Origin of the sequence: Planococcus massiliensis (genome assembly GCF_000821325.1) — a bacterium.
In the GTDB taxonomy this organism is placed as follows: domain Bacteria; phylum Bacillota; class Bacilli; order Bacillales_A; family Planococcaceae; genus Planococcus; species Planococcus ruber.
Genome location: NZ_CCXS01000001.1, coordinates 3,183,745 through 3,239,933, shown reverse-complemented (window position 1 = coordinate 3,239,933; position 56,189 = coordinate 3,183,745). Strand labels below are relative to the sequence as shown.

The following is a 56,189-nucleotide window of genomic DNA, read 5'->3' as shown; positions in this document are numbered from 1 at the left end:
ACAGCGGCAGCAAAAGCAAGCGAACCGAACAATGCGCTTGGCAAAGATGCTTTCCTGCGGATCCTGGTCACTCAGATGAAAAACCAGAACCCGCTGGAGCCGTTGAAAGATACCGAATTTATTGGCCAGATGGCGCAGTTCAGCAGCCTCGAGCAATTGACGAACCTGAACACGACGATGACCAAATTCGTCGGCGGCCAAGGCAACTCGTCCTTAAGCGATTACGCCGATCTGATCGGCAAGAAAGTTTCTTATGAGCAAACCGAAAACGGAGAATCGACTTCAGGGGAAGGCATCATCAAGGCCGTATCGATGAAAAACGGCGAAGTGGTGTTTGAACTTCAAAACCTTGAGGCCAAACTGCCAATCGGTTCTATCCAACGCATCGAACAAGCCACGGACCTAAAAAATGAACAGGAGACCGTCTGATCCAGCCGGTACTCGAAAGGGGAAAATCACATGTTGCGTTCAATGTATTCAGGTGTTTCAGGTATGAAAGGCTTCCAGACAAAATTAGATGTGATCGGCAACAACATCGCTAACGTCAACACAATCGGCTACAAGAAAAGCACAATCAACTTCCAGGACTTGCTTAGCCAGAACTTATCAGGCAGCGGCGTGAACCCGATGCAAGTTGGGTTGGGGTCAATGACGGCTGCGATCAATACGATCCATACACCGGGCTCTTCAATGACAACGGGTGTTGGTACGGATTTATCGATTATGGGAGATGGATTTTTTGTAGTTCAGGATCCAGATAATGCAGCGAACAGATTTTTGACACGTGCCGGCAACTTTGTGTTAAACAGCACAGGCCAACTTGTTAACCCGCAAGGCTATCAAGTAGTCGGAACGAACGGGCCGATTACTATTGACCCGCAAACATACGATTCATTCACGATCAACGGCCAAGGTGAAGTACGGGCGAAAACCGCAGCTGGCGCTGAAACCGTGATCGCAAACATCGGGATTTCTAATCCGCCAAATCCTTCAGGGTTGAGTAAAGTCGGCGGTTCGCTATATGAAATCACAAACGCTTCTGGCGGATCTACTGCTGTGCAGACAGTTGGAAATGCTAACACACAACTAGGCACTGGCATGCTTGAAATGTCAAACGTTGACCTTACGGAAGAGTTTACGGAAATGATCGTGGCGCAGCGCGGATTCCAGGCAAACTCACGGACCATCACCACTTCTGACGAAATTCTTCAAGAAGTCGTTAACTTGAAACGCTAATTTGGGAGGGACAGGCTGAGGAAGGGGATGCCCCTTCTCAGCTGCTGATATGATCAAATTGACAAAACTGAACCGGACGCCGTTTACGCTGAATGCGATTTACATCGAACGGGTCGAAACGATTCCGGATACCGTGGTGACGATGCTTTCGGGCAAGAAAATCCATGTGCTGGAATCCGTGGATGAAGTCATCGACAAAGTGACGGCTTACTATCAGAAGATCAACCTTCTGCCAAGTCTGCAAAATCCAAATTGGGATGAATGAAGGGAGGGACAACGGTGGAAAATCTATTGACGGATGAAAACATTGAAGCGCTGCTTGCGACCATTAAAGCAGAAGCGCCGCAGCCGAAAGTGGAGATGAAAAAACGGAAAGTGCAGACTTACGATTTCAAAAAAGCACTGCGCTTCTCGCAAGACCAGATCCGGACATTGACGCGGATCCACGAAAACTATGCACGGCTCTTGACTTCGTATTTATCGACTTTATTGCGGAGCTACGTACAGATTTCCGTTACGTCGGTTGAACAATTCTCTTATGAGGAATTCATCCGCAATGTGCAGAAGAAATCGGTGCTGGGCGTTTTCAAAGCTGCGCCGCTCCAGGGCAGCATGCTGATGGAATTTTCTCCGGATGTCACTTATATCATGCTCGACAGAATGCTTGGCGGCCAAGGCGATATTGCCCCGGAGCCGAGCGATCTGACTGAAATTGAATTGAGCGTCATCGAACGGGTCTTCATCAATGCATTAAACAGCTTCCAGGAAGCCTGGTCTTCCGTCGTGAAATTAAATGCGGAACTGAAGGAAATTGAAGTGAATCCGCAATTTCTGACCACTTCCCCGCCAAATGAAACCGTAATTCTGGTTTCCTTGCATGCGAAAATCGGGGATGTCGACGGCATGCTCAATATTTGCCTGCCGCATGTCGTCTTGGAACAGGTCTTGCCGAAATTATCAGCGCGCCACTGGCTGGCCAATCAGAAAAAAGCAATCGAAAGCCATGAAGCAGTTGCGCTTGAAAAGAAAGTGCAGAACACCCAAATGGAAGTCCGGGCTGTTCTTGGGCAGTCGATGATTGAAGTCGGGGATTTCCTGAATTTGAAAGTCGGCGATGTGATTCGGCTGGACGAAGCTTACGACGATCCGGTTGTCGTAATGGTCGATGAAAAACAGAAATTCTTTGCGCAGCCCGGTGTTTCAAAAGGCCGGACAGCCGTACAAGTCACTGCGGTTTACGGAGAAGGAGAAGAAGTGAATGACAACTGAGAAATTGTCTCCAGATGAAATCAATGGCCTGCTTGGCCAAGGAGCGGAGGGAAAACCGATGTCCACAAATACATTAATGCAAGTTGAAAAAGAAGCCTTAACGGAACTGCTGGCGGTTTCACTCGGCGGTTCATCCACAGTGCTTTCCACGCTGTTCAACGAACAAGCGAAAGTGAGCACGCCTACCATCTCCATTAAACGAAAAGACGATTTACTATCGGCGACTGCCGCTCCTTTCTTCGTTGTGCTTGGGGAATATACGGGAAGCGCTAAAGGCATCCAAATTCTTTCAGTCAATAAAAATGATGTCCACATGATGGCAAAAGCGATGGATGCAGAAACTGAAGCGGTCGATATGGAAAAACAGTTTCAGATGCTCCAGGAAATGATCACAGCGATGTTTGCTTCAGTGACCCAATCTATGGAAGCGGTGCTTGAACAGGAAATTTCCTATTCCTTGTCCGGCATGGACGTTGTGGAGAAGCAAAAAGATTTTCCGGTGTCAAAATTCACCCAGGAAGAATGGTTCGTTGAAGCGGGCTTCCAAGTGAAAATCGGCACCACAGACCAAGCGGATTTCCATCTTTGCATCCCGGTGCCGCTGGCAAAGCAATTAGTGGGGATTTTAACGAATGATGCAGAGGAAGCGTACGAAGAGGAGCCACAGCAGATGCAATATGAACCGAACAACCAAACGCAGTCGACAAGCAAGCTAAGACGGACGAACGAAGAACCGACTATCCAATCGGTGCAGTTTTCAAGTTTTGACGAAACAGCCTCCGTTCAATCTGAGCCGAATAATTTGAACATGCTGTTGGATATTCCGCTCCAAGTGACAGTGGAACTTGGGCGTACAAAACGGATGGTCAAAGAAATCCTGAGTGTTTCCCACGGTTCCATCATTGAACTGGATAAGCTGGCGGGAGAGCCGGTTGACATTTTGATCAATAATAAATTGATTGCGGTAGGAGAAGTGGTCGTCATCGATGAAAACTTCGGCGTCCGCGTCACTGACATTCTAAGTACAGCAGACCGCATTTCTAAATTGCGCTAATGCTTGAAGCAAGGAGAACATCGAGTTTGAACCAGAAAAAAATCTTTTATGTCTTAATGGCCGTCTTTTTCTTATCTCTTTTTGCTTGGTTTACGCCGTCGGCAGCTTATGCAGCGGCAGATACAAACGTCACGGACTGGTTGGAAGAAGATGGCGATGCAGAACAGCCGGCTGAAACCGTGGCGGCAGAACCGGTGGAAAAGCCAAGCTTTGCATCGATTATTGCCAAACTCTTTTTCTTTACGGCGTTGATCGTCGTGCTGATTTACGGATTGATTAAATTCCTGGCAGTCCGCCAGCAGAAACTGCAGCCGAACCAGGCTGTGAAATTGATGGGCGGGACACCGCTCGGAAATAACAAATCGCTGCAGCTTGTCAAAGTCGGCGGCAAAATCTACATGATCGGTGTCGGCGACGAAGTCACACTGATCAAAGAATTCACGGATGAAATGGAAGTCGGCTCGATCGAAAAAGATTTGGAGAAACAGCCGGCCCTCTTCTCGAATCCGAAATTCAAACTGTCCGGGAAACTCTTTGGCAAAACGGCGGAACCGGCCGAAATTGAAATGCAGTCCGACCGCGGCTTTGAAAACTTATTCAAACAAAGTTTGAACAAGCAAAAAGAGAAACAGCAGCAGTTCGCCCAAAGCTTTTCGGAGAGCGATGATGATAAAGAAGGTAATTCACGATGATGCTAGATATTCTTTCGTTCATAAATATTCCCGGCATTGACCTCGGCGGCAGTGATGCGCCGGAAGATGTCGGGACGACGCTCCAGCTTTTTGCGCTTTTGACAATTTTGTCGCTGGCGCCGGCAATCCTCATTTTGATGACCAGTTTTGCGCGCATCATCATCGTGTTGTCGTTTGTCCGAACAGGGCTCGGCACCCAGTCCATGCCGCCGAACCAAGTATTGGTCGGGCTCGCTTTGTTCCTAACTTTTTTCGTCATGGCTCCAGTCTTCACGGAAATAAACGAAACGGCGCTTCAGCCGTATTTATCCGGTGAAGTGAGCCAGGAAGAAGCATTAGACGGTGCATTGCTTCCGATTAAGACCTTCATGGCAGAGCATACGCGCGAGAAAGATCTTGCTTTGTTTTTTAAATATGCCAATCTTGAAAAACCCGACAGCATTTCAGAAATCCCGCTGACCTCTTTGGTTCCGGCGTTTGCCATCAGCGAATTGAAGACGGCGTTCCAAATCGGATTCGTTATTTTTATCCCATTTTTGATCATCGATATGGTCGTAGCCAGTACACTGATGGCGATGGGGATGATGATGCTTCCGCCGGTAATGATTTCATTGCCGTTTAAAATCTTATTATTTGTCTTAGTTGACGGCTGGTATTTGATCATCGAATCCTTGCTGGTCAGCTTCTAGCGAAGGGAAGAACACGATGACACCAGATGTAGTAATTAAACTTGCGGAACAATCGATTTATATGATCCTGATCATTTCTGCCCCGTTGCTTTTGATTGCGCTTGGCGTTGGCTTGCTGGTCAGCATTTTCCAGGCGATGACGCAAATCCAGGAACAGACGCTGGCATTTATTCCGAAAATTTTGGCCGTGTTCTTGTCGATCATCATCTTCGGGCCGTGGATGCTGACGCTGCTTTTGGATTTCACCAGAGATCTGTTCCAGCAGCTTCCGCAAATGATCGGGTAGGGGATGGGTATGGAAGAAATTCTTCAAGCATTGCCGTATTTCCTGTTAATTTTAGTCCGCATCAGCAGTTTCTTTATCGTAGCGCCGCTGTTTTCGCAGCGCGGCGTGCCGACGCAATTCAAATTAGGGATTGCCGCTTTTCTTTCATTTCTGGCATTGTCCGCATTGCCGATTGAGGAGACGCTTGCGCTGGACGGCTATTATATCATGATAGTCATCAAGGAATTCGGCATCGGCATCGCACTCGGATTTACCGCAGCACTGGTGCTGTATACCGTACAGATTGCGGGAGCTTTCATCGATTTTCAGATGGGTTTTGCGATGGCGAGCGTCATGGATCCGCAGACAGGGTCGCAAGTGCCGATTATCGGACGTTTTAAATACATTCTTGCCTTGCTGTTCCTGCTGACGGTCAACGGACATCACTTGATGCTCGACGGCGTCATGCAGAGCCTGCAGATGATTCCGGTTGAATCTTTGTCTTTCGATATCAAGTTTGAAGACGTTGCAAAGTTTATATCGGATCTTTTCGTCAAAATGTTTATGGTTGCGCTGCAAATTTCTTTGCCGATTGTCGGAGCCTTGTTTTTAGTGGATGTGGCACTCGGGATTTTAGCGAAAACCGTTCCGCAATTAAACATCTTTGCCGTCGGTTTTCCGGTGAAAATTTTAGTGGGCTTTGTGTTATTGATGTTTTCAATGCCCTTTTTCTTTTATTTGCTGCAGATGTTGTTTGGAGAGCTCGTGGAAAGCATGGCGGAGTTGACCCGCTTAATAGGGGGAGCATAGATGGCACGGAGATTGACCTTGGACCTGCAGTTTTTCTCAGGCGAAAAAACAGAAAAAGCAACGCCTCAGAAACGGCAGGAATCCAAGCGGAAAGGGCAAGTGGCCAAAAGCCAGGAATTGCCCGCGGCGCTGATTATGATCGGCGGCATTCTGCTGCTGAGTTTTCTCGGGGGCTGGATGCTGGACCGGATCTTGGCGATCTATCGGGTCAACTTCACCCAGTATATCGGCTGGGAATGGACGCCCAAAAATGTCCGCACCTTGTTTGAACAAATGACGTTCGATGCCATGCTTTTGATGGCGCCGATTATGGGAGTCGCGATCGTTTTCGGCATCCTGGGCAACTTTGTCCAAGTAGGCGCGATGTTTACGACCGAACCGCTAAAAGCCCAATTGAACCGGTTAAACCCGATCCAAGGCGCAAAAAAAATCTTTGCAGTCCGTGCGCTTGTCGAGCTGGCAAAATCGCTCGCCAAGATTGCGATTATCGGCTACGCCGCATTCAGCGTGCTGTGGGGAGAAAAAGATGAGCTGTTCCTGTTGTCGCAGAAAAGCCTCAGCTATTCGCTGAGTTTCGTCGGCAAATTAACGATTAAAATGGCGCTTGTAGCTGCCATTATTTTATTGATCCTCGCGGTATTTGACTATATGTACCAAAAATACGAATTCGAAAAAGGCATCAAGATGTCGAAACAGGACATCAAAGACGAATACAAAAAATCCGATGGGGACCCTTTGATCAAACAAAAGATCAAAGAAAAGCAGCGTTCAATGAGCATGAACCGCATGATTCAGGATCTTCCATCTGCCGATGTGCTGATCGTCAACCCGACGCATTACGCCATCGCGATCAAGTACGACGCGGAAACAATGGCCGCGCCGACTGTCATTGCCATGGGGAAAGACCACTTGGCACTGAAACTCAAAGAAAAAGCGAAAGAATTTGGCGTTGTGATTATGGAAAACAAACCGCTCGCCCGCGCATTATATGCACAAGTGGATGTAGGGGACCCGGTCCCGGAAGACTTGTTCCTCGCGGTCGCAGAAGTTTTAGCATATATATACCGGTTAAAAGGAAAGATTAGCTAAGTAGAATCAGCTTTTATATGCCGCTTCGGCGCAAGCCCATAGGAAAGCGTAGTTGTTTTGCGGAGTATCCGTGACAATAGCGAAAACAATCAATCCAATTATAAAGAGTGAGGAGGAGAACGCGTGAAAATTAAAGATTATGCCATCTTGGTTGCAGTCATCATGATTGTCGTCATGATGGTGATTCCTCTTCCGACTCTCCTGTTAGATGTATTGATCATGGTCAATATCAGTATTGCGTTGACCATCATTTTAGTAGCAATGAACACAAAGGAAGCGCTGGAATTCTCGATTTTCCCGACCTTGCTCCTGTTGACTACTTTATTCCGCCTTGGATTGAACGTATCCACAACCCGTTCGATTTTAACCAATCAAACAGGCGGAGAAGTGATTGAGACATTCGGTTCATTCGTTGTTGGCGGCAGTGCCATTATCGGAATTCTGGTGTTCTTGATTCTTGTCATCATTCAGTTTTTGGTTATTACCAAAGGTTCGGAACGTGTTGCTGAAGTGGCAGCCCGTTTCACACTCGATTCGATGCCAGGGAAGCAGATGAGCATCGATGCCGATCTTGGCGCCGGAATGATTTCCGACCAGGAAGCAAAAAAGCGCCGGGAGAAAGTCAGCCAGGAAGCGGATTTCTATGGTGCCATGGACGGTGCCAGCAAATTCGTTAAAGGAGACGCCATTGCCGGCATTATCATTACGGTAATTAATATCGTGGGCGGCTTGGCGATCGGAGTAATGGTCCATGGCCTGCCGATTGGCGAAGCAGCTAATTTGTTTGCACTTCTATCCATTGGAGACGGGCTAGTCAGCCAAATTCCGGCGCTGCTGATTTCGACAGCTGCCGGTATTGTGGTCACTCGTGCCGTTTCTGATGGCAACTTGGGAACGGATATTACAAAGCAATTATTCGCGTATCCAAAATTGCTTTATATTGTAGCCGGAACTTTGACTTTGCTTGCTGTCTTCACGCCGATCAGCCCGATGCTGATCTTGCCGGTCGCAGCAGTCGTTGCTTTTGGTGCATTCCGCATGCAGAGCAATCTGAAAAAAGAAGAGAAAGTCGAGAAAGAAGCGAACATCGGCAGCCCGGAAGCGGAAGAACTGAAGAAACCGGAAAGTGTCATCGATTTATTGCATGTCGATGCCATCGAATTCGAATTCGGCTACGGCTTGATTCCGATTGCGGATAAAAACCAGGGCGGGGACTTGCTGGACCGGGTCATTATGATCCGCCGCCAATGTGCGATGGAACTTGGAATTGTCGTGCCGGTCATCCGCATTCGCGATAACATTCAGCTTCAGCCGAACGAATACGTCATTAAAATCAAAGGCAACCGCGTCGCTTCGGGGCAAATCATGCTTGACCATTATTTGGCGATGAGCCCAGGAGTGGACGATGACAGCATCATCGGCATCGAAACAGTGGAACCGGCATTTGGTATGCCGGCGCTATGGGTCAATGAAGAAATGAAAGAGGAAGCGGAAATGTCCGGTTATGCCATCGTCGACCCGCCTTCTGTCGTGTCGACCCATTTGACAGAAGTGATCAAGCGCCATGCCCACGAATTAGTCGGACGCCAGGAAGTGAAGGCGTTGATCGAAAACGTCCGTGAAAATTCACCGGCCGTGGTCGAAGAATTGATTCCGAATTTGATGGCGCTTGGCGAAGTGCAAAAAGTGCTCATGAAGCTCTTGAAAGAGAAAGTTTCGATCCGCAATATGTTAATGATTTTAGAAACTTTGGCAGACTATGCAGCCTATTCAAAAGATCCGGATGTCTTGACGGAATATGTGCGCCAAGCGCTATCGCGCCAAATCACACTGCAATACGCAACGCCAGGGCAGCCGCTGCAAGTGATTACCGCTGGCGCGAGCTTGGAGAAGAAATTTGCAGAGTCGGTGCACCGTTCAGACCAAGGGAATTATTTATCCATTGATCCGGAAACATCACAGGTGATTTTCCAAAACATTTCTGAACAAGCGGGCCAGCTGCAGCAAACCGGCGTCCAGCCGATTCTGCTGACGTCGCCTGCAACCCGCATGTACATGCGTCAATTTATCGAGCGTTTTGCGCCGGACCTTCCCGTTCTCTCCTATAACGAACTGGAACCGGACATTGAAATTCAAAGTGTTGGAGCAGTGAATATTTCGAGTGGGGCGGTTAGTGGACTATGAGATTGAAAACATACATCGTCAATAGTGTGACGGAAGCGATTCCGATGATAAAGAAGGACCTTGGCACTGATGCCTTGATCTTGAATACGAAAAAAGTGAAAACCGGCGGCTTCCTCGGCTTTTTCAAAACTGAAAAGCTGGAAGTGATTGCGGCCGTGGAAACGAAAGCGCCGGAAAAGACGAAGGCAAAAGTTGAAGCGAAACCGAAGCAAAAACAGCCGGCAACGACCGCAAAATCTCAGCAGGCAACGGTTATCCCTTTCCAACAGCGAGAAGCTGTCGAGAAGAATGATGCGATGGCTGAAGAGCTGATGAGCGAAATCAAAGGCATCAAACAATTCATGCTGCAGGTCATGGAAGAAGACCGGCTGCCTGTGGCCTTAAAAGGGTTGAATAAGCAATTGATGGAGCAAGGCATTTCCAAAGAGATCCAGTCTGAGCTCTATGCAAAGCTGATCACGGAACTCGAACAGGATCCGAAAATGTCCGAAAGGGAGATCCGCAGCTTCGCCCGGAAGGAAATCATTGAGTTGATCGCTTCTCATCAGCCGGCACCGGTGGATAAAAATCCGGAAATCATTTGTTTTATCGGACCGACAGGGGTTGGGAAGACGACGACGATTGCAAAAATCGCAGCTGATTTCATGCTGCGTGAAGATAAGAAAGTCGGCCTGATTACGTCGGATACTTACCGGATTGCCGCAGTGGAACAGCTGAAAACCTATGCCGGCATTTTAAATATCCCGATTGAAGTGGTGGAATCCGCTTCTGAGTTGACGCATGCCATGGAAGTGCTGAGCGACTGCGACATTGTGCTAATGGATACGGCGGGCAGAAACTATCAGCAGAAACAGTACATCGAAGAGCTGGAAGCTTTGCTGAGCGATAAAAACAAAGTCCAGATCAATCTGGTCCTGAGCCTGACTTCCAAATACGAAGATATGAAAAAGATCGTTGATAACTTCCAGACGATTGTCATGGATGAGCTGTTATTGACCAAAATGGATGAAACGAGTTCATCCGGCGCCATTTTGAACTTGATCCATCATTATTCCATCCCGATCCGCTACATTGCCAACGGACAGAGTGTTCCAGATGATATCTTCACAGTTACGCCCGAATTAATCGCAGACTTCGTATTAGGGGAAGATGAAAAATGATTGATCAAGCTAAATTATTGAGAGAAAAAGTGACCCAGAAAAAAGCGAAGAAAGACAAACGGCCAACACGCGTCATTGCCGTTACAAGCGGCAAAGGCGGAGTCGGGAAATCCAATTTCGCTTTGAATTTCGCACTTAGTCTCGTCCAGCAAAACAAAAAAGTGCTGATTTTCGATGTCGACCTTGGCTTCGCCAATATCGATGTCCTGCTCGGCCGTTCACCGCAAGAATCCATTGCGACGATGATTGAAAAGGATTTATCCATCTGGGACATCATCGAAGAAGGGCCGAATGGCCTTCAATTCATCTCAGGCGGCACCGGCTTCGACGAAATGTTCCGGTTGGATGAAGCCAAAATGACGAAATTTTTTGATGAACTGAGCCAAATCCAAGGCCATGTGGACTACATCATTCTGGATACCGGTGCTGGACTTTCATACGAGAACCTGCGCTTTATCTTAGCGGCGGATGACGTCATTTTGGTGACAACGCCAGAACCGACTTCAATCACCGACGCTTATTCGGTGGTGAAAATGGTCCATGCAAAAGACGAAAATGTCCATATTAAATTAGTCATCAACCAATGCACCAGCGATAAAGAAGGCACGCAAACAGCTGAAAATTTCAAAAAAGTCACAGAGCAATTCCTGAACAAACAAATTGGCACCCTTGGCTACATCCCGAGCGATGCGCAAGTGCCGAGCGCCGTCAAAAAGCAGGTCCCTTTTACGCTGGCTTATCCAAATGGCCAAGCATCAAAGGCGATGCAAACATTATCATGCAATTACCTCGAACTTCCTGTTCCTTATAAACTCGGACTCAAAGGCTTTTTACTGAAAATGCTTTTTAAATAAAATCTTTTTTAGATAAGTTGAATTAAAGATGCAGCATTAATACACCGCTTCGGCGCTGGAGAACTTTCTATAGATATGGAGCAAAACAGCGAAGACGCCTTGGGGACCAAGCTCAGCGCGAGCCCCCGGCAAGCGAGCTGTTTTGCGGAATATCGACTACAAAAACTAACAAAGACAAAACATGATCACATAGATGGTGGTGACACTCGTATTGACTACAAGATTATCAAAAAGCGAACGCAGTTACTGGGAAGGCTGGCAGCAGCATAAAGATCCGGAAGCCGGCAACTACTTAGTCGAACGCTATTTGCCGCTGGTCGATTACATTATTCAGCGCTTTGCGTTCAGTTTGCCGAAAACTGTAGATAAAGACGATATACGCAGCCTTGCATACGAAGGACTGCTGGATGCATTTGATAAGTTCAATATTGAGCGCGATTTGAAGTTTGAAACGTATGCCACTTGGCGGATCAAAGGCGCCGTGATTGATGGGCTTCGGACGCGCGACTGGCTCCCCCGGTCGATCCGCGACAAAGTCAAAAAAATCGAGAAAGCGTATATCGAACTCGAACAGCAAAAGAATGCGTCCGTCACAGATGAAGACGTCAGCGCCTACCTCGGCATTACGAAAGCCGAGCTCAATAAAACCGTAGCGGAAGCTGCCTTGTCCTCGATGGTTTCAATCGACGAGCCGGATTACAATGAAAACGATCCGTCCGGCAAGTACAGTACACTTGAAGACAACCGTGCTGCTTCCCCTGAAAAACATTTAACGGAGCAAGCCATCAAAGAATCGTTGGCCCAGGCCATTGACCGGCTTCCGGAAAAAGAAAAATTGGTCGTTTCGCTTTGTTATTTTGAAGAGCTGAAACTGACAGAAATTGCGGAAGTGTTGAGCGTCAGCGTTTCACGCGTGTCACAATTGCATTCAAAAGCGATTTTGCGTTTGCGTGCAGCAACGCTTGCTGTGCACGATCATTATTAGAAATAGCTTAGAAGGTAAAGGTGATCCCGATGGAATGGTTATTGATTGAATTGATCGTCCTTGTGTTATTGCTAAACATTCGTGCCATAGTGGTATTGATTCAAAACAAGCAAAGACGCGAGGAATTGAGCGAAGATGCGGCCCTTATTCACCAAGGGATGGAAGAATTTGTAGAAAAAATAGAAAAAGAGAACGAAGAACTGTATCAAAAACTTGCGGATTATATTAAAGTAAAAGAAGACAAATTCGAAAAAAGAATCCGTTTGCTTGAAAAGCAGTTGGCTGCTGGAAGAACGGATGCGCCAGAGCCGCCGGAAGTGTCTGAAAAACAGGAGACAGGTCCCTTATTTGCCGGAACTGGATCGCATCAAGAACAAGTGTCGAAATTGTATAAGCAAGGCTTTGCGCCCAAACAGATTGCAAAAGTGTTGAAGATGGAGCATGGCGAAGTGGAATTGATCGTCAACATGCTAAAGAAAAAGAAAAGCTACCAAAAATGAAATGAGGGGTTCTTTTGCGGATTGAAGGTCAGGCAAAATTTCCAGGTGAATTGATGCGCAAAGGGGCTGTCGAAGGCAAGTCTGCGGATTCCTTTGCTGCAGTTATGCGGAATTCCCAGTCAAAATTAAAATTGGATTCACTCAATCAGTTAATGGACCGCATCGATGTTCAAGGACAGCGTTTAGCAAAACAGCGCACTATTGAACATTTGATCGACTATAAGAATTCAGTCAAGCAATTTGTCAGCGAATCGTTGAGCTATGGTCTCGAATTGTCTGAGAAACAGAGTTTCCATCTGAATGGCGGCATGAAATCGCATCAGCTGGTGGAAGTGATCGATGAAAAACTGCTCGCGATCAATGATGAAGTGCTGGACAATGAAAAAGACGGCATCGAAGTGCTTCGCCTCGTCGGAGAAATGAAAGGCCTGTTGGTGAATCTCTATATGTAAGCAAAGATTTCTACAAGTAATGGGGGAGCAAAAATGAGCAAGAATCGACGTGAATTTTTTCGTGTGGATTTTGATGGGTTGATTGATGGGGAAATCAGACGGGAAGGCTTTGAAGAGGCTTTGCCGATTGAAATTGAGAATGTCAGTGCCGGCGGCCTTGTATTTTACTCACCGGAGGAATTTCCAATGGATGAAAAAGTGGAATGCAGCTTCAGTATTTTAGGGCGCCCTTTCCTGTTGGATGGATCAATTGTCCGCAAAACCAAGAAAATGGTCATGAATGAACACGGAGTCGCATTTACAGTCGACCAAGGCACGTCATCCGAATTATTCAAGCAATTGAACTATTACCAGATCCGTCAGCGAAAAGGCGGTTTGGACGAGGAATAAAGCAGGTTTTAATATGCTAATATATTAAAAAGAAATGTGAAATTGGGATTTTTTATAGAGAAAAGGCGGATTTTAGCCTGTTAGAATAAAGGGATTTTCCATTCTTTCACTAAAATGCGCAAAAATATGTTATAATCAAAAAACAAGTGGTTTTAACCGTTGATGCATCAAATGCTGACGGGAAAATCCGCCTGTTTTTTTTGTTTGAAGGGCGGCGTTTTTGCCCGGAAACTTTGCTGTTCCTAGACAAAAGAATATTCTAAGTATGGAAAGGAAGTCGATCAGATGAGATCTGAGATTACCGCAGATCAAGAATGGACGAAAAAAGAAATCGACCAAAAGAAAACAGCCCCGAGAAAAGAGGCGACAAACGATTATTCCTTTGACCGCGTGCCGCGCGAAGAAAGGAAAATGAGTTGGCTCAGCATTACGAATATCACATTCGGCATCGCCACCGCTATTTTTTATTTTCAGATGGGTTCGGTGATGGCCCTGCAGTTTGGAGCCGTCAATGCGCTCATTTCAGCAGGATATGCAATTGTGGTAGCCGGTGTTTTAGGTTCGATCATTGTGTATCTATCCGCAAAATCAGGTATGAACGTTAACTTGCTTTCCCGCGGAGGATTCGGTTATATCGGAGCTTCCCTCACCTCATTAATCTATGCTTCGAACTTTATCATGTACTGCGCTTTTGAAGGAATGATCCTCGTTTCAGCAGTTCATGCTTATTTCCCCGCCATCCCCTTATGGCTATTAATCATATTCTTTGGCTCCATTGTCATTCCACTCAACTGGTTTGGCATTAAACAATTGGATAAGCTCCAAAAATGGTCGCTGCCGCTTTTTGGCGCGTTTCTCATCGCAGCAATTTATATGGCTTTCAATGCCACTTCCGTGTATGAAGGCAATTTCTGGGCGTATATGCCAGAAGGCGTCCAAGTTGGAGGGACGGCTCTCTTGCTCTGCATCGGCATGCAGCATGGAATTATGGGCCTCACGGCATTAATCGCCTCGGATTACGCACGGTTCCTCAAACCGAAAGACATCAAAATCGGTTCCATCGCCATCGGTTTTATTCCGCAGATCTTCTGTTTTGGCGTAATGGGGGGCTTGGGGATCTGGTTCGGCGTCACATTAGGCGAATCGAATCCCGGCGTTTACATCGTCTTGCTTTTAGGCCTTGGCGGCGTCATCTTTACGATGCTGACGCAAGTGCGCATCAACATCACGAATATCTACAGCAGCTCGCTGTCTCTATCGAGTTTCTTTGAGAACATGTTCCGCTTTACGCCAGGAAGACGTTTCTGGATCGTCGTTTCAGGAGTCATCGCCATTATTTTGATGCTCGGCGGAATTGTCGACCATCTTGGGACGGCCATGACTTTCCAAGGCGTGGCGTTGATGACATGGGCTGCCGTTTTAGTGGCAGATGCTTTAATTGTGAAACGCCTCTTGAAAATCGGGCCGCGCTACTATGAAGCGCGCCAGGAAAAATTATATAAATGGAATCCGGTCGGCGTTATTTCACTTCTCGTGCCGAGCATTCTCGGCACGATTGCCGCGCTCGGCTATATGGGCCTCTTCCTGCAAAGCACGGCTGCGTTTTTCTCGGCGATTCTTGCTGCCATTATGACCGTGGCCTTGGCTGTTTTGACAAAAGGCCGCTACTACGGCGACCGAGAATCGGAGGATATTCCAAAAGAAGATTATGTTGCCTGAACTAGCAGCTTGAGCTAATATGGCATTAAAAGCTGGTGCTGCTTGGCACTCCATTACTGAACGCTGAAAGGATGGATCTGATGGCAACGTCAACCGTAACCTTAACCATGGCGCGAAGATTCCAAACCACGGAAGAGAAAGTGTTTGCTGCTTGGACAAAGCCGGAGCTTATGAAAAAATGGCTGTTTTCTTCAGAAGCGACCAATCAAAAAGCCGTTAACCAACCCGTGCAAGGCGGCAGTTGGGAAATCATCGACCGGCGCGGCGGCACCGATTACCGGGCAATCGGCCATTACATCGAAGTAAGCCCGCCGCATAAGCTGGTGTTCACGTTTGAAATGCCGCAATTCAATAGCTTGGAAGATCGCATCACCGTTTGGATTTCTTCAGTAGAAAACAGCGTGGAAATGGCTTTTATCCAAGAGATTGTTGTGCCGCATGAAGAAGGCTGGACGGATGAAGACGTCAAACGAGCCGGTATGGAATTCACCGGCCAATCCGAAGAAGGTTGGGACCAGATGTTCCAGAACCTGCAGCAATTGGTAGAGCAGCCGGCCGGCAACGAAATGGAATAACCAATGGAAGCCCAGCGAATGCTGGGCTTTTTGTTTGCCTTTATTAAAGGAATCAATGAGTTTTGGACCGAAATACATACGTATCGACAGTTCTCGAAAGAGGTGGAGAAAATGAAGGCACCTGAAGAAATCGTGAAAGTCTGGAGGAAGTTTGATGGATTTCCAATGGAAACATTGACGAAAGCCTGGTATTACGAGAAAGCGGGGGCCAAAAAGCAGCGTTCTATTGAATTAATGAAAGCCCATCGCGAAAAATACGGGATTACCGGGAATTGCTTTGATTTGGCGCTTTGGTTATTAGAAGAATTTAAAGAAGCCGGCATAAGGGCATATCCGATTGGCAGCCATTTGGGTACAATGGAAGCACATGCGGCCCTTGCTGCTGAGGATAAGGAAGGCAATCGGTATTTATGCGATTTGGGCGACCAATGGCTGGAACCGATACTGATCGAGGCGAGCAGCAGCAAGTTTCAAAGCGGCAAGCTAGCGGGCTTTTTTCCAGGTGCTGAAGTGGAAGTATTGCCCGGGAAATGCGAAGTGGAGATTCTTTATCACCGTCCGAACGGCAAAATTTCCCGCCAAAAGTATGGACTGGAACCGGTAAGCGAAGAAGCTTTTTGGGAGGCAGCGGAGTTTTCACAGAACCATATCTATCCGAAAGTGCTTTTTGAAATGCGCCTGCCGTACAAAGGTGAAACGGCCCACTGGGAATTTGAAGACTGGCAAAGTTGTCTAAGCACCTCCCAAGGGCTCATTGAAGATCCGCCGCTCGCCACTTTAGATGAATGGGTGGAGCGGCTGCATCAAAAAAGCGGATTTGACCGGAACTTTTTAAAAGAGTCGCTCGAAATCTATAAAGAAATGAATAGCGGAAAGAGTGGATAAAATGCAGACGCATTTATATTTAGTGAGGCATGCGCATTCGGTTTATTCAACAGATGAACGGAATCGGCCCTTGTCGGAACAAGGATTTTCGGATGCACAGAAAGTGGCGGAAGCGTTAAAGGAAGAAAAGATTGACCATGTGCTGTCCAGTCCTTACAAGCGCGCGATCCAGACGGTCGAAGTTTTAGCAGCGGAAATTGGACAGGAAGTCAAAGTCTGCGAAGACTTCAAAGAGCGCCTATTAAGTGAGAGTGCCTTAACGGACTTTGACAGCGCGATTGCCCGTGTTTGGGAAGATGAGCAATTCGCTTTTCCAGGCGGTGAATCCAACTCTGTTGCCCAAAAACGCGGAGCAGCGCAAGTAGCGGAGGTATTGAAGGGCTAGGCCGGAAAGCGCGTCGCAATTGGCATGCATGGCAATCTGATGGTGCTAATTATGAATTATTTCGATGCTGGCTATCATGTGGATTTCTGGCGAAAACTTCAAATGCCGGATATCTACTGTTTGAGTTTTGAAGGGACAGAGCTTGTCGCTGTAAAACAGATTCCCTTAAAGGTGGAAATCGAATGATTAAAGCTGTTATTTTTGATCTAGATGGCACTTTGCTAAATCGGGAGGCTTCTTTGACCGCCTTTATCAATTCACAGTACGACCGGTTGAACGCATTCTTAAGCCATATTCCGCGTAAGCAATTTTGTGGCCGATTCATTGAACTAGATGCACAGGGATACGTTTGGAAAGACCAAGTCTATGCTCAATTAACAAAAGAATATGAGGTTTTAGGGATATCCCCAGAAGAATTGCTAACAGATTACGTGGAGAATTTTGCGGTTCATTGCCAATCCTTCCCGCATCTTATAGAAATGCTCGAGGTTTTAAAAGAAAACTCCTTGCGTCTCGGTATGATTACCAATGGCCGAGGACAGTTCCAAATGGGTGCCATTCAAGCGCTGAATATAGCCTCTTATTTTGATGAAATCCTTATTTCTGAATGGGAAGGATTAAAAAAACCAGATCCTGCCCTCTTTCAAAAAGCCTTAGAAAAACTTGGAGTCCTTCCTGAAGAAGCTGTCTATATCGGTGATCATCCCGAAAACGATGTCCAAGCAGCAGAAGCAGTCGGGATGCTTGGAATATGGAAAAGAAATGCCTTTTGGGCACCAGGGCCAGCAGGCTTGTCTATCGAAAGCTTAGCGGAAATACCAGGCCTTATTGATAAATTAAATTTGGCAGTTCGCCCTTACCATTCCGAAGACTTGGAGACAGTCGTGGAACTTTTCTACGAAACGGTTCACTCCGTCAACGCCGCTCACTACACAGCTGAGCAGCTAAATGCATGGGCGCCAATGGATGAAAAAGAAGAACGGATCGAAAAATGGCGAGTTTCACTTGCCCAAAACCTTTCTTTTGTCGCAGAACAAAAGGGAAAGGTTGTAGGGTTTAGCGACTTGCAGCAAGATGGCTATTTGAACCGGCTTTATGTCCATAAAGACCATCAGCGGCAAGGGGTTGCAGCCGCTTTGTTAAATGCGGCCGAAAAAGAAGCCGAGAAATTGGGGCTTTCTGAAATCACTCTAGATGCCAGTTTGACGGCCAAGCCTTTCTTTGAAAAGCACGGCTATGAAACGATTCGGCAGCAAACGGTCGTGCGAAAAGGAATCGCTTTAACCAATTTTAAAATGAGGAAGACGATGGATTAAGAGCGATCCAGGAAGGGAGCCGTACATGAAAGAAAATCTTCATTTTGAATTAAGTGTTTTTATGGATGTTGAATTTAGCATGCGGGTGCCGGAAAATGCGGATTACGGGTACTGGCTGATGCTGGCAGAACGTTTCTTGAAATTAGGCCAGCAGATTGAGATCCATTGCTGGAACGAAGAGCAGGAGGCGATGAGGGGGTTGGAAGATCTTTTGCAAAAGCAGCAGGAAAGCCAGTACGCCGTTTTTTCAGGAGAAGTGACTCCTGAACTAATGCATCTGCTAATGAAAGCCTATTTGAATAGCGACGGCGGATTTAAGTGGTTTTCGATTTTTCTGTCTTCAGATGAAACGACGATCTCCACCTTCGAGCATTGGGCAACTGAATTCTTTGTCCCGGATATTTCCAAAGAAACCGAACTTTATATCAGAAAAATAATGCCTGCAGAAACTAACTTTCATTTATATGAAGACGAATTTTGATGCTGCCAATAAACGCCTATTAAAATGGACTTTAGACCAAATTTTGTTAAACTTAGGTCATAGTTTAATTGTAGGGAAGTGGATTGGGAGTGGGCGCAATGAATGATTTACTGTTTTTCTTCCTGGAAAATATGGCGTTGATCATCGCTTTGATGTATCTCGCTTTAAAACTGAAAGAAACGCTATTGGTCGAATGGAAGAGTTCTACTCAATTCCTTTGGCTTTCTTCGGCTTTTTTTAGTTTTTTATCTTTTTCCGTGATGCATAATCCTTTTATCCACGAAGGCATGCGCCTCGACCTTCGGGAAGTGCCCATTTTCTTTATCTCCTATATCGGCGGCTGGCCACTCGGTATCCTATCCGCCATTGTTCCGGGAATTTTCCGGGCATCGGTGGGCGGGCCGACCGTCGTAGAAGGCATCCTTCAATCGCTCATCTTGCCAATCGTTATCGGTGCTTTATTCCGTGAAAAAGTGCCATTTAACCATCTGTTCATTATCATTAATATCAAACGGATGCTTACGGGATTTGTGGTGTTTGAATTTATCAAATCGATCTGGATGATTGCGACGACGCCTGCCACGCTGTTTATCGTTGCAGCCATGTTCTTTTTTGCCGGCATTGCCGTTTTGGCCATGTCCCTTATTTTAAATGGAGAAAACCGAAATTTGATTTTGCGGCGGGAGCTGGAGTTTTATTCAAACCAAGATCCGATGACGCATTTGCCGAATATCCGATTCTTTAAAAATAAAGTCGGTGCTTTCGTTGACGATAAGCAGCCGCTTTCGATTGCCATGGTGGATGTGGATTATTTCAAGGTTTACAACGACACCCACGGGCATCAAAAAGGGGATCAGGTGCTGCGGACGATCGGCCAATTGCTCATCGACAGCACTTCAGACAGCGATGTGGTCGCGCGCTACGGCGGAGAAGAATTCATCATCTGCTTTACGGGCGAAGCGGATCCGGAAAAGATTTTTGCCATGGCGGATAAAGTCCGGCAGAATATTGAAAGCCACCGTTTTGAAGGGGAAGAGCTTCAGCCGGGAGGCATCGTTTCCGTGTCAGTCGGCCTAAGTTTTTCCGATGGCACGAGATCGCTCGATCAGCTGACGAAAGAAGCGGACAAAGCACTTTACCAATCCAAAAACAAAGGACGCAACTGCGTCACTCTTTATGAACAGAAAAACGAAAACCTTCAGCCGTTAAATGGCTGAAGGTTTTTCCGATTGTCGAGAAGCTAGTTGGATTCGAGCATCTGCTTCTGGAATCCGCACTGCGGCGCTATGGACTTGCTTCCCGCAATAAGCCGAGAAAACCACTCGTCTTATTGCTTCAGCCCGTCCGGAACCGCGCCGGTGCTGGAACAATTTCCAAAGACATAGAGCAAAACAGCGAAGATGAGGTTCTTGTAAAAGCATCATTTTAAACCACTTGCTCCTGCGCAAACTCGGAATATAGTGATCTTAAACGAAATTTTTCCGCTCCTATCTTTCAGATCAGGAAAGAAAATAGTATAGCGCTGACGACAGGATCAGGCTGCTTAAGCTTAATGCGATGCCGACCAGCAGCAGGTCTTTCCGGATCGGGAATATTTTTTGGTAAGCCACTGCGTCGCTTGTCCGCCTTTCGCTTTCGCGTATGTATTTTTCTTTTTGATTAACCCGTGAGAAAAAGTTTTTGAAGCTTTTGATGAACGCATTGAAAAATTCGGCTTCGATCAAAATCATGACGGATGCAGCCATGATCAAAAGCAAACCGATAAGAAATACTGCGTCCAGCCACTTGGCTAAATTCCATGGCCCACCCAGCAAAAAAGAAAAGACAACAGAAATAAAAAGAGATCCCAGCAGAATGGTGAGTTTATTAGTCATGAGGCACGGTCCTTTCAGTGGATAATTAAAGATTACCATGCTTCCATTATTTTTGAAAATTAAAATATCTTATTGCGTAATAGTAGAATAACAATTATGATTAAAAAGAATTATTAGAAAAATTAGGGGGTAGGGGAAATGGAGAGAAAGATTAGAGCACAAGCATTATTGTTATTGATGGCCTTTGTTTTGATGCTGTCCGGCTGTAATTTTAGTTCTTCTGGCAGCGACAATTCAGAAGGCGCCAAGGCAGACGGAGGAGAAGGTGAAGCAAGCCAGGTTTTGAATATCTCGGCAACAGCGGACATTCCTACTCTGGATTCTACAAAAGCGCATGATGGTGTTGCCTTTACGGTATTGAACAACGTCAATGAAGGGCTTTACCGCCAAGATGAAAACCATCAGCCAATTGAAGCTTTAGTTACTGACCATACGGAAAATGAAGATCAAACCGTCCACACGTTCACGTTGCGCGACTCTAAATGGAGCAACGGCGAGCCTGTGACAGCACAAGATTTTGAATATGCTTGGAAACGCGTTATGAAAGATGCAAGCCCGTACAACTTCATGTTTGTTACAGCAAGCATCAAAAATGCCGAAGCGATCATGAACGGCGAAGCAGACGCTGACGAATTAGGCGTCAAAGCTATTGATGAAAAAACATTGGAAGTAACGCTGGAAAGCGCCAACCCATTATTGGAATCGTTGCTGACATTCCCGACATTCTTGCCGCAAAACCAGAAGTTTGTTGAAGAACAAGGCGACCAATATGCACTAGAAGCTGAAAACATCCTATTCAACGGGCCGTTCACGCTAACGGACTGGACGCATGAGCAAGGCTGGAACTATGCGAAAAACGAAGACTACTGGGATGCAGAATCCGTTAAATTGGATAAAATCAACGCATTCGTCGTAAAAGATCCAACAACTGGTGTGAACTTATACGAAACAAACAAAGTAGACCGCATCGATTTGAGTTCAGAATCGGTTGACCAGTACAAAGATGATCCAAACTTTGACACGATCCTTGAGCCAAGTATGATTTTCCTTCGCTTCAACCATACGCACCCGGTTCTAGGCAATAAAAACATCCGCCAGGCAATCAATATGGCAATCGACAAAGAAAGCTTGACGGACGTGATTTTGAAAGACGGTTCCACTGCACTAAACGGCGTTGTGCCGAAAGGCTTCTTCCAATCTCCAGAAGGCGAAGACTACCGTGACTTGAACGGAGACTTCAACACAGGATCAATCGAAGATGCTCAAAAACTTTGGGAAACTGGATTGAAAGAAGCCGGCGTTTCCGACTTGACTGTTTCGATCAACATCTCAGATTCTGACGACCATAAGAAAGTGGCAGAATATCTCCAAGCTCAATTGGAAGATAATCTTCCAGGCTTTAAATTAGAAATCAAAGCAGTTCCTTTCGCTCAACGCCTTGAAATTGAAAAAGCGATTGAATATGATTTGTCCTTGTCTTCATGGGGGCCTGACTACAGTGACCCGATGACTTACCTGGATATGTGGGTAGAAGGTGGATCTGCTAACCGCATGAAATACCACAACCCGAAATTGGATGAGTTGGTTGCACAGGCACGTGTAGAAACGGATCTATCGAAACGTTTTGAAATGCTATTAGATATCGAGAAGATCCTATTGGAAGAAGACGCAGCCATCGTGCCGCTTTACCAAGACGGAACATCGATCTTGATGAGAGACAAAATCAAAGGTTTAATTGTACACCCTACTGGTGCTTCACATACGTATAAGTGGGCATCAATCGAAGAATAATCTACAGTTAGGCAAGCTTTAGATACGAGGGTGCGGCCGGAAATCCGGCCCCCTCGTATTTTTTCATCCAGAAGATTACTCAACTCATAGAATAGAGGTGTTTCCATGAAGGGATATTTAGTAAAGCGGATTGGATATATGTTGATTACGCTGTTTATCATTGTCACGGCCACGTTTTTCCTCATGCAGCTTTTGCCAGGGACACCGTTTACCAACCCTGAAAAATTAGGCGCCCAGCAATTGGCCGTACTGAATGCGAAATACGGATTGGATCAGCCGGTAGCGATGCAGTACCTTCACTACCTGGGGAACTTGATGCAAGGCGACTTGGGCTATTCTTTCCAGCATGAAGGCAGAACCGTCACCAGTATGATCAGTACCCGCATCGGGCCGTCTGCTTTCATCGGCTTGCAGGCCTTGGTCATTGGCGCCATTCTGGGACTTGTACTCGGCATCATTTCCGCTTTGAAGCATAATTCGATATTTGATTATGGTTCAGTAGCGCTCGCAGTTATCGGCATGTCGATCCCTTCTTTTGTCTTTGCAGCTTTGCTGCAGTATTATATCGGCGTAAAGCTTGAGTGGCTGCCAGTGGCGTTATGGGAAGGCTATTCCAGCACCTTGCTGCCTTCCATCGCCTTATCGGTAACCGTTACGGCAACCGTCGCCCGGTTTATCCGCAGTGAAATGCTGGAAGTGCTCGGGCAGGATTACGTCATCACGGCCCGTGCAAAAGGCATGCGTGAAAATCAAGTCATCGTGAAGCACGTCATCCGTAATGCCTTGATCCCGGTTGTGACGATGCTTGGGCCGCTCGCTGTTTCGATCATGACCGGAACGCTTGTCATCGAGAAAATTTTCTCAGTTCCAGGGCTAGGAGAGCAATTCACCTTATCAATCCTGGTATTGGATTACAGCGTCATCATGGGAATCACAATTTTCTATAGTGCGTTGTTTATTTTCGTCGTGTTTGTCGTCGATATCATTTACGGTTTCTTAGATCCCCGCATCAACTTTAAGGGGGAAGCAGCATGAAAGAATTCGATGCAAAATTTCCAACTATGTCTACGCAGAACGATTACAGCATAGACAATATTCCGGATGATTTATTTGTCCGCGCACCGATGGACCAAAAGAAGAGCGAAGAAATCTCGACGCCTTCCGTTTCCTTTTGGAAAGAAGCGTTTCAGCGATTAGCAAAAAATAGAGGCGCCATGATTTCATTGGTGTTATTGATTCTTTTGATCATCATGGCGCTGATCGGACCGAGCATGAATGAATTTACGTACCGCGAACAGAATTTGGCGCATTCGAATATGCCGCCTAAAGTTGCGGGCCTGGAATGGCTCGGCTTTGATGGGTTGAATGCACAAGGAACGGACGTTTACGCGGAACGCGAAGTCGCCACCAATTACTGGTTCGGCACTGATGAATTCGGCCGTGATTTATGGACGCGTGTCTGGAAAGGGACGCAAATTTCCCTCTTCATCGCACTCGTCGCGGCATTTCTCGATTTGGCGATCGGCGTTATCTACGGCGGCATCTCGTCATTCTATGGCGGCCGGGTCGATAATGTCATGCAGCGGATCATTGAAATCCTGATGGGAATTCCGAACTTGATTGTCATCATTCTCTTTATCCTGGTTCTTCAGCCCGGTATTACCTCCATCATTTTGGCGATGATTGTCACCGGCTGGGTCGGTATGGCCCGGGTTGTCCGGGGACAGATCCTTCAGCTGAAAGGACAGGAGTTTATCTTGGCTTCCCGCACATTGGGAGCTTCGAACAAGCGGTTGATCTGGAAACATTTGATGCCAAATATCATGGGGCCTGTCATCGTCACTGTCATGTTCACGATTCCGACAGCGATTTTCTTCGAAGCATTCCTGAGCTTTATCGGCTTAGGGCTGCAAGCGCCGCAAGCGTCGCTTGGTGTATTGATTGAAGATGGCTATAAGTCGATGCGGTATTTCCCATACAAATTGATTTATCCGGCACTCGTCATCAGTGCCATCATGATTTGCTTTAACTTACTGGCAGACGGACTGCGCGATGCGCTAGATCCGAAGATGAAAAAATAGGGGAGGGTCTGAACAATGAAAAATACTGTCTTAAAAGTGGAAGATCTGCATGTTTCATTCAAGACCCAAACCGGAAACGTCACGGCAGTGCGAGGCGTCAATTTCGAGTTGAAAAAAGGCGAGACTTTGGCGATTGTCGGAGAATCCGGTTCTGGAAAGTCCGTAACGGCCAAGTCGATCATGCAGCTGTTGCCAAAAAGTACAACTGAAATTTCAAAAGGCGACATTGTCTATGACGGCAAGAGTTTGCTGGGGCTTTCAAGCAAACAAATTACCGATATCCGCGGATCGGAAATATCGATGGTGTTCCAAGATCCGATGACCTCATTGAACCCGACGATGAAAGTCGGAAAGCAAATTATGGAAGGCCTTCAGCGCCATCAAAAAATGACGAAGCAGCAAGCGCGGGAGCGGGCGTTGGAAATGCTGAAACTGGTGGGCATCCCGAAAGCGGAAATGCGGCTGGACAGCTTTCCTCACCAATTTTCAGGAGGGATGCGTCAACGGGTCGTGATCGCTTTGGCACTCGCCTGCAACCCGAAAGTGCTGATTGCCGATGAACCGACGACAGCGCTTGATGTAACGATTCAGGCGCAGATCCTAGATTTGATGAAAGATCTTCAGCAAAAAACCGAAACCGCGATTATCTTGATTACACATGATTTAGGAGTCGTGGCGAATATGGCGGACCGGGTAGCGGTCATGTACGGCGGGAAAATCGTCGAACAAGGGACGCTGGACGAGATTTTCTATAATCCCCAGCATCCGTATACATTGGGCTTGATGCAATCCATGCCGAAAATGAACGAAGACCGTTCAAAGCCATTATTGCCAATCGGCGGATCTCCGCCAAATCTGGCAACGCTTGGAGAAGGCTGTGCATTTGCAGCACGTTGCCCTCATACAATGAAAGTGTGCCACAGCTTTACGCCGCGTGATACCGTAGTGGGAGAAGACAACCACACAGCCGCTTGCTGGCTGCAGGATCCGCGTGTGCAGAAGCCGGAAGCAGAACCGCTGGAAACAGCGGAAGTGGTTGGCGCCACTTGAAAATTCAAAAGCTTGCCTGCATTTTAGGGCAGGCTTTTTGATTGGGGAGGCAAAAGACATGGAAACAGAAAAGCTGCGCGTGTTCGATGAAGACGGCAACGCGATTGGCGTAGCAAGCCGCGAAGAAGTGCATCAAAGGGGCTATTGGCATGAAACGTTCCATTGCTGGATGGTCAGCCGGAAAGAAGGAAAAGGTTTTGTTCACCTTCAGCTTCGGAGTCCATTGAAAAAGGATTTCCCCAATCTTTTTGATATTACAGCAACAGGCCATTTGACGGCCGAAGAAACGGTGGAAGATGGAATCCGAGAAGTTGAAGAGGAATTGGGGCTGACGGTCGCATTTGAAGAGCTCATCGCTTTAGGCAGCATTAAAGACCAAATTCACTTAGGTAGTTTCCTAGATAATGAACAGTGCCACAACTTTCTATATCGTACATCAGAAAACCCTCACGCATTGTTAGAGTTGCAAAAAGAAGAAGTGGCAGGCATGGCCGCTGTTGAATTCACCGCGTTTGCACAGCTATGCCTCGGAGAAAGAACGGAAGTTGAAGCAAAAGGATTTGAAGTGGCAGAAGATGGCGAAAAGAAACCGTTTGTAACCACTATCCGCATGGATAACCTGGTGCCGCACAGCACGGATTACTTAAGAGAAGTGGTGGAAGGGATATCACGAGTACTTTAAGGACGCTGAAATTCATTTCCTGGGAAATAAGCTTTCGATGAAAGAGGTGTGCGATGAATAGTGATAAGCGGAACCGCTTAGAAGAAAATCCATTCACTTATAGCATCAGTAAAAATCAGACCGTTTTCATTTCTTACGAAGGCAAGCAAATAAAAATTGCTAAAGGAAAAGAAGCGGAGAAATTGATCGGGAAGGTTCAGCAAGCTGAAACCGATAAAGACGTGCAGTTGGTTTTGGCAAAGGCGACAGGGAATTTCAAGCACGGCAATGAAAAGATGGGGAAGTAAAAAAGGGCGCCCAGATGGATTTCCATCTGGGCGCCTTTTATGCTTATTTGAATAATTGAGGGATGCCGTTCGACAAGGTGTAGATGCCCATCCAAGCCATGGCAATAACGATGATAATGCCGAAAATGGTCATCCAAAGCGGATGTTTATAGTCTCCGACAATTTTCGCTTTATGGGCAGCAATCAGCATTACGCCGAGTGCAATCGGCAAAATCAAGCCATTCAATGAACCGACAAGCACGAGAATCAGAACCGGCTGGCCAATGAAGACGAAAACGGAAGTCGAAATAACGATGAAGGAAATGACCAGGAACCGATTGTATTTTTCCAAAACCGGGCTGAACGTCCGGATAAAAGAAACAGATGTATAAGCGGCACCGACAACTGAAGTGACAGCAGCTGCCCACATCACGACTCCGAAAATCTTATAGCCGACGTTTCCGGCTGCCAACTGGAATACAGAAGCCGGGGGATTGTCAGGATTCAGGGAAAGCCCTTGGGATACGACTCCAAGTACAGCTAAGAATAAAATGATGCGCATAATGGAAGCGATCCCGATGGCATAGATGGAACTGCGGGTCACTTCCGGAACAGCCGCTCTGCCAGTCAATCCGGCATCGATCAAGCGGTGCCCGCCGGCAAAAGTGATATAGCCGCCGACCGTCCCGCCGACAAGTGTGACAATTGCAAAAATGTCGATATTGTCGGGAATAAAGGTTTTGGTCACTGCTTCTCCAATAGGAGGCTGGGCGGTGAACATGACGTAAAGCGTCAGTGCAATCATCACAAAACCGAGGATTTGAGCAAAGCGGTCCATCGCCTGGCCCGCTTCTTTTACGACGAAAATGCCTACGGCGAGCAAGCCGCTCACGATAGCGCCTGTTTTCGGATCGATGCCGAAAAGTACATTCATCCCCAGCCCTGCACCGCCGACGTTTCCGATATTAAACGCCAGGCCGCCCATTACCACTAATAAGGCGAGGAAATAGCCGAGCCCCGGCAGCACATCATTGGCAATATCTTGTGCGCGTTTGCCGGAAACCGCAATAATCCGCCAAATATTCGTCTGTGCCCCGATATCGATGATGATGGAAATTAAAATGACAAAACCGAATGAGGCCAGCAATTGCTCTGTAAAAACGGTAGTCTGTGTTAAAAATCCAGGACCGATGGCAGAAGTGGCCATGAGAAAAGCGGCACCTAGCAGAATACTGCGGTTTGATGTTTTCATCCAATCCCTCCTCCTTTAAATGAATTCCTCCACTTTTTGAATCGTGATTCCTGCATGGCTCAGCGACTTCGACAAGCTCTCAGCAAATTCCAACGCCGCCACGCCGTCACCGTGAATGCAAATGGTTTCTGCCTTCAATTCGACGTCTTGATTTTGCAGCGTCTTTACCTTGTTCTCTTTAACCATGCGAATCACTTGTTCTAGTGCCGAGTCTGTATCGGTAATCAGCGCATTCGCTTCTGTACGCGGCGTCAAACTGCCATCGAGTTGGTAAGTGCGGTCTGAAAAGACTTCGCTCGCTGTCCGCAAGCCGACTTTTTCACCGGCTTTCACCAATTCGCTGCCGGATAAGCCGAATAAGATCAGCTCAGGGTCAATCTTATAGACGGCTTCTGCAATCGCTTCAGAAAGCACCGCATTTTTAGCCGCCATATTGTACAAGGCGCCATGCGCTTTCACATGCTGCAAGCGTCCGCCTTCGGCTTGGACAAATCCGGATAAGGCGCCGATTTGATAAACCGTCAAGTCGTATGCTTCTTGCGGCGAAATCGCCATATTCCGGCGGCCGAAACCGACAAGGTCTTGCAATCCGGGGTGGGCGCCGATGCCGACGTTCTTATCCAACGCCATCTTCACCGTTTTCCGCATCGTTGCCGGATCACCGGCATGAAAGCCGCAGGCTATGTTGGCAGAAGTCACGAAATTTAAAATCTCCGCATCATTCCCCATTTGATAAGCGCCAAAGCTTTCTCCCATATCACAGTTTAAATCCACTTTATAGCTCATGTTCATTCCTCCCTTTTCAATTGGATGCCAAGCTTTAATTGGCGGATCTGCTGTTCTTGTTCAAGAAAAAGATTTTGTGCTTCTTCGAGCGTGATTTCTTTGAAGCGAATCCGGTCACCAGGCTTTAATTGAGTGGCGAGCGGCAAGTCGACGGAAGCAATCTGTCCGATTTTGGGATAGCCGCCTGTCGTCTGCCGGTCTGCAAGCAGGATAATCGGATTGCCATCAGCCGGTACTTGGATGGATCCGAAAGCGACAGCCTCCGAAATCAATTCCTTTGGTTCAATCAATGACAAGCGCGGACCTTCCAAGCGGTAGCCCATACGGTCCGAATCGGTCGAGATGGAAAAAGCTTCGGTAAAAAGCTGCTTCTGGCTCATGTCGTCGAATAAATGAAATTGGCGGCCGCGCATCAAACGGACAACAGGCTCAGTTGAGTAGCGATAGGCAGGAACTTGCCATTCCACTTCTTGATGGGCAGCCTTGGCTAGCGCATCTGTTGCCTCGTCTCTTAGCTTTTCAATTTGCAGCTCATCGCCAGCGGCTAAGGCACGCCCTTTAAATCCACCGATTCCTGCCCGCAAATAAGTCGATTTGCTGTTCATGACGGAGGTTAGGGAAATTCCCCCAGCGATGGCCAAGTAAGTGCGGCAGCCAGAGCGGGGAGCGCCGAATTTCAGGACGCTTCCTTTATTTACTGAAAGAGTGCGCCATAGTTTGACCGGGCTGCCGTCGATTTCTGGCGAAAGGTCAGCGCCGCATATGGCGATAAAAGTTTGTTCTTGAAATTCAATGGCCGGACCTACTAAAGCAATTTCGAGTGTGGCTTCTTGTTCCGCATTGCCGACAAGAAGATTCGCTATCCGATGGGCAAAAGGGTCCATCGCACCGCTCGCGATGACGCCGTATTTCTGAAAACCGGAACGGCCAAGATCTTGGACAGTGGTTTGAAGCCCGCCTTTAAGGATTTTCAGCATGGCGATCCTCCTTCCAAGAAGCGTATTCTTGTTCTGTAATTTGCGTAAAAACGATTTTATCGCCAGCGCGCAATAAACTTGGAATTTCCTCTTCCGGACGGAAAAGGCGCATCGGCGTACGACCGATCAATTGCCAGCCGCCGGGAGTTTCAATCGGATAAATTCCTGTTTGCATGCCGGCAATGCCGACGGTGCGTTCTGGAATCCGAAGTCTCGGAGAATCCCGCCTCGGCGCCGCAATTTTCTCAGACATGCCGCCGATAAAAGGAAAGCCCGGGGCAAAGCCGATCATGTAGACGGAATACTCGCCGCCTGTATGGAAATCGATGACTTGCTGCTGGGTGAGTCCGTTGTGCTCAGCCACAAATTCCAAGTCAGGACCGAACTCACCGCCATAGCAAACCGGAATTTCAACAGTTCTCGGGGTTACAGCCAGTTCTTCTCCAGTTTGGCTGAACAACTCTTCAAGTTCTAATTTAACTGTTCCATATAAAGCCTTTATCGGGTCATAAAAAACAGTGACTGTTGTAAAAGCTGGAATGGTTTCAATAAGCCAGGAAGGAGGAGAAGCTTCAAGCAATGCCGAAATGGTGCGTACGGCTTTTTGTGCAGATTCATTAATTTCGTTTCCGACTTCAATGACAATCGCTTGGTCGCTAAGTGGAGAAAAAGAAAAATCCATATTGCCACCTCTTAATCAGATTATTTTAATTATTTTATCCAGTATAAGTCTTAATAGATGAACGTGAAAGGATGCGCTGGAATTTAAAGAATATTTATTGTAAGAATCGAAGGAATCTTGAAACGGAAGCTTGGCGGCTCTCGTATGTAGATTAGAGATTTTCGGAGGAATGAAATTTAAAAGCGGTAAAAAATTTAACGCGCTGGAGGCGAAATGCTACATGCGGTCCTATTGGTTTTGGTTAATGGTGTTAGGGATTTCCTGGACGATGGGAATTGTTCAGTTATCGGTTGATATGAGTGAGTTGCCGCTTCGCATCCTTGGAAGTGCTTTGTTTTTCGGTTTTTTCTTCTTAGCGCCTTTAGTAAGGAAAACGCCATTGCTCGCATTTATGAATTTGGCATTGATGGCGCTATTGGCGATTCTCATTTTCTGGCCGCAGCAAGAAGGGGCCTTGAATCCATATCCGCTATTGGTATTTACTATAATTGCCGGGAAAGCGGTCTACCGTCTTTCTGCAAAATTGGCTATAGCCATCGCTTTGATATTGGTGGCAGGCGCTTTGCTGCATAGTTTAGCCGGGAATTTAGGGCTAGCACCTTTGTTTATCGGCCTTTACAGTTTAATGGCATGTGCGGCTCTAGTGTTCTTTAAGAAGAGCCATGTAGTAGAAGAAGGGCTGAAGGAACGAAATGAAGCGCTGTTGAGTGAATACCGGAAAATGAAGCGCCGGCTCTTGACGAATGAACAGGCAGCGAGGCAGGAAGAACGGACGCAAATTGCACGCGATATCCACGACTCAGTCGGCCATAAGCTGACCGCGCTCTTGATGCAATTGGAAGTCTCGCGGCTGCAAGCGGAAGGCGAAACGGCAAGACAGCTGGAAGAATTAAAGAGCTTAGCGAAAGAAAGCTTAGAAGAAACACGCAGCGCCGTGAAAACCTTGAAACACGATGAACCGGGAAGCGTAACGGCAATCATCAGTTTGATCCGCAAACTGGAAGCTGAAAACTTTCTTCGCATCCAATTTGCGGTTAAGCATGGCGCTTTATCTGCGCCTCTCAGCAATGACCAGATGGTGATTGTTTACCGGGCCGTGCAAGAAGCATTGACGAATATCATGCGGCACAGCGGCGCACGGGAAGCGGATATTGTCTTCGAAGCGCCTGCAGGAAAAGTGTTCCGTTTCGTAATCACCAATAAAATAGCAAGTACGATTTCATTTCATGAAGGGTTCGGTTTGTCTTCCATGCGGGAGAGAATCGAGCAAATCGGTGGTGAATTCAGGGCAGGTCCGGAAAACGGGTTGTTTGTCGTTAGCGGTTCGTTGCCATTAACGGATGAGGAGAGTGGATTGGAATGATCCGAATATTACTAGCAGAGGACCAGGCGATGGTGCGGCAAGGGTTGAAAATGATGATTGAAACCGACCCCGGCATTGAAGTAACTGGAGAAGCGGTGAATGGAAAACAGGCAGTCGCGCTATGTGAAACCCAAGCGTTTGATCTGATCATCATGGATATCCGGATGCCTGAGATGGATGGGCTTGAAGCGACGCGCATCATCCTCTCGCGCTGGCCAAAATGCAAAGTGTTGATTTTAACGACTTTCAATGATGATGAATATGCGCTCGAGGCGCTGAAGAGCGGCGCTTGTGGTTATATGTTAAAAGATGCCGATACGTCAGAGTTGATCCGGTCCATCCGAAGCTGTTTAGAAGGCGGTCTGGTGTTGGAGGACCAAGTGGCTGCCAATATTATGCCTAAATTGATTAAACAGCCTGTTCAAGAAAAGGTGCTCGAGTCGCTGACGCCGAGGGAACTCGATATCATTTGCCGAATTGGTGAAGGGCGAAGCAACCGGGAAATTTCCGATGAACTGGCTTTATCCGTTGGGACGGTTAAAAACCATATCAGTATGATTTTGGACAAATTGGAACTTCGCGACCGCACCCAGATTGCGATTTACGCCATCCGCCATGGCCTTGTTTAACAAAAAATGACGGAAGTCATGGCATTTTCTAAAAGTAATGACGCAAGACAGTGGGCGCACTGTCTTTTTTTACATACACTGAGTTCACAAGATCGAAAGGAGAGGGAGATTTTGCTCGAAACCGAAGAACTGAAAAAGGTATTCAAAGGCAAGACCGCCGTGGAAGGGGCCAGTTTGTATTTAGACAAAGGGGAATCGGTCGGGTTGCTCGGGCCGAACGGCGCAGGAAAATCCACGACGATTTCCATGATTTCAACTTTATTGAAACCGACGTCTGGAGATGTGCGGCTTAACGGGAAAAGCGTGATTAAGAATCCAAGTGAGATGAGGCGGGTGCTAGGGGTGGTGCCGCAGGAAATCGCTCTTTACGGGGAATTGACGGCGTATGAAAATTTAAAGTTCTTTGGGCGGATCTACGGCCTTTCTGGAAAGGCCCTTGAAGATGCGATCCAACGTTCCTTGAATTTGGTCGGCTTGGTTGAGCGGCAAAAAGAAATTGTTAAAACCTATTCCGGTGGGATGAAGCGCCGGGTGAATATTGCTGCGGCGATGATGCATGAACCTGAAGTGATTATTATGGACGAACCGACTGTCGGAATCGATCCGCAATCCCGGAGCCACATTTTAGAAATGGTGCGGGAACTCAATCAGGAAAAGGGGCTGACCGTCCTTTATACGAGCCATTACATGGAAGAAGTGGAGCGGTTGTGCGATCGGGTTTATATCATGGACCACGGGAAAATCATTGCGAGCGGGACAAAAGAAGAGCTGAAAAGCATCCTTTCAAGTGAAGAAACGGTATGGATTGAATTGGACCGGCCCTATCCCGAATTTTTCAAAGAGCTGCAAAAGATTAAAACAATCAAACAGGCAGCGGAGACTGAAAAAGGCATTAAGCTCATTATTCCGAAAGGGAGCCGGATATTAGGCGAAGTATTTCAGGCTTCTGAGCACCATCAAGCACAAATCATCAACGTCAACGTCCAGACCCCGAGCCTCGAAGATGTGTTTTTGCATTTGACTGGCCGGAAACTGAGAGATTGAGGAGGCGGTCCCATGTTTACGTTTTTGAAAAAAGACCTGCTTGTTTTATTTCGCGACCGGACTGAGCTGATCATTCTCTTGGCAATGCCGTTCATTTTGATTGCGATTCTGGGCTTTGCATTAAGCGGGCTTCTTAGTGGGAATTCGGAAGTCCTGTCGATGGAAGTCGCGGTTGTCCAGGAAGACGACGAGCAGCAAGGGCTCAGCCGCTTTAAAGGGGTATTGGAGACTTCGGAACTGCCAGCTGAAGCGCAAAACGGCATGATAGCGGCAGCAGAAGAAATGAGCCCTTCGGCTCTGCTGCAGGAAGTTTTGAAAGATGAAAGTTTGAGCAGTTTAGTAACGGCGAGGGAAATGGATTCGGCCGCCGCTAAACGTGCGCTCGAAGATGAGGAGATCGTCGCCATTCTCACACTCCCTGAAAACTTCACGTTCGATGCCTTGCAAAAAATGATGCTGGGCATAGGCAACGGGAGTGAGCTTCAATTGATGATTTCCGATTATGCAGAAACGCAGTCTGGAGTGTTCCAGAATATTTTGGACGAATTTGTTTGGTCGCTGAATTTTGAAAGTGCGATTACGCAAGCAGCAAACGGAGAGAGTGCAGCTAGTGAAACCCAATCTGAAATCGGAGGGGTGGAAAGCGTCTCTGCTGTCGCGCCGATCAGTTCTTTCCAATACTATACGATCGGCATGGCGGTCATGTTTGCGTTGTTTGTGGGCGGTTCCATCGCCGGCATTGCTTTTGTGGAAAAACAGCAATTTGTCTTTAATCGGATCTTGCTGTCAGACCGCCATCCCTTCGCTTATCTTGGAGGAAAAGCCATTTCGGCAACATTGGTCACTTTTTTCCAGTTGTGTATTTTGTTCTTCTTTTCATCGTTGATTTTTCAAGCCTTCGATTTGACGGATCTGTCCTTTTGGCCAGGCATGCTATTGATCGCTTTTTGTTTGGCGCTATGTGTAGGAGCGATTGCGGCATTTCTAACGGCTTTACTGATGCGGTTCAATAATGACACCATCGCTACGGTGTTTTCAGGCGGCATTGTCACGATTTTCGCCTTTTTAGGCGGAAGCTTTACACCGACTGAAGGCTTGCCTGTTTTCATCCGGCAATTGGGCAGCTGGACGCCAAATGGTGCTTCTTTGAATGCTTTTCTGTTGTGGGTGCAAAACTTGGATATCGGCCTGCTTTGGGAACCGCTTAGCCGGGTTCTATTGGCAACGGTCATCCTGTTCGTTTTAAGCTTTCTGTTATTTCCAAGAAAAGGGGAGGCGTAAGCATGAAATCAGTATTTCTATTGCAGTGGCAAAGATTTCGCCGGGCCCCAGTCATGGTCTTGTCATTCTTGGTCATGACCATTGTCTTTGTAGCAGCATTGGCCGGCAATAATCCGGCGGAAAGGCCGGCTATTCTTGCTTATGCTGATGAATCATTGCCTGTAGCGGAGGCCGAAGAATGGGTGGCTTCGTTAAATGAATCGGAAGAGTTTAAGTTTGAATTGATGAATGAAAATGAGGTGCGTGAAGCGGTTTCCGCAGGGGATACCCCGCTTGCGTTGCGACTCATGGATGACGATTACCGGATTGTGCTGGCGGCAGACGATATGGGACGCTTTGTCCTGGAAGCATTTTTGGATCGGAAATACCGCGAGGAAATACGATTTCAGCAAATCGAACAGCAAATAGCCGGAGGCGATATCCGGACAGAAGTGGCAGCTGGTTTGGAAGAACCCGCACTCCAAGTAACGACTTCCACTTTGGACGGCAAGGCGGAATTTCAGTACGACAACCAATTGCAGCTGCTGTTTGGGATGACGCTGTTTTTCTCGGTTTATACCATCATGTTTAGTTTGATGAAAATTGTAGAAGAAAAAAGAATGGGCACCTGGAATCGTTTGATCTTATCGCCAGTCGGGAAATGGGAGATCTATCTTGGCCATCTGGCGTATAGCTTTACCATCGGGTATGTGCAGATTTCCTTGATTTTCATTTTGTTCAAGTATGCGTTCGGATTTGATGTGGGTGACCGTTTCGGTGCCATCTTGCTGATTATCGCTTGCTATACGTTTGCTATCGTCGCACTCAGTATGCTGGTGATGAGCCTTGTCAGCCGGCCGCAGCAGCTTCAAGCGGTCGTTCCGATTATCGCAACAGGCATGGCCATGATTGGCGGCGCGTTTTGGCCGATTGAGTTAGTCAGCAACAATATCTTATTGACGATCTCCAAAATCCTGCCGATCACTTACGGATTAGATGCACTGAAAGGCGTCGCCATCTATAACCGAACTTGGCAAGAACTGAGTGAACCGTTGTCGATTCTCTTGCTATTCGGCGTTGTCTGCATGGGGATCGGGATCAATTTGATGGAACGTCGGAGTTTTTGATCGAAACGTGCTTTTCTCTTAAAGGCGAAAAATGGAAATAAAACAAAGGAGCTGCCGCATAAGTTATTCTTAACTTATGCGGCAGCTCCTTCTGGTTAAGTGCGGCGAATCATATGGCTCCTGTCTCGGCACCGGTGGGCTTGCTTTGTAGTTCAGCTTCTTTTAAAAAGGCTTTCATCACGGAATCTTTTAATTTTATATCTATCTTACCGGACAAGCCGTCGATCACCAGCATATCCGTTTCTTTTCCTTTTAAATAGCCAATCCAGTACGGTACATAGAGCAGAAAAGGGCTGCCGACTTCCAGCCGAATGCTGCTTCGGCGCTTTTCCTTGATGAAAGCTTCACTGTAGACCGCATCATAGGCAAGCTTCGGATTTGCTTCTTCTCCAATAGGCAGAACCGGAACCCCCGCTTTCAATTCATTCAGTCTCTGTTCTACTGGAAGAATGACAGAATGGCTTTCATAAGTTTCGATGCCAATCAATCCGTCGATTGTTTCGTTGATGGAACGGCTCTGCAATTGATAGGGGAAAATATAATACGGCAAAAACACCATTTCGATGGATCTTAATTTCTTTTTGCCATTAAACCATTTCGAAATCCAATTTGCGATATGTTCATGCATTGTTTCGACAGCTGCAGCTTGGGCCACTTCCGGTTTTAAGCAATACTTCTCCATGATTATTTCCCCCTTCAATAAGCGATTTGCAGAAGAATGAGCAAGCCGACCAGCAAGAAGAAATAGGCAATCAAAATAAATGGCCATTTCTTCATGCCTTTGCTGTCTTGTTCCATTACTTCTATGGCTTCGGCTGAACGCTTATCCAATACTTTCTTCGCTTCTTCTTTGTTCCAGATATAGGTGTACTGGTCCAATTGTTCGGCATCAGGTTTGCCGGACAGGAAGCTGACAAAATAGCCGACCGCTACCGCCACGACGGCCCCAACCAAATTATTATAGAGATAAGAAATATCGGCCAGGCGGTCGACGAGGAGCACGGAAATCATACCAGCAATGACACCGGTGAATGCGCCAAGGCCGTTTGATCTTCTCGTGAAAATAGCCAGGATGAAAACGCCGAGCAAAGAACCATAAAAATAAGAGCCGATCTTATTGATGACTTCAATCAACGGTCCGAGATTTCCGGCGAAGAAAGCGAAGACCATGGCATAAATTCCCCAAAGAATCGTTGCCCAGCGTGAAGCTGACAAATAATGGGCTTCTGAAGCATTTTTCTTCATATACTTTTTATAAAAGCCTTGGATTGAAACGGCTGACAGTGAGTTTAAAGCCGAGTCAAGGCTCGACATGGCACCAGCAAATACACCGGCAATGATAAGGCCCGAAATGCCTGCAGGCAATTCATTGACGATGAACCGGGGAAATAGTTCGTTGATGTCATCGTATTGGGGAGCGCCGGTATGGCTGTAAAATGCATATAACATGACCCCGATGAAAAGGAATAATAGCATTTGAGGAACCAGTAAAAAACCAGTGAAAATCAAAGAATATTGGCTTTCTTTTACGGATTTGCTAGTCAAGACGCGCTGAATCTGGCTTTGGTCCACGCCAAAGTAAGCAGCATGAAGGAAAAAGCCGCCGAATATCCCGGCCCAGATGCTGTATTCCACACTCAGATCAAATGAAAAATCAAAAGCATCGAGCAATTGGGCATCAGATGAAACTTGCAGGATTTCACTCCATCCGCCGGGAATTTGCAAGTAGATGGCAATCGCACTGATGATAGCCCCGAACCATAAAACAATCATCTGGGCGACGTCAGTCCAAATAACCGCTGAAATTCCACCAAAAACCGTATAGGCAATCGATAGAACAGCCATCAAGATAATGGTGAAATTGATATTCCAACCGGTAATGACGGAAAGGACCAAAGCCGGGGCAAAAAGCGTGATTCCTGTCGCCAGGCCGCGGGAGATTAAAAATAAGCTCCCCGTTAAGAGGCGGGTTTTCTTATCAAATCGTTTTTCGAGGTATTCATAAGCAGTGTAGACATTGGTCCGGTAGAAAAAAGGGACAATCGTGACAATTAGGAAAGCCATTGCCAGCGGAACATTAATGAATGTGGTGATTCTTTCCAACCCGCCTTCGTAACCCCAGCCGGGAGTTCCGATAAACGTTATGGCGCCGGCTTGGGTAGCCATCACTGATATGCCGATGGACCACCAAGGAATTTTCCGGCCGCCGAGAAAATAATCTTTGGTTGAATGCTGATTTCTTCCTACATAAACACCAAGTACCGCTACAACTAACAAGTAAGCAATTAAAATTCCATAATCCAACGCAGTAAAATTGGCCAATTGAACCATCCTCTCTTATGTATGAATTAGAGATAGCCACCTCATATGTATTTATTTGGATGTTCCCTAAAAAAATTCAGCATAAACGCTCCGTTGTATAGAAAAATCTGTTTTTTCGAAAAAGTATTTAGCCGTAAAAGAAAAAGAGGAACCGCTGCTCGCGGTCCCTCTTTGCTTTTATTCCTCGATTTCAACTTTCTGGGTAACATCTGCTCCGTTGAAGAATTCAGCAGAAATTTCCGCGATTGTGCCGTCTTCAAGCATTTCTTCAATAGCGCCATTGATGTTTTCAGCTAGTTCCTGATGATCTTTGTTCATTACCACGCCGACATCAGAAGGGCTGTATTTCAAGTTCGGATGAATCGTAATTTCCAGTTCCGGGAAAGCTGCAATCGCCAAAGTCTGCAGGTAATAATCGTTTAAAATGACGTCCGTGCGACCGATTGCCACGTCGCGAAGGTAGACTTCGTTCGTAGCGTTGTCGTAGACAACTTCTTCAGCGCCGTATTCACGTGCTGTATCCATATAGACGGAAGTAGAGGCGCCGGCTGCTTTCTTGCCTTTTAAATCTTCCAAAGTTTCGATGCCTGACAAATCGTCTTTACGGACAATGGCTGTCCCGTATGAATATTTAAAAGGTGTTGAGAAAGTAAATTTCTCTTCACGGTCTTCCGTAATCTCAATGTCGTTAGAAGCAAGATCCACTTGCCCGGTCTGTACGGAAGTCAGCATTTCGTCAAACCCGAGTTCGGTGAATTCAATTTCAAGTTCCAAGCGTTCCCCCAGTTCCCGTACAACTTCCACTTCGAAGCCGGTCAATTTATCTGTACCTTCTTCGCGGTAAGAAGTGGGGAATAAGGTGCCGGATGTCGCCACATTCAACGTACCTTCTTCTTGAATTTCATCCCATGCTGTCGCTTCTTCTTTAACCATTTCTTCTTCGTTGCCGCAAGCAGCCAATAATGACAAGGAAAGCGTTCCCGCTATCAATGCCAACCCTTTGTTCGTGAATAACCTCTTCATTTCAATCTCCCTTTCTTTTATAAATACTCTATTCAAAACATATCATTTAATTGCGCAAATCAAACCTGTTTCAAAATTCTTTTTATTCTATTGACCACAGTGGTCGAAAGGTGTATTCTAGAGTCGACCAAGGTGGTCTAAAGAGGGCGGGGAACGAAATATGGAGAAATTCAAAAGTTTAGATGTGTTGAAACAACAGGCCATTCTAGAAGCGGCATTGGAAGAGTTTGCGGAATATGGATACGATACCGCTTCCACTAATCGCATTGTCAAAAAGGCTGGAATCGGAAAAGGTATGTTGTTTTATTATTTTAATAGCAAGAAAGAATTGTTCCATCATTTGGTGAGTTATAGTTTTGATCTCGTTGTAAAAGAATATTTCAATTTAGTAGACCTGTCAGAAAGGGATTTTATCGAACGGTTTAAACAGGCGTCGAAAGTGAAGTTGAAAGCGCAGACGGAAAACAGGCATGTATTCAATTTTATCGGGATGGTGATGCTCGAAAAGGAGCTGGAGCTGCCGGAAGATCTGCAAAAACAATTCGAGGAATTGCAGCGTTTGGGCTATGCACTGCTCTATGAAGGCATTGACAAATCATTGTTCAAGCAAGAGATGGATGTTGAAAAGACCTTCAATTTAATCCGCTGGGCTATTGAGGGCTATCAAAATGAACTGCTGCGAAAGCTGGAAGGGCAGAAGATGGCAGCGATCGATTTTGATCCGTATTGGCAGGAGTTTTATGAATACCTGGATATTTTAAAACGCAGCTTTTATAAGTAAGGGGTGAAAGTGATGAGCGTATTGAAAACTAGCGGGCTGACGAAAATATTCGGTGATTTTGCAGCGCTAGACGGCGTAGACATTGAGGTAGGCGCAGGTGAAGTGTACGGCTTTATCGGTCCGAACGGCGCCGGTAAATCGACGACAATCCGAGTGCTGTTAGGGATTTTAAAAGCGAGTTCCGGCAAAGCGGAAATCTTTGGGATGGATGCTTGGAAAGAATCGGTGAACATTCATAAAAGGGTGGCGTACGTACCGGGAGATGTGAACTTATGGCCAAATTTGACGGGCGGTGAAGTAATCGACCTGTTCATGAAGTTGAATGGAAACGGTGATAAGGGGAGAAGAGACGAATTGATCCGTCGATTCGATTTGGATCCGACCAAAAAATGCCGGACCTATTCGAAAGGGAACCGGCAAAAAGTCGCGCTGGTTGCCGCTTTTTCGTCAAACGCAGATTTGTATATTCTGGATGAACCGACTTCAGGCTTGGATCCGTTGATGGAGCGCATCTTCCAAGAATGTGTCATGGAAGCGAAAGTACAAGGGAAAAGTATTTTATTGTCGAGCCACATCTTATCGGAAGTGGAAAAATTATGCGATAAAGTGGCGATCATCCGGCAAGGGAAAATTATCGAAACCGGCAGCTTGCAGGATCTCCGGCATTTGACAGGGACGGTCATGCTTGTCGAAACACAACGGCCGATGCCTTTATTGCATGAAGTCAAAGGAGTTCGAGGCATCAAGGAACAAGGGGATGCCCTTTCTTTCCAAGTGGATGCGGAGGAATTGGATCGTGTGATCCGCTATGTCAGCGAATTCGGCATCGTCCGGATGGAAAGCGCTCCGCCAACATTGGAAGAATTGTTCATGCGCCATTACGAAGAAAGCAGTGAAGTGGACCGGAAAGCGGAGGAGGCGGTACACCGTGGCTAATCACCTTTTTGACGGAACCGGTGAGCTGATTCGGTTAATCGTGCGGCGCGATCGCATCCGGATTGCCGCTTGGCTCCTAGCCTTTGCGCTGATGACACTGTCCACCGCCGCCGCTTTTACCGACTTGTATCAAAATGCGGCAGAACGGCAAGCGCTCGCGGAAACGATGAAGAACCCGGCGATGACCGCGATGGTAGGACCAGGATTCGGTCTGGCGAACTACACGAACGGAGCCATGATGGCGCATCAAATGCTCTTGATGACCGCCGTCGTTGTCGGATTGATGAGCGTGTTGCTGGTGACGCGGAATACCCGTGCAGAGGAAGAAGACGGGCGAACAGAAATGATCCGTTCGCTTCCGGTTGGCCGGTTGTCCGGATTGCAGTCGACTTTATGGGTCATGCTGGCAGTCAATGTCCTGCTCACTTTAACTATCGGTTTCGGTTTGTATGCGCTCGGAATTGAAGGCATGGATTTGGAAGGCTCTCTTTTATACGGGGCAGCTTTAGGCTCAACAGGTTTGGTGTTCGCCGCTATTACAGCCGTATTCGCCCAGCTGTCGCAAAGTTCGCGGGGAGCGCTTGGCTGGTCGGTAGCTGTATTGGTGCTTGCCTATTTGATTCGGGGAATCGGAGATGTCGGCAATGAGGCCGTGTCCTGGTTCTCGCCGCTCGGCTGGGTGATCCGGTCGGAAGTTTACGTCAATAACTACTGGTGGCCGGTTTTATTGACCATTGGTGTGGCTTTGGCGATTGCAGGCTTTGCCCTTTACTTGAATTCGATCCGTGATCTCGGTTCAGGGTTCTTGCCGTCGCGGACCGGACGCAGCAAAGCATCTCCGGCATTATTGAGTCCGTTCAGTTTGGCGTTCCGTTTGCAGCGCACCGGCATCATTGCCTGGGCGATCGGGATGTTCGTCCTCGGCGCTTCCTACGGTTCGGTGCTTGGCGACTTGGAAGCTTTTTTCGCCGATGTGGATTTGATGCAGGAGCTACTGGTCGTCCAGGAAGGCTTTACGCTAGTGGAACAATTTTTGCCGATTTTAATGTCCGTGCTCGCGATTATCGTTGCCATTCCGTCTCTCCTGGCCTTTTTGAAATTAAAGAGTGAAGAAAAAAATGGGCGTATCGAACATATCCTCGGAAGAGCAGTATCGAGAACCCGTTTGATGGGGAGTTATTTGGTGCTCGCTTTTCTTATCAGCATTGTGATGACTTCCATGGCGGGTCTCGGAATGGGGATCGTCGGCAATTCGTTGATGGACGAGACACTGCCGCTTTCCACTTTCTATTATGCAGCCATCGTCTATTTGCCTGCTATTTGGGCAATGATTGGCTTGTCGGCCTTGTTAATGGGGTGGTTCGAATCGTTGACCGGTTTTGTCTGGCTTTATTTGGCGTTTTCGTTTGTGGTGGTTTATATGGGCAGCCTGTTTCAATTTCCGGAATGGGTCGTCCAAGTCTCGCCGTTCGGCCATATTCCGCAGTGGCCGATTGAAGAGATGGACATCGGAGCGGCCGCTGTTTTGGCCGGGATTGCGATTTTATTGGCGATTGGGGGTGTAGTCGGCTATAACAAAAGAGATATCGGCTTGTAAACCAACAGACGGAAAATGAATGATTTCATTTTCCGTCTGTTTTTGCGTTGAATCTTTGTGAACGCACGCATTTTTGTTTGAGCGCGCGCAAATATTTGTGAACGCGCGCATTTTCAAATGAACGCGCGCAAATGGCGCTGAACGCGCGCATTTCGAAACGAACGCGCGCAAATACAAATTCACCAAAACAAAAAGCTGTTCTTCGTTAAAAGAACAGCCAAACGATAGCGGGGCCGAGAAACGAGCCAATCACTGCGCTTAATGTCATTGCAACAGAGCTCATGGAAGCTTCGTCTGGTCCATATTCAAATGCTTTGGATGTGCCAAGGCCGTGCGCTGAGGAGCCGAGGCCGATGCCGCGCCCGATTGGCGAATCGATGCGCAGCACTTTCAACAGCCAAGGACCGGCTAGGATGCCGGTGAATCCGGCCACCATAACGAACACGGCTGCAAGCGAAGGAATGCCGCCAAAGCCTTCAGCCAACTGCATGGCGACAGGAGTCGTGATGGATTTTGGCAAGATGGTCAGCACCACTTCTTCGGAAAAATGAAAAGCCCGGGCAAGCAGCATGCCGCTGAACATGCCGACGACTGTACCGCCTGAAACGCCGATGACAATCGGCAGTAGATTTTGCAGCAGCAAATCGCGCTGCTTGTATAGCGGAACCGCCAAAGCGACAACCGCGGGCCCAAGCAGTGAGCCGATCCACTGGCCGCCGAGCATGTAGCGGTCATAAGGGATGTCGAAAACAAGCAAAATGGCGATTAATGCCACCGTCGTCGTTAACACCGGCGTCAGGACCGTCCACCGGTATTTGACGTACAAACTGTTTAATACGAGGTAAAGAATAATGGTCAAACCCGCAAACAGCATAGACAAAAGAAAAATAGCCATCGTCACTCCACCTCTCTTTCGCGAGGGGACTGTGTGGTCCGCTGGCTAAGATAGCCGGAGACGGCCATGGTCAAAAGCGTACTGAATACGCCAATCGCAATGAGCCAAATGCCTTTTCCTGTAAAGACATCGCCGTAGTTCATGACGCCGACCGTGGCGGGAATGAAATACAGAGACAAGAACATGAGCAGGAACTGGGCCCCTGATTCAATCCAGCGAAGCGGATAAATTTTCAAAGCTAAAGCGGCGAACAACAGCAAGAAGCCGATAACGCTGCCAGGCAGCGGCAAATTTAAAAATTCGCTCATCCATTCGCCGGCCAGATAAAACCCGTACAAGACGAGAAATTGGATAAAAATAATAAGGAATTTCATAAGCGATTGCACCTTCCAATTAAATTGCGAAATGGAGCGGTTAAGCTTCATCGTAAATTATTCTACATCATTTCGAACGAAAAGTGAGAAGCTGCGCCTTAAGAAAGAAGTTTCAGCCGCTTTGAAGCGAGGCGATGTTTAATTTTGGCGGCAAGGGTTAAAGGGGAACAAAATGCCAAGAGAGCGGTGGAGGTTCGATGATGGCCAAAGACTTGCTGGGATTTATAGTTCTCGGATTCTCACTTTCGATTCCGGTCGGGGCAATTACGATTGAGATGGTGAAAAGAGGGATGCGTGGAGGGTTTCTATCTGCCTGGTTTGTAGGGGTTGGCGGAATGGCAGCAGATATTCTGCTGATGCTTTTGATTTATTTTGGCATAGCTGCTTTTTTGACGACGGCTGCTGCACAAACCATCATGTGGAGCATCGGCTTTATCGTCCTGGTCTATTTAGGGGCGGACAGCATTCGTGCAGCATACCAGCCGCTCCGCTTGGATCAAGGAAAGAAACAGCAGAAGGATTCGTATCTGTCCTGTTTTTTCTCCGGTTTCGCCATTGCGATTTCAAATCCCTTAAACATTCTCTTCTGGGTGGGCATATACGGATCCGTTTTGTCCTCAACGCTTCAAAATCACAGTGGAGGAGCCGTTCTTTTCTACAGCAGCGCCATTTTCGTCGGCATCGCAATCTGGGATTTGATCATTGCGTCTTCAGTCCATTTCGGCAAGGAATTTGTTGGCCGAAGGTTCATGAAAATCTTTTCTATCGCTGCCGGAATCGCCCTCATCGGATTCGGTCTGTCTTTCGGTTGGCAAGCTCTTCAGAACATAATTTGAAACTTAAAAGCCGCCAATCCGTAAATGGAGACAAGTGAATTGAAGGGGGAAATGATGATGGAGAACTACACGATTGAGGAATTTATTCGCAAGACCCAGCAAGATGAACAGGAAAATGATTATTTTGAGCTGGAGACAGAGCGGATTTTGGAAGTGAATTTGACCGATACGGTATGGGCCAAAGCCGGCTCCATGATTTCCTATACCGGCCAGATCAAATTCGAGCGGGAGCGCATGCTGGAGCATGGCGTCAGCAAGATGTTCAAAAAGGCATTGACCGGCGAAGGCACTTCGTTGATGAAAGCGACGGGGAAAGGCCGCCTCTACCTTGCAGATCAAGGAAAGAAAGTCACCATTTTCGAATTAAACAACGAATCCATCACTGTCAACGGAAATGATCTATTGGCTTTTGAACCGAGCATCGATTGGGAGATCAAGCTCATGAGAAAAGTTGCGGGCATGATGGCTGGCGGATTATTTAATGTCCAGTTAAGTGGGAAAGGTCGGGTGGCAATTACTTCCCATTACGAACCGTTGACGCTTCTTGTCCGTCCGGGTGAGCCGGTCATTACGGATCCGAATGCCACTGTCGCCTGGTCAGGGAATTTGACGCCTGAATTTCGGACGGATGTCAGCTTCCGCACTCTTATCGGCCGGGGAAGCGGAGAATCGATTCAAATGGAATTTAAAGGAGAGGGCTTTGTGATCGTTCAGCCGTTCGAAGAAGTTTACAGTGCCGGACCTACAAGTTCATGATTTCAGTTAATCTGCATAATGCCGTTTCAAGCAAGTGGAATCGGGAATAGTGGGACCATCAAGTTCATGGAAAGGGGCGGTGTCATGGCCGCACAGCTGAAATTGGAGGATGAACTGGAACGGCAATTCCAGAACGAACTCGACAAGCAGTTCCGGAAAACTTATGAATCGGGTCAGACTCTCTACCATTACACGAGTCTCCAAAGTTTGATGGGCATGATGGAAACCAATAATTTGTGGATGAGCAAAGGAAACTTTCTTAATGATTCAAGTGAATTGATTTATTTCGCGAATGTCTTGAAAACGGTCATCGGCAAAATGCAGAGGCAAAAGGAAACCGAATTGTGGAAGTTGTTTGTGGATGAATTGGAAGCGGCGATGGGACATTTCTTGGAGCAAATCGAGGAAAGCGGATTTGAAGTCTATATTTTTTCCATGTCCCATACGCAGGACTCTTTAGCTCTTTGGTACAACTACGCAAAAGGCGAAGGCTATAACCTGGGATTTTATGCAGAGGATCTTTTGGGGAAATTGACGGGCTTGCAGGAAGGACGCCGGGCAATTCATGGATTTGTGGAGTATGACCGCAAGGAACAGGAATTGCTGTTGATGAATTTTCTGATAGGGACTTTCAAAGTGGCGAAGAACCACGATATCCAGAAAGTTAAGGCGGCTCTGCCGGAGCATTTTTTTACAATCATTTCTAGCTGCGCGATTTTTTTCAAAGATCCTGCTTTTAAAAGTGAGGAAGAATACCGAATCGCTTTGATGGATAAAAGCGGTGAATTGCAGCCGGCCGTGCGTTTCAGAGCACAAAATGGCGTCATTATTCCATACATTGCCCTGGATTTTAACGGCCAGCTCCCCCTCAGCCACATAACCATTGGGCCTAAGAATAATATTGATATTGCCAAAAGAGGCATGGAGCATTATTTGAAAAGCAAAGGATATGACATCGAACAACTCACAATCAGCAAATCGGTAGCGGCCCTTCGCTACTGAAAGTTAGCGAAACGGCTTCGCAATTGGCGAAGCCGTTTTTATTTTGACCCGACATTATTTTAAGAAAATAGTCTTTAATACCTGAAAATATTAAATTGACAGATTTTTTAAAAAATCTTCATAAAATTCCTTGCATTTTGGCTTAAATATTGTATTATTGTTTTAAGCGATATATTGCATACGGTATTTGGAGTCACGAAGTATTATTTTGAAATCATTAAATGTTGAAATACAGCCTTTTAGGCCGGCGTTTCAGTCATCAAGGAGGAAAAAGGATGGACCGTAAATTATCATTTGGCCAATATTCAATCGTAGGTATGATGTTGTTTGCTTTATTTTTTGGAGCAGGAAATCTAATCTTTCCAGCACAGCTTGGCCAATATGCAGGATCAGAAGTATGGATTGCCATTGCAGGGTTCTTGATTACAGGAGTGGGTCTGCCGCTTCTTGGGATTTTGGCAATCGGTTATTCGAAAAGCAGCGACTTGCAGGATCTTTCAAGCCGCGTACATCCTGTTTTCGGGCTCGTTTTCACGGCATTATTGTATCTGACCATCGGACCGTTCTTCGCTTTGCCGAGAACCGGAGCCGTTTCGTATGAAGTAGGGATTGCACCATTTATCGGAGAAGGCAATATGGCAATCGGCTTGATCGTCTTTTCGGTCATCTTTTTCGGCATTTCGCTTTGGCTTTCATTGAATCCATCGAAAATGGTCGATAACATCGGGAAATATTTATCTCCAGGAATCTTGATCACATTGGCGGCTCTTTTGATCATGTCTATCGTGCGTCCGATGGGGTCTCCTGAAGCGCCGCAAGAAGCGTATGCAAGCGGAGCGTTTTTAAAAGGATTTACAGAAGGCTATAATACGATGGACGCTTTGGCATCCTTGGTGTTCGGAATTATTGTTATTGCCACTGTACGCAAACTTGGCGTGAATTCGCCAAAAGGTATTTTAAAAGCAACTCTGAAAAGTGGTGCAGTCGCTTCCGCTCTTCTAGCTATCGTCTATACGGGAATTGCCTATTTAGGTGCAACGAGCACCAATACTTTAGGCCTTATGGATACAGGCGGCCCTGTACTAAGCGGTGCTTCTGCCCATTACTTCGGAACCTTCGGTGCATCATTGCTAGCCGTTATCATTACGCTGGCGTGTTTAACAACCGCTATCGGCTTGACAGTAGCCAACGCGGAATACTTCCATAAATTGACGCCGAAGATCAGCTATAAAACGTACGTCGTTATTTTTTCCGTCTTCTCATTGGTCGTTACGAATGCGGGACTAGCAAACATCATTACGTATTCGATTCCCGTATTGATGTTCTTATATCCGCTTGCGATTGTTTTGATCATCTTGGCATTCTTGTCGCCTCTGTTCAAACACGACCGCCTTGTCTATGTTTCAGCAATTACGGTCACGTTCTTCATCGCGATTATTGATGGCTTAAAGACTTTGACAAGTTCACTTGAAGTGGCGAATCCGGGGTGGCTGCAAGCCATCATCGATTTCTATGCTTCATCGCTGCCGCTCTATGCGGATGGGCTGGGTTGGCTATTGCCGGCACTCATCGTCATTGCCATTACCGGGATCATTGCCCGCAGCAAAAAAAGCGTCAATGTTCGAGGAGTTCAGAGCGAAGCTTACAACAAATAAAAAGAAAAAAGCTGCTTCAGAAGCATAATCGCTTCTGAAGCAGCTTTTTTTATATCAATGGGTCAATTCGTCGGTGGTACGGATCCAATTCGACTTCATGAGTTGAGCCGCTTTTTCGCCGTCTTTGGCTTTCAATGCTTCAATGATCTGCACATGCTCATCATGAGAATGCATCGTCAATACGAGGGAATGATGGAAAAACTGGCGTCTTACATGTGCTTGCAGGCGATTTAGAATGGTTGTGATGTACGTGTTATTCGCTGCATCAACCATGTATTGGTGAAACTCTTCGTCAATTCGAAGCGATGAAGAATGGTCGCCGGATTCAATTGCTTCTGCGAAGCGGCGGTTTGTATCTTCCAATAGCTCAATCAGCTCATCGTCCAAATTCGGGATGGCGAGTTCAGCTGCTAAGGCCTGCAATGCGGCAAGCGGCGGCAATAATTCTTTAATGTCTTCTTTGTCGACTTTTGTCACGCGCGTCGCTTTTCCTGGGAACATTTCAACGAAGCCTTGTGCTTCTAAAAGTTGAAGGGCTTCCCTTATCGGTGTTCGGCTTAAATTTAAGGCAGTTGCAAGTTCAGTATCGGTCAATTTTTCTTCAGGCTGCAAAGTACCATCGATGATCCACTGCTGCAGTTGAAGATATGCGCTTTCTTTCGCAGTGACCCGAACAGGTTTTGCGTGGTTTACTGGAATCGGCATAACGTACTCTCCCTTTCTGATGCATGAATTAAGTATAATTATACACCAGTTTGTGGAAAATAGATATATGCATTATGCAATATATTACTTCATCGCCGACGTTGCTTTGAAAAACTTGTTGTTATCAGTGAGAAAAATTGGACTCGACCGAACAGAGGAAAAGCGCGATGCCCGATAGCATGGCGCTTTTCGGCTTTTAAAATTCTTCCACCCGTATTAACTCGGCTTTTACAATGTGATACATATTCAGGGCAACGGGTTTTTCCTGTTCAGTCTCTACTTGGATAAAACTGACGGCCACTCCTGGGAAATTGTCTTCCAACGCCCCTTCCATGCGGATATTTCTCAGCCACTCACCGGTGGTCAAGAGAATATCGTAGGTGTAAAATACTTTCTTCATGCAAATTCCTCCTTCAGGAAAAATGGATGAATTAGAATCTCTCGAAGCGTTTCGAATGCGAAGGTATGAATGCGCCAGGCTTTGTATTACACTTATTATAAAACAAATGGGCTTTAACAGATAGGATGAGAAACGATGAAACAGGAAATGACGGTAAAAGTGAATGATAAATTCAAGGCAGCCTATGCGGCAGGCTATCCGTTAATCGAAAAAGAGGCTTTAATGGATACGCAAATGCTGAAAGAAGAAGGGGCGCTTCTTCGATTGACAGATGCGCAAGGGCGCTTTTTGGCCCGAGGCTATTACGGCAAGCAAAACAAAGGGCTCGGCTGGATCTGGACGCGCAATGAAGAGGAAAGCATCGACCAGGCTTTCATGGAACGCAAGTTGGCTAAATCCATTAACAGGCGGCAGCCTTATTTCGATGATCCTGCAACGACCGCTTTTCGCGTCGTAAACGGGGAAGGCGACGGGTTCGGAGGATTGACCATCGATTATTACGCTGGCTATTACTTATTGAGCTGGTACAGTGAAGGCATCTATACGTTTAAAGCTGACATCATTGCAGCGCTGCAAAATGTCGTGGAGTTCAAAGGGATCTATGAGAAGAAAAGGTTCGATACGAAAGGCCAGTACATTGAAGATGATGATTTTGTAGCCGGAGAGCGCGGCGAGTTTCCGTTGATCGTTAAAGAAAATGGCATGAATTACGCCATTTACTTAAATGATGGAGCGATGACCGGCATTTTCTTGGATCAGCGCGATGTGCGCCGGACGATCCGGGACACATACGCCAAAGGGAAAACCGTTTTGAATACGTTCTCTTACACGGGGGCTTTTTCGGTAGCGGCAGCACTGGGCGGAGCGGCAAAGACCACGAGCGTAGATTTGGCAAAACGCAGCTCGAGCAAAACCATCGAGCAGTTCAGTGTGAATGGAATCGACTACGAACAGCAAGACATCCTGGTCATGGACGTCTTCAATTATTTTAAATATGCCAAGCGCAAAGAATTGAAATTTGATATGGTCATTTTGGATCCGCCGAGTTTTGCCCGATCAAAAAAGTATACGTTCAGTACGTCAAAAGACTATACAAACTTAATGCGTGAAGCCATAGCCATCACAGAAAAAAATGGAATCATTGTCGCTTCGACCAATAGCGCTTCATTTGGAATGAAAAAATTCAAAGGCTTTATCGATAAGGCCTTTAAAGAAGAAGGAAAGAAATACAGCATTGTGGAAGAATTCACGTTGCCCGCAGATTTCCGCGTCCAAAAAGAGTTCAAAGAAGGCGACTACCTAAAAGTATTGTTCCTTAAGCTGAAATAAGCCTGGAGCTTGAAAAGTGGAAGCAAAATCATCCAACAGAAAATAGTTTAGCGTAATCAACCGGCTGCGGAGCCAATTCCGCAGCCGGATTTTTTTGCGCCGGAATCTGTCGGATGGTTCGGAACTAGACTATAATAGAGGCACAAAGAAGACTTTGTTTTCGAATTCTTCTGACTCGCCAGATTCGATGGGGAGGCACATACATAATTGGAGGCGGGTTGATGGCAAAATCAATAAGTTCGTCCATGGCTGGAAATCCGGTTTATCCGGTCATGTTTGCAATTGGCGCCTGCCATTTGCTGAATGATTCATTGCAGGCGGTGATTCCCGCCATGTTTCCGATACTTGAGAAGGATTTGGGGCTGACGTTCACGCAATTGGGCTTGATCGCCTTTGCGCTAAATATCGTGGCGTCGCTGCTGCAGCCGGTGATTGGCTTTATAAGCGACAAGAAGCCGATGCCGTTTGCGCTGCCGTTCGGCATGGCCAGTTCGTTTCTCGGGATGGCGGGGCTCGCTTTTGCGCCGGAATATTGGATGATTCTCCTGTCAGTCGTATTTTTGGGCTTCGGTTCTGCCGTATTCCATCCCGAAGGTTCTCGGGTCTCGTATATGGCGGCAGGCACAAAGCGCGGATTGTCCCAATCGATCTTCCAGGTCGGCGGCAATTCAGGGCAGGCGCTTGCACCGTTGATCAGTGCATTTATCTTGGTGCCGCTCGGGCAAAAAGGGGCAGCGCTGTTTTTATTTGTTGCTGCACTCGGGATTTTCATCTTATCGAAAATTTCGGTCTGGTATAAAGAAGAGCTGGCGCAGCAAAAGCTGCAAAAAGGGAAGAAAGTACGCTTGTCGTCACTGCCGGCACTGACGAAAAAACAAGTGGGTGCGGCTTTGGCGCTTTTGCTTATCATTATTTTTGCGCGCTCGTTCTACGTCACGAACATGACGAGCTTTTACATCTTTCATTTGATGGAAGCGTACGGATTGACCATTCAAACAGGGCAGCTCTATATCTTCCTGTTCTTGGCGGTCGGTGCTGCCGGAACGTTTTTCGGCGGACCGCTCGCAGACCGGATCGGCAGAAAAAATGTCATTGTGCTGTCGCTTTTGGTGCCGATTCCACTGGCGATGGCCCTTCCATATGTTCCGCTATTCGCGGTGCTGATCCTGCTCGCATTGATTGGATTTTTCATTATGCTGAGCTTTTCCGTGACCGTCGTTTATGCGCAGGAGCTGGTTCCAAGCAAAATCGGGACGATGTCCGGGCTGACGGTCGGGTTAGCGTTTGGAATGGGGGCTATCGGCGGCGTGGTCATCGGAATCTTGATGGATTCCATCGGCGTATACGAAACGATGGTCGTGGTGTCGTTCTTGCCAATCATCGGCTTGGTCGGTCTCGGCTTGCCGCGCGACCGAAGAATTACTGCTAGTTAATTAATCGAAAAGGGTGATGGAGAAATGGCTGTAGCAATTCCGGAAATTCCAATGAAAATCGAAACAGAGCGTTTAGTGCTGCGGATGCCGAAACCGGGAGACGGGGCTGTCATCAATTCGGCGATCCGCGCGTCCATTAATGAGCTGAAGCCTTGGCTGCCGTTTGCGCAAACAACGCCGACGGTCGAAGAAACAGAAATCAACACTTTGGAAGCGCATCTGTTGTTTTTGAAAAAAGAAAATCTCCGCTACGTAATTTTCAGCAAAGAGACCGGTGAATTTATTGGAAGCACCGGTTTTCATAGCATCGAATGGGACATTCCAAAAATGGAGATCGGCTACTGGATCAACACAGAGGCGAGCGGATTCGGCTATATGTCTGAAGCCATTTCAGCATTGACGGATCTGGCGCTGAACGGCTTTGGCTGCAAACGGCTGGAAATCAGGTGCGACGCGGAAAATTACAAGAGCCGGGCCATTCCTGAAAAGCTGGGCTTCGTCTTGGAAGGCGTTTTGCATAACGATGAATTGTCAGTGGACGGCAAAAACCTGACCGACACGTGCATTTATGCGAAATTCAGCTGAGTGAATGAACGAGTCTATTCAATGGAAACGGAGCTTTTATCTATGAAGAAACAGCAAGAAACGAACGGCCTCAAACCCTTTATTTCGTTGATCCTTTCGTTGAAGATCCCAAAATGGGCGCTTGCCTTTGGGCTTGCGGCAAGCGTCGTGACGACGATCGTAGGTCTTGCAGTGCCATTATTGACGCGGGACCTGGTCGACGGCTTTTCGGTGGAAACCATCAGTCCCTGGCTTGTCGGGGCACTCGTTGCCGCGTTCATTCTGCAGGCTGTCATTAATGGAGTATCCATTTATTTATTGAGCATGGTCGGGCAGAAAATCGTTGCCGAACTCCGTGAACGGATGTGGGTGCATTTGATCCGGCTGCGCGTCCCTTACTTCGACCAGCAGGCCAGCGGCGAAACGGTGAGCCGGGTAGTCAATGATACGGGAATTGTCCGGAATTTGATCACCGATCATTTTCCGCAGTTTATTACAGGCATCATTTCCATCATCGGGGCAGTCATCATTTTGCTGCTGCTCGATTGGAAAATGACGCTGATTATGCTCGTTTCCGTGCCGTTGACGATTGCGATTATGATTCCGCTTGGGCGCCGGATGGCGAAAATTTCAAGAGGTTTGCAGGATGAAACCGCAACTTTCACGGGCCATGTCCAGCAAACCTTGAGTGAGATCCGTTTGATGAAATCTTCGACCGCTGAAATGATCGAAGAAAAAAGGGGCCTATCCGGTATCCGCAAATTGTTTCAAATCGGGCTGAAAGAGGCAAGAATCTATGCCTTGATTGCGCCGCTCATGTATACGGTTGTGATGGCCGTGATTGTGATGATCATTGGATACGGCGGGATCCGTGTTGCTGAAGGGACAATGTCGACAGGCTCTCTCGTGGCGTTCCTCCTGTATTTGTTCCAAATTATTATGCCGATGACCGGATTTGCTTTATTTTTCACAGAACTTCAAAAAGCAAAAGGGGCGACGGAGCGGATTATTGAGATATTGAATCTGCCGCTTGAAGAAGGGCAGGAAGGGCTAGAAATCGATATCGCGAATAAAACCTTGCGGGTTTCGACCGTCAGCTTTTCCTATGAAAAAGGCGAGCCTGTGTTAAAAAATCTTTCCTTTGAAGCGAAGCCGGGCGAAATGATTGCGTTTGCCGGTCCGAGCGGCGGAGGCAAAACGACGGTTTTCGGGTTGATTGAACGCTTTTATGAACCGGAAGCCGGAACCGTCACGATAGGTGAGACCCCAATCAACGAATTGTCGATGCTGGCTTGGCGCAGCCAAATCGGCTATGTTTCCCAGGAAAGTGCGATGATGGGCGGAACCATCCGGGAGAATTTGGTGTATGGACTCCCGGATGCTGGGGCTATTTCAGACGAGGTATTATGGAACGTTGCAGAAATGGCCTACGCCAAAGAATTCATTCAAGAATTTCCAGAAGGGCTGGATACGCAAGTCGGAGAGCGTGGGGTGAAATTATCGGGCGGCCAGCGCCAGCGAATCGCCATTGCGCGGGCATTCTTAAGGGATCCGAAGGTCTTGATGATGGACGAGGCGACCGCGAGCCTGGATAGCCAATCGGAAGGCATTGTCCAGCAGGCACTCAGCCGATTAATGGAAGGGCGCACGACTTTGGTCATCGCCCATCGCCTGTCGACCATTGTCGATGCCGATCAGATTGTCTTCATTGAAAAAGGCGAAGTGACCGGCATCGGCACCCACGAAGAACTCAGCCGGATGCACGGACTGTACCGGGAATTTGCGGAGCAGCAATTGGCTTGACCTTCACGCTGCGTCAAGGTGTAGAGTGGATTTGAGGAGGTGAGCGGATGGAATATACAGTCCAGAAGTTGGGCAGGCTGGCAGGCGTCAGCACGCGGACATTGCGGTACTACGATGAAATCGGGCTCCTTGAACCGGCAAGGAAGAATTCATCGGGCTACCGGATTTACGGACAAGCCGAAGTGGATAAGCTGCAGCAGATCCTCTTTTACCGGGAGCTTGGCGTCGATCTGGAGAAGATCAAGCACATTGTCAATGACCCGTCGTTTGACGGCCCGCTTGCTTTAAAAGAACATCGGCAGCAGCTCCTTGAAAAACGCAGGCAATTGGATCTTTTGATCACGAATGTGGAAAAGACCATTTCTGCAGCGGAAGGGACGGTCAAAATGAAAGACATCGAAAAGTTCAAAGGCTTTAAACAGCAGCTGATTGAAGATAATGAAAAGCAATACGGGGAAGAAATACGCGGGAAGTACGGCGATGCAGCCATTGACCAATCGAATGCGAAGATGCTGAACATGAGTGAAGAGAAATACGCAGCGTTTGAGCGGTTGGGGCAGGAAGTGCTCGATACCTTGGCATCGGCTGTTGAAACCGGCGATCCGGCTGGCGCTCTTGCACAAAAAACAGCGGAGCTTCATAAAGAATGGCTGTCTTATACATGGCCGACGTATAGCAAGGAAGCCCATGCGGGGCTTGCGCAGATGTATGTTGACGATGAACGTTTTGCGGTTTATTACGACAAGGCGAATCCGGGAGGGGCGGAATTTCTGCGCGATGCCATTTTTGTTTACACGGGGATGAATAAATAAGGAGCGGTTTCAGTGCTTGTTGAAAAGCAGGCACTGGCCGTTTTTTTCGTTAACTTTTAAAGCGATCCAGGAATTTTTCAAATAGTTGGGAGTATTTATTCGGAAGTCGGGAGTATTCCAATAAAAGTCGGGAGTATTCGACTCCGAGTTTAGAATAAAACGAAAATTCGCTTTTTGTGAGAACAACTCTTATTCTATTTTTCTACTATTTTAGCTTAAACGGTTTACAAATCCTTAACAAAAATTCACATTTCATTTACAGCATTTTGAGCAGAAATTTGCTAAACTAAACCCATCTTAGTCACTTAGCCAAGGCCATGCGTTACTATTCAGGAGGAGAGTTTTCATGGAAGAAAATAGGACGGTATCCACTATTCCACTTAAGGTTATGTCATTCAATATCGCTCATGGGATGGGAATGGATAATCGAGTGGATCTGGAGAGAATCGCCTATATCATTGAACAGTCAGGGACAGAAGTGATCGGCTTGCAGGAACTTGACCGTTATTTTGATGAACGCAGTTCGTTTATTGATCAGGTAGAATGGCTGAGCAAACGGCTCGGCATGTATGCAGCTTTTGGGGCGAATCTCGATTTTGAACCCCTTGAAGCGGAAAGGCCTCGAAGACAATACGGAAACGCTGTGTTCAGCAAATATCCCATCAAGTATGTAGAAAATCATTTATTGACTGAAGTGGAGTCGCCGTTTGCGCCAAGTGAACAACGAGGCATCTTGGAAGCGGTGATTGAAGTGGACGGCACCTACCTAAGCTTTTATAACACGCATTTATCCTTGAAAGAAGAACAGCTCCAACTAAATGTGGATGAAATTTTAGCCATTATGGACAAAAGTCAATTTCCAAAAGTGTTGACCGGAGATTTTAATGCGAATCCGGAACAACCGCAACTCAACCGATTCAGAAATGCATTGAATGATGTGTTCGCGGATGTGGAAGAAGGAAAATCTTTCACTTATCCGGCTCCTCATCAAGACGGAATTGACGGCGTGATGTTAAAGCCGATCACCCGCATTGACTATATTTGGACAGATTTACCAATGCCGCCAAAACAAGCATCAGTTATTGAAACTTCGGCTTCTGACCATTTGCCGA

61 protein-coding genes (2 of these 61 only partly in view) are annotated in these 56,189 nt (G+C 47.0%); 49 read left to right on the top strand and 12 right to left on the bottom strand.

Annotated elements, in window-relative coordinates; all coding sequences use genetic code 11:
* The 25 genes from flgD to BN1080_RS16075 all read left to right on the top strand — a co-directional run.
* Positions 1 to 429: the 3' portion of a flagellar hook assembly protein FlgD gene (gene flgD, locus BN1080_RS16190; RefSeq protein ID WP_052653876.1), read on the top strand. Its footprint begins 39 nt before the window's first position; only the last 429 of its 468 coding nucleotides appear in the window; the start codon falls outside the window, past its left edge; it ends in the stop codon at positions 427 to 429.
* 30 nt (positions 430 to 459) lie between these two features.
* Positions 460 to 1,236, top strand: a complete 777-nt coding sequence (flgF, locus tag BN1080_RS16185) for a flagellar basal-body rod protein FlgF (protein ID WP_052653873.1) — start codon at positions 460 to 462, stop codon at positions 1,234 to 1,236.
* Between the two features lie 49 nt (positions 1,237 to 1,285).
* Complete coding sequence (locus BN1080_RS16180; protein WP_052653870.1) at positions 1,286 to 1,501, top strand: flagellar FlbD family protein; 216 nt, start codon at positions 1,286 to 1,288, stop codon at positions 1,499 to 1,501.
* A 14-nt stretch (positions 1,502 to 1,515) separates the two neighbouring features.
* Complete coding sequence (gene fliM / locus BN1080_RS16175; protein WP_052653867.1) at positions 1,516 to 2,505, top strand: flagellar motor switch protein FliM; 990 nt, start codon at positions 1,516 to 1,518, stop codon at positions 2,503 to 2,505.
* On the top strand, positions 2,495 to 3,559 hold the full coding sequence (gene fliY, locus BN1080_RS16170; protein ID WP_052653864.1) for a flagellar motor switch phosphatase FliY: 1,065 nt from the start codon (positions 2,495 to 2,497) through the stop codon (positions 3,557 to 3,559). The genes fliM and fliY overlap by 11 nt, the downstream gene beginning before the upstream one ends.
* Positions 3,560 to 3,585: 26 nt before the next feature.
* Positions 3,586 to 4,251: a flagellar biosynthetic protein FliO gene (locus tag BN1080_RS16165; protein ID WP_052653861.1), complete on the top strand. Its 666-nt coding sequence runs from the start codon at positions 3,586 to 3,588 to the stop codon at positions 4,249 to 4,251.
* Positions 4,248 to 4,940, top strand: coding sequence for a flagellar type III secretion system pore protein FliP (gene fliP / locus BN1080_RS16160; RefSeq protein ID WP_052653858.1), 693 nt, complete (start codon positions 4,248 to 4,250; stop codon positions 4,938 to 4,940). Before BN1080_RS16165 ends, fliP begins: the two co-directional genes overlap by 4 nt.
* A gap of 16 nt (positions 4,941 to 4,956) precedes the next feature.
* The gene (fliQ, locus tag BN1080_RS16155; RefSeq protein ID WP_052653855.1) at positions 4,957 to 5,226 is read left to right on the top strand and encodes a flagellar biosynthesis protein FliQ; all 270 of its coding nucleotides are present in this window, start codon (positions 4,957 to 4,959) and stop codon (positions 5,224 to 5,226) included.
* Between the two features lie 9 nt (positions 5,227 to 5,235).
* A complete protein-coding gene (gene fliR / locus BN1080_RS16150) occupies positions 5,236 to 6,015 on the top strand; it encodes a flagellar biosynthetic protein FliR (protein ID WP_052653852.1) in 780 nt (259 codons plus the stop codon).
* Entirely contained in the window at positions 6,016 to 7,104 is a 1,089-nt protein-coding gene (flhB, locus tag BN1080_RS16145; protein WP_052653849.1) for a flagellar biosynthesis protein FlhB, read from the top strand. It abuts the gene before it with no gap.
* Positions 7,105 to 7,227: 123 nt separating this feature from the next.
* Complete coding sequence (flhA, locus tag BN1080_RS16140) at positions 7,228 to 9,288, top strand: flagellar biosynthesis protein FlhA (protein ID WP_052653846.1); 2,061 nt, start codon at positions 7,228 to 7,230, stop codon at positions 9,286 to 9,288.
* Positions 9,285 to 10,448 carry a flagellar biosynthesis GTPase FlhF gene (gene flhF, locus BN1080_RS16135; RefSeq protein ID WP_052653843.1) on the top strand — a complete coding sequence of 388 codons (1,164 nt, stop codon included), beginning with the start codon at positions 9,285 to 9,287 and terminating at the stop codon, positions 10,446 to 10,448. The genes flhA and flhF overlap by 4 nt, the downstream gene beginning before the upstream one ends.
* Complete coding sequence (locus BN1080_RS16130; RefSeq protein ID WP_052653840.1) at positions 10,445 to 11,302, top strand: MinD/ParA family protein; 858 nt, start codon at positions 10,445 to 10,447, stop codon at positions 11,300 to 11,302. The genes flhF and BN1080_RS16130 overlap by 4 nt, the downstream gene beginning before the upstream one ends.
* Positions 11,303 to 11,495: 193 nt before the next feature.
* The gene (locus tag BN1080_RS16125; RefSeq protein ID WP_052653837.1) at positions 11,496 to 12,287 is read left to right on the top strand and encodes a FliA/WhiG family RNA polymerase sigma factor; all 792 of its coding nucleotides are present in this window, start codon (positions 11,496 to 11,498) and stop codon (positions 12,285 to 12,287) included.
* 29 nt (positions 12,288 to 12,316) lie between these two features.
* A complete protein-coding gene (locus tag BN1080_RS16120; RefSeq protein ID WP_234398981.1) occupies positions 12,317 to 12,787 on the top strand; it encodes a DUF6115 domain-containing protein in 471 nt (156 codons plus the stop codon).
* Between the two features lie 14 nt (positions 12,788 to 12,801).
* Positions 12,802 to 13,239: a YaaR family protein gene (locus BN1080_RS16115; protein ID WP_052653831.1), complete on the top strand. Its 438-nt coding sequence runs from the start codon at positions 12,802 to 12,804 to the stop codon at positions 13,237 to 13,239.
* A 33-nt stretch (positions 13,240 to 13,272) separates the two neighbouring features.
* The gene (locus BN1080_RS16110; RefSeq protein ID WP_052653829.1) at positions 13,273 to 13,629 is read left to right on the top strand and encodes a PilZ domain-containing protein; all 357 of its coding nucleotides are present in this window, start codon (positions 13,273 to 13,275) and stop codon (positions 13,627 to 13,629) included.
* Between the two features lie 285 nt (positions 13,630 to 13,914).
* Positions 13,915 to 15,348: a purine-cytosine permease family protein gene (locus BN1080_RS16105; RefSeq protein ID WP_052653827.1), complete on the top strand. Its 1,434-nt coding sequence runs from the start codon at positions 13,915 to 13,917 to the stop codon at positions 15,346 to 15,348.
* 80 nt (positions 15,349 to 15,428) lie between these two features.
* A complete protein-coding gene (locus BN1080_RS16100; RefSeq protein WP_052653825.1) occupies positions 15,429 to 15,923 on the top strand; it encodes an SRPBCC family protein in 495 nt (164 codons plus the stop codon).
* Between the two features lie 111 nt (positions 15,924 to 16,034).
* Entirely contained in the window at positions 16,035 to 16,808 is a 774-nt protein-coding gene (locus BN1080_RS16095) for a hypothetical protein (RefSeq protein ID WP_052654703.1), read from the top strand.
* A 1-nt stretch (position 16,809) separates the two neighbouring features.
* A complete protein-coding gene (locus BN1080_RS16090; RefSeq protein ID WP_324607166.1) occupies positions 16,810 to 17,193 on the top strand; it encodes a histidine phosphatase family protein in 384 nt (127 codons plus the stop codon).
* A 51-nt stretch (positions 17,194 to 17,244) separates the two neighbouring features.
* Entirely contained in the window at positions 17,245 to 17,379 is a 135-nt protein-coding gene (locus BN1080_RS17540; RefSeq protein ID WP_324607165.1) for a phosphoglycerate mutase, read from the top strand.
* The gene (locus BN1080_RS17535; protein ID WP_110925676.1) at positions 17,376 to 18,509 is read left to right on the top strand and encodes a GNAT family N-acetyltransferase; all 1,134 of its coding nucleotides are present in this window, start codon (positions 17,376 to 17,378) and stop codon (positions 18,507 to 18,509) included. Before BN1080_RS17540 ends, BN1080_RS17535 begins: the two co-directional genes overlap by 4 nt.
* Before the next feature lie 25 nt (positions 18,510 to 18,534).
* Positions 18,535 to 18,990 carry a hypothetical protein gene (locus BN1080_RS16080; RefSeq protein ID WP_052653822.1) on the top strand — a complete coding sequence of 152 codons (456 nt, stop codon included), beginning with the start codon at positions 18,535 to 18,537 and terminating at the stop codon, positions 18,988 to 18,990.
* Between the two features lie 98 nt (positions 18,991 to 19,088).
* On the top strand, positions 19,089 to 20,207 hold the full coding sequence (locus tag BN1080_RS16075) for a GGDEF domain-containing protein (RefSeq protein ID WP_052653819.1): 1,119 nt from the start codon (positions 19,089 to 19,091) through the stop codon (positions 20,205 to 20,207).
* A 282-nt stretch (positions 20,208 to 20,489) separates the two neighbouring features.
* Here BN1080_RS16075 and BN1080_RS16070 read toward each other — a convergent pair whose 3' ends face one another.
* Positions 20,490 to 20,864 carry a DUF3899 domain-containing protein gene (locus BN1080_RS16070; RefSeq protein WP_052653816.1) on the bottom strand — a complete coding sequence of 125 codons (375 nt, stop codon included), beginning with the start codon at positions 20,862 to 20,864 and terminating at the stop codon, positions 20,490 to 20,492.
* A 138-nt stretch (positions 20,865 to 21,002) separates the two neighbouring features.
* On the opposite strand from BN1080_RS16070, the gene BN1080_RS16065 reads away from it, so the two are divergent.
* The 6 genes from BN1080_RS16065 (at position 21,003) to BN1080_RS16040 (ending at position 26,755) form a co-directional block, all read left to right on the top strand.
* Positions 21,003 to 22,655 (top strand): peptide ABC transporter substrate-binding protein, encoded by a 1,653-nt coding sequence (locus tag BN1080_RS16065; RefSeq protein WP_052653813.1) that lies wholly within the window; start codon positions 21,003 to 21,005, stop codon positions 22,653 to 22,655.
* Between the two features lie 105 nt (positions 22,656 to 22,760).
* Positions 22,761 to 23,690 carry an ABC transporter permease gene (locus tag BN1080_RS16060; RefSeq protein WP_052653810.1) on the top strand — a complete coding sequence of 310 codons (930 nt, stop codon included), beginning with the start codon at positions 22,761 to 22,763 and terminating at the stop codon, positions 23,688 to 23,690.
* 26 nt (positions 23,691 to 23,716) lie between these two features.
* Entirely contained in the window at positions 23,717 to 24,736 is a 1,020-nt protein-coding gene (gene opp3C, locus BN1080_RS16055; protein ID WP_052654701.1) for an oligopeptide ABC transporter permease, read from the top strand.
* Between the two features lie 15 nt (positions 24,737 to 24,751).
* Positions 24,752 to 25,786 carry an ABC transporter ATP-binding protein gene (locus tag BN1080_RS16050; protein WP_052653807.1) on the top strand — a complete coding sequence of 345 codons (1,035 nt, stop codon included), beginning with the start codon at positions 24,752 to 24,754 and terminating at the stop codon, positions 25,784 to 25,786.
* A gap of 58 nt (positions 25,787 to 25,844) precedes the next feature.
* Positions 25,845 to 26,468, top strand: coding sequence for an NUDIX hydrolase (locus BN1080_RS16045; RefSeq protein WP_052653804.1), 624 nt, complete (start codon positions 25,845 to 25,847; stop codon positions 26,466 to 26,468).
* Positions 26,469 to 26,521: 53 nt separating this feature from the next.
* Entirely contained in the window at positions 26,522 to 26,755 is a 234-nt protein-coding gene (locus BN1080_RS16040; protein WP_052653801.1) for a hypothetical protein, read from the top strand.
* 43 nt (positions 26,756 to 26,798) lie between these two features.
* Here BN1080_RS16040 and BN1080_RS16035 read toward each other — a convergent pair whose 3' ends face one another.
* From BN1080_RS16035 to pxpB, 4 genes are read right to left on the bottom strand one after another with little or no spacing between them, the layout of a single operon-like run.
* A complete protein-coding gene (locus tag BN1080_RS16035; protein ID WP_052653798.1) occupies positions 26,799 to 27,986 on the bottom strand; it encodes an NRAMP family divalent metal transporter in 1,188 nt (395 codons plus the stop codon).
* A gap of 15 nt (positions 27,987 to 28,001) precedes the next feature.
* Positions 28,002 to 28,772 carry a LamB/YcsF family protein gene (locus BN1080_RS16030; protein WP_052653795.1) on the bottom strand — a complete coding sequence of 257 codons (771 nt, stop codon included), beginning with the start codon at positions 28,770 to 28,772 and terminating at the stop codon, positions 28,002 to 28,004.
* A gap of 2 nt (positions 28,773 to 28,774) precedes the next feature.
* A complete protein-coding gene (locus BN1080_RS16025; RefSeq protein WP_052653792.1) occupies positions 28,775 to 29,749 on the bottom strand; it encodes a 5-oxoprolinase subunit C family protein in 975 nt (324 codons plus the stop codon).
* Positions 29,733 to 30,431 (bottom strand): 5-oxoprolinase subunit PxpB, encoded by a 699-nt coding sequence (gene pxpB, locus BN1080_RS16020; RefSeq protein WP_052653789.1) that lies wholly within the window; start codon positions 30,429 to 30,431, stop codon positions 29,733 to 29,735. The genes BN1080_RS16025 and pxpB overlap by 17 nt, the downstream gene beginning before the upstream one ends.
* 220 nt (positions 30,432 to 30,651) lie before the next feature.
* Between pxpB and BN1080_RS16015 the strand changes: the two genes are divergently transcribed.
* From BN1080_RS16015 to BN1080_RS15995, 5 genes are all read left to right on the top strand, one after another.
* The gene (locus tag BN1080_RS16015; RefSeq protein WP_052654699.1) at positions 30,652 to 31,794 is read left to right on the top strand and encodes a sensor histidine kinase; all 1,143 of its coding nucleotides are present in this window, start codon (positions 30,652 to 30,654) and stop codon (positions 31,792 to 31,794) included.
* Positions 31,791 to 32,423 carry a response regulator transcription factor gene (locus tag BN1080_RS16010; protein WP_052653786.1) on the top strand — a complete coding sequence of 211 codons (633 nt, stop codon included), beginning with the start codon at positions 31,791 to 31,793 and terminating at the stop codon, positions 32,421 to 32,423. Before BN1080_RS16015 ends, BN1080_RS16010 begins: the two co-directional genes overlap by 4 nt.
* A 111-nt stretch (positions 32,424 to 32,534) precedes the next feature.
* A complete protein-coding gene (locus BN1080_RS16005; RefSeq protein WP_052653783.1) occupies positions 32,535 to 33,467 on the top strand; it encodes an ABC transporter ATP-binding protein in 933 nt (310 codons plus the stop codon).
* Between the two features lie 12 nt (positions 33,468 to 33,479).
* On the top strand, positions 33,480 to 34,748 hold the full coding sequence (locus BN1080_RS16000) for an ABC transporter permease (RefSeq protein WP_052653780.1): 1,269 nt from the start codon (positions 33,480 to 33,482) through the stop codon (positions 34,746 to 34,748).
* Between the two features lie 2 nt (positions 34,749 to 34,750).
* On the top strand, positions 34,751 to 35,854 hold the full coding sequence (locus BN1080_RS15995; RefSeq protein WP_052653777.1) for an ABC transporter permease: 1,104 nt from the start codon (positions 34,751 to 34,753) through the stop codon (positions 35,852 to 35,854).
* A gap of 109 nt (positions 35,855 to 35,963) precedes the next feature.
* Here the strand turns inward: BN1080_RS15995 and BN1080_RS15990 are convergent, their stop codons facing one another.
* The 3 genes from BN1080_RS15990 to BN1080_RS15980 all read right to left on the bottom strand — a co-directional run bounded on the left by BN1080_RS15990 (position 35,964) and on the right by BN1080_RS15980 (position 39,199).
* Positions 35,964 to 36,536 carry a hypothetical protein gene (locus BN1080_RS15990; RefSeq protein ID WP_052653774.1) on the bottom strand — a complete coding sequence of 191 codons (573 nt, stop codon included), beginning with the start codon at positions 36,534 to 36,536 and terminating at the stop codon, positions 35,964 to 35,966.
* Between the two features lie 14 nt (positions 36,537 to 36,550).
* Positions 36,551 to 38,176: a sodium:solute symporter family protein gene (locus BN1080_RS15985; RefSeq protein WP_052654697.1), complete on the bottom strand. Its 1,626-nt coding sequence runs from the start codon at positions 38,174 to 38,176 to the stop codon at positions 36,551 to 36,553.
* Positions 38,177 to 38,353: 177 nt separating this feature from the next.
* On the bottom strand, positions 38,354 to 39,199 hold the full coding sequence (locus BN1080_RS15980; RefSeq protein WP_052653771.1) for a transporter substrate-binding domain-containing protein: 846 nt from the start codon (positions 39,197 to 39,199) through the stop codon (positions 38,354 to 38,356).
* A 160-nt stretch (positions 39,200 to 39,359) separates the two neighbouring features.
* On the opposite strand from BN1080_RS15980, the gene BN1080_RS15975 reads away from it, so the two are divergent.
* From BN1080_RS15975 to BN1080_RS15965, 3 genes are read left to right on the top strand one after another with little or no spacing between them, the layout of a single operon-like run.
* Positions 39,360 to 39,980, top strand: a complete 621-nt coding sequence (locus tag BN1080_RS15975; protein WP_052653768.1) for a TetR/AcrR family transcriptional regulator — start codon at positions 39,360 to 39,362, stop codon at positions 39,978 to 39,980.
* Between the two features lie 12 nt (positions 39,981 to 39,992).
* Positions 39,993 to 40,916: an ABC transporter ATP-binding protein gene (locus tag BN1080_RS15970; protein ID WP_052653765.1), complete on the top strand. Its 924-nt coding sequence runs from the start codon at positions 39,993 to 39,995 to the stop codon at positions 40,914 to 40,916.
* Positions 40,909 to 42,513: an ABC transporter permease gene (locus BN1080_RS15965; protein ID WP_052653762.1), complete on the top strand. Its 1,605-nt coding sequence runs from the start codon at positions 40,909 to 40,911 to the stop codon at positions 42,511 to 42,513. Before BN1080_RS15970 ends, BN1080_RS15965 begins: the two co-directional genes overlap by 8 nt.
* 205 nt (positions 42,514 to 42,718) lie before the next feature.
* On the opposite strand, the gene BN1080_RS15960 is transcribed toward BN1080_RS15965, so the two are convergent.
* Together BN1080_RS15960 and BN1080_RS15955 are read right to left on the bottom strand one after the other, a co-directional pair.
* A complete protein-coding gene (locus BN1080_RS15960) occupies positions 42,719 to 43,408 on the bottom strand; it encodes an LrgB family protein (RefSeq protein ID WP_052653759.1) in 690 nt (229 codons plus the stop codon).
* A 2-nt stretch (positions 43,409 to 43,410) separates the two neighbouring features.
* On the bottom strand, positions 43,411 to 43,782 hold the full coding sequence (locus BN1080_RS15955; RefSeq protein ID WP_052654694.1) for a CidA/LrgA family protein: 372 nt from the start codon (positions 43,780 to 43,782) through the stop codon (positions 43,411 to 43,413).
* A 200-nt stretch (positions 43,783 to 43,982) separates the two neighbouring features.
* On the opposite strand from BN1080_RS15955, the gene BN1080_RS15950 reads away from it, so the two are divergent.
* The 4 genes from BN1080_RS15950 (at position 43,983) to brnQ (ending at position 48,031) form a co-directional block, all read left to right on the top strand.
* Positions 43,983 to 44,618 carry a LysE family translocator gene (locus BN1080_RS15950; protein WP_052653756.1) on the top strand — a complete coding sequence of 212 codons (636 nt, stop codon included), beginning with the start codon at positions 43,983 to 43,985 and terminating at the stop codon, positions 44,616 to 44,618.
* A gap of 57 nt (positions 44,619 to 44,675) precedes the next feature.
* Positions 44,676 to 45,374, top strand: coding sequence for an AIM24 family protein (locus BN1080_RS15945; RefSeq protein ID WP_052653753.1), 699 nt, complete (start codon positions 44,676 to 44,678; stop codon positions 45,372 to 45,374).
* 84 nt (positions 45,375 to 45,458) lie between these two features.
* On the top strand, positions 45,459 to 46,376 hold the full coding sequence (locus BN1080_RS15940) for a DUF2971 domain-containing protein (RefSeq protein WP_052653750.1): 918 nt from the start codon (positions 45,459 to 45,461) through the stop codon (positions 46,374 to 46,376).
* Between the two features lie 275 nt (positions 46,377 to 46,651).
* Entirely contained in the window at positions 46,652 to 48,031 is a 1,380-nt protein-coding gene (gene brnQ / locus BN1080_RS15935) for a branched-chain amino acid transport system II carrier protein (protein WP_052653747.1), read from the top strand.
* Between the two features lie 54 nt (positions 48,032 to 48,085).
* On the opposite strand, the gene BN1080_RS15930 is transcribed toward brnQ, so the two are convergent.
* On the bottom strand, positions 48,086 to 48,736 hold the full coding sequence (locus BN1080_RS15930; protein WP_052653744.1) for a GntR family transcriptional regulator: 651 nt from the start codon (positions 48,734 to 48,736) through the stop codon (positions 48,086 to 48,088).
* A 196-nt stretch (positions 48,737 to 48,932) separates the two neighbouring features.
* Complete coding sequence (locus BN1080_RS15925) at positions 48,933 to 49,136, bottom strand: hypothetical protein (RefSeq protein WP_052653741.1); 204 nt, start codon at positions 49,134 to 49,136, stop codon at positions 48,933 to 48,935.
* Positions 49,137 to 49,271: 135 nt separating this feature from the next.
* On the opposite strand from BN1080_RS15925, the gene BN1080_RS15920 reads away from it, so the two are divergent.
* From BN1080_RS15920 to BN1080_RS15895, 6 genes are all read left to right on the top strand, one after another.
* Positions 49,272 to 50,465, top strand: coding sequence for a class I SAM-dependent rRNA methyltransferase (locus BN1080_RS15920; protein ID WP_052653739.1), 1,194 nt, complete (start codon positions 49,272 to 49,274; stop codon positions 50,463 to 50,465).
* Between the two features lie 221 nt (positions 50,466 to 50,686).
* A complete protein-coding gene (locus tag BN1080_RS15915; protein ID WP_052653736.1) occupies positions 50,687 to 51,898 on the top strand; it encodes an MFS transporter in 1,212 nt (403 codons plus the stop codon).
* Positions 51,899 to 51,922: 24 nt separating this feature from the next.
* Positions 51,923 to 52,483 (top strand): GNAT family N-acetyltransferase, encoded by a 561-nt coding sequence (locus tag BN1080_RS15910; protein WP_052653734.1) that lies wholly within the window; start codon positions 51,923 to 51,925, stop codon positions 52,481 to 52,483.
* A 42-nt stretch (positions 52,484 to 52,525) separates the two neighbouring features.
* Positions 52,526 to 54,265 (top strand): ABC transporter ATP-binding protein, encoded by a 1,740-nt coding sequence (locus tag BN1080_RS15905; protein WP_052654692.1) that lies wholly within the window; start codon positions 52,526 to 52,528, stop codon positions 54,263 to 54,265.
* 47 nt (positions 54,266 to 54,312) lie between these two features.
* Positions 54,313 to 55,077 (top strand): MerR family transcriptional regulator, encoded by a 765-nt coding sequence (locus BN1080_RS15900; protein ID WP_052653731.1) that lies wholly within the window; start codon positions 54,313 to 54,315, stop codon positions 55,075 to 55,077.
* Between the two features lie 346 nt (positions 55,078 to 55,423).
* A protein-coding gene (locus BN1080_RS15895; protein ID WP_052653728.1) for an endonuclease/exonuclease/phosphatase family protein crosses the window boundary here: on the top strand, positions 55,424 to 56,189 show its 5' portion. Its footprint extends 71 nt past the window's final position; 766 of the gene's 837 nt are visible here — the first part of the coding sequence; the start codon lies at positions 55,424 to 55,426; the stop codon falls past the right edge of the window.

Excerpts from the sequence above, each read along its gene's own strand:
- flgF (WP_052653873.1), top strand. The coding sequence starts at position 460 with ATGTTGCGTTCAATGTATTCAGGTGTTTCAGGTATGAAAGGCTTCCAG.
- BN1080_RS16180 (WP_052653870.1), top strand. The coding sequence starts at position 1,286 with ATGATCAAATTGACAAAACTGAACCGGACGCCGTTTACGCTGAATGCG.
- fliY (WP_052653864.1), top strand. The coding sequence starts at position 2,495 with ATGACAACTGAGAAATTGTCTCCAGATGAAATCAATGGCCTGCTTGGC.
- fliP (WP_052653858.1), top strand. The coding sequence starts at position 4,248 with ATGATGCTAGATATTCTTTCGTTCATAAATATTCCCGGCATTGACCTC.
- fliQ (WP_052653855.1), top strand. The coding sequence starts at position 4,957 with ATGACACCAGATGTAGTAATTAAACTTGCGGAACAATCGATTTATATG.
- fliR (WP_052653852.1), top strand. The coding sequence starts at position 5,236 with ATGGAAGAAATTCTTCAAGCATTGCCGTATTTCCTGTTAATTTTAGTC.
- flhB (WP_052653849.1), top strand. The coding sequence starts at position 6,016 with ATGGCACGGAGATTGACCTTGGACCTGCAGTTTTTCTCAGGCGAAAAA.
- flhF (WP_052653843.1), top strand. The coding sequence starts at position 9,285 with ATGAGATTGAAAACATACATCGTCAATAGTGTGACGGAAGCGATTCCG.
- BN1080_RS16130 (WP_052653840.1), top strand. The coding sequence starts at position 10,445 with ATGATTGATCAAGCTAAATTATTGAGAGAAAAAGTGACCCAGAAAAAA.
- BN1080_RS16125 (WP_052653837.1), top strand. The coding sequence starts at position 11,496 with ATGGTGGTGACACTCGTATTGACTACAAGATTATCAAAAAGCGAACGC.
- BN1080_RS16120 (WP_234398981.1), top strand. The coding sequence starts at position 12,317 with ATGGAATGGTTATTGATTGAATTGATCGTCCTTGTGTTATTGCTAAAC.
- BN1080_RS16110 (WP_052653829.1), top strand. The coding sequence starts at position 13,273 with ATGAGCAAGAATCGACGTGAATTTTTTCGTGTGGATTTTGATGGGTTG.
- BN1080_RS16105 (WP_052653827.1), top strand. The coding sequence starts at position 13,915 with ATGAGATCTGAGATTACCGCAGATCAAGAATGGACGAAAAAAGAAATC.
- BN1080_RS16100 (WP_052653825.1), top strand. The coding sequence starts at position 15,429 with ATGGCAACGTCAACCGTAACCTTAACCATGGCGCGAAGATTCCAAACC.
- BN1080_RS16095 (WP_052654703.1), top strand. The coding sequence starts at position 16,035 with ATGAAGGCACCTGAAGAAATCGTGAAAGTCTGGAGGAAGTTTGATGGA.
- BN1080_RS16090 (WP_324607166.1), top strand. The coding sequence starts at position 16,810 with ATGCAGACGCATTTATATTTAGTGAGGCATGCGCATTCGGTTTATTCA.
- BN1080_RS17540 (WP_324607165.1), top strand. The coding sequence starts at position 17,245 with ATGAATTATTTCGATGCTGGCTATCATGTGGATTTCTGGCGAAAACTT.
- BN1080_RS17535 (WP_110925676.1), top strand. The coding sequence starts at position 17,376 with ATGATTAAAGCTGTTATTTTTGATCTAGATGGCACTTTGCTAAATCGG.
- BN1080_RS16080 (WP_052653822.1), top strand. The coding sequence starts at position 18,535 with ATGAAAGAAAATCTTCATTTTGAATTAAGTGTTTTTATGGATGTTGAA.
- BN1080_RS16075 (WP_052653819.1), top strand. The coding sequence starts at position 19,089 with ATGAATGATTTACTGTTTTTCTTCCTGGAAAATATGGCGTTGATCATC.
- BN1080_RS16070 (WP_052653816.1), bottom strand. The coding sequence starts at position 20,864 with ATGACTAATAAACTCACCATTCTGCTGGGATCTCTTTTTATTTCTGTT.
- BN1080_RS16065 (WP_052653813.1), top strand. The coding sequence starts at position 21,003 with ATGGAGAGAAAGATTAGAGCACAAGCATTATTGTTATTGATGGCCTTT.
- BN1080_RS16060 (WP_052653810.1), top strand. The coding sequence starts at position 22,761 with ATGAAGGGATATTTAGTAAAGCGGATTGGATATATGTTGATTACGCTG.
- opp3C (WP_052654701.1), top strand. The coding sequence starts at position 23,717 with ATGTCTACGCAGAACGATTACAGCATAGACAATATTCCGGATGATTTA.
- BN1080_RS16050 (WP_052653807.1), top strand. The coding sequence starts at position 24,752 with ATGAAAAATACTGTCTTAAAAGTGGAAGATCTGCATGTTTCATTCAAG.
- BN1080_RS16045 (WP_052653804.1), top strand. The coding sequence starts at position 25,845 with ATGGAAACAGAAAAGCTGCGCGTGTTCGATGAAGACGGCAACGCGATT.
- BN1080_RS16040 (WP_052653801.1), top strand. The coding sequence starts at position 26,522 with ATGAATAGTGATAAGCGGAACCGCTTAGAAGAAAATCCATTCACTTAT.
- BN1080_RS16035 (WP_052653798.1), bottom strand. The coding sequence starts at position 27,986 with ATGAAAACATCAAACCGCAGTATTCTGCTAGGTGCCGCTTTTCTCATG.
- BN1080_RS16030 (WP_052653795.1), bottom strand. The coding sequence starts at position 28,772 with ATGAGCTATAAAGTGGATTTAAACTGTGATATGGGAGAAAGCTTTGGC.
- BN1080_RS16025 (WP_052653792.1), bottom strand. The coding sequence starts at position 29,749 with ATGCTGAAAATCCTTAAAGGCGGGCTTCAAACCACTGTCCAAGATCTT.
- pxpB (WP_052653789.1), bottom strand. The coding sequence starts at position 30,431 with ATGGATTTTTCTTTTTCTCCACTTAGCGACCAAGCGATTGTCATTGAA.
- BN1080_RS16015 (WP_052654699.1), top strand. The coding sequence starts at position 30,652 with ATGCGGTCCTATTGGTTTTGGTTAATGGTGTTAGGGATTTCCTGGACG.
- BN1080_RS16010 (WP_052653786.1), top strand. The coding sequence starts at position 31,791 with ATGATCCGAATATTACTAGCAGAGGACCAGGCGATGGTGCGGCAAGGG.
- BN1080_RS16000 (WP_052653780.1), top strand. The coding sequence starts at position 33,480 with ATGTTTACGTTTTTGAAAAAAGACCTGCTTGTTTTATTTCGCGACCGG.
- BN1080_RS15995 (WP_052653777.1), top strand. The coding sequence starts at position 34,751 with ATGAAATCAGTATTTCTATTGCAGTGGCAAAGATTTCGCCGGGCCCCA.
- BN1080_RS15990 (WP_052653774.1), bottom strand. The coding sequence starts at position 36,536 with ATGGAGAAGTATTGCTTAAAACCGGAAGTGGCCCAAGCTGCAGCTGTC.
- BN1080_RS15980 (WP_052653771.1), bottom strand. The coding sequence starts at position 39,199 with ATGAAGAGGTTATTCACGAACAAAGGGTTGGCATTGATAGCGGGAACG.
- BN1080_RS15975 (WP_052653768.1), top strand. The coding sequence starts at position 39,360 with ATGGAGAAATTCAAAAGTTTAGATGTGTTGAAACAACAGGCCATTCTA.
- BN1080_RS15970 (WP_052653765.1), top strand. The coding sequence starts at position 39,993 with ATGAGCGTATTGAAAACTAGCGGGCTGACGAAAATATTCGGTGATTTT.
- BN1080_RS15960 (WP_052653759.1), bottom strand. The coding sequence starts at position 43,408 with ATGGCTATTTTTCTTTTGTCTATGCTGTTTGCGGGTTTGACCATTATT.
- BN1080_RS15955 (WP_052654694.1), bottom strand. The coding sequence starts at position 43,782 with ATGAAATTCCTTATTATTTTTATCCAATTTCTCGTCTTGTACGGGTTT.
- BN1080_RS15950 (WP_052653756.1), top strand. The coding sequence starts at position 43,983 with ATGGCCAAAGACTTGCTGGGATTTATAGTTCTCGGATTCTCACTTTCG.
- BN1080_RS15945 (WP_052653753.1), top strand. The coding sequence starts at position 44,676 with ATGGAGAACTACACGATTGAGGAATTTATTCGCAAGACCCAGCAAGAT.
- BN1080_RS15940 (WP_052653750.1), top strand. The coding sequence starts at position 45,459 with ATGGCCGCACAGCTGAAATTGGAGGATGAACTGGAACGGCAATTCCAG.
- brnQ (WP_052653747.1), top strand. The coding sequence starts at position 46,652 with ATGGACCGTAAATTATCATTTGGCCAATATTCAATCGTAGGTATGATG.
- BN1080_RS15930 (WP_052653744.1), bottom strand. The coding sequence starts at position 48,736 with ATGCCGATTCCAGTAAACCACGCAAAACCTGTTCGGGTCACTGCGAAA.
- BN1080_RS15925 (WP_052653741.1), bottom strand. The coding sequence starts at position 49,136 with ATGAAGAAAGTATTTTACACCTACGATATTCTCTTGACCACCGGTGAG.
- BN1080_RS15920 (WP_052653739.1), top strand. The coding sequence starts at position 49,272 with ATGAAACAGGAAATGACGGTAAAAGTGAATGATAAATTCAAGGCAGCC.
- BN1080_RS15915 (WP_052653736.1), top strand. The coding sequence starts at position 50,687 with ATGGCAAAATCAATAAGTTCGTCCATGGCTGGAAATCCGGTTTATCCG.
- BN1080_RS15910 (WP_052653734.1), top strand. The coding sequence starts at position 51,923 with ATGGCTGTAGCAATTCCGGAAATTCCAATGAAAATCGAAACAGAGCGT.
- BN1080_RS15905 (WP_052654692.1), top strand. The coding sequence starts at position 52,526 with ATGAAGAAACAGCAAGAAACGAACGGCCTCAAACCCTTTATTTCGTTG.
- BN1080_RS15900 (WP_052653731.1), top strand. The coding sequence starts at position 54,313 with ATGGAATATACAGTCCAGAAGTTGGGCAGGCTGGCAGGCGTCAGCACG.